This is a genomic window from Kitasatospora sp. NPDC053057, from assembly GCF_044546945.1.
GTDB lineage: Bacteria > Actinomycetota > Actinomycetes > Streptomycetales > Streptomycetaceae > Kitasatospora.
In genome coordinates, this window is the sequence record NZ_JBITZP010000011.1 from 115,344 (window position 1) to 173,014 (window position 57,671).

A 57,671-nucleotide genomic window follows, 5' to 3' on the forward strand; every position below is an offset into this window, starting at 1 on the left:
CGCCGAGGCCGCCGTTGGCGGTGGGCTGGCGTCCGTAAATCCGGTTACGTTGGTAGAGCACCTGGTCAGAGGGGGGTAACAAGCCGTAACCCACCGGGGACGCTGTATGACTGGCCTGACCGTCATCCTGCTGCTCGTGGTCCTGGCCACGGCAGTGGCGACCGGTGCCCGGCGCTGGCGCTTGCCCGCTCCCTCGCTCCTCGTCATTGCCGGTCTGGTCGTCGGGCTCATACCTTGGGTTCCCGAGGTCCGCCTGCCGCCGCACGTGATCAGCGTGTTGGTACTGCCGCCACTGCTCTACGCCTCGGCCGGGGAAATCTCTGTCCGCGACCTGCGCAGCGTGTGGCGGCCTGTGACCGGCCTGGTCTTCGGTCTGGTCCTGGCCTCGGCCGTCGCCGTCGGGTACGTCGCCCGAGCGATCACCCCGCTCACCACCGCGACCGCGTTCATCCTCGGCGCTGTCCTGGCCAGCACCGACCCCGTGGCCGTTACCGCACTCGGCCGCCGCCTGTCCCTCCCACCGCGTGTGCAGGCCATGGTGCAGGCGGAAAGCCTGTTCAACGACGCCACGTCGCTGGTTCTGTACAAGGTCGCCGTGGCGACCGCGGTTTCCGGCAGCGCCATCACCGTGTCCGGGACCGTCGAGCAGTTCCTGATCCTCGCGGGCGGAGGAGCCCTCATCGGCGCGGCGGTCGCCGCAGTGGTGACCCTCATCCGCAGGCGGACCGAAGACCCCGTGCTGGAGACCGTCATTGCATTGGTCACTCCGTACGCCTCGTACGTCATCGCGGAGGACTCGCACGCCTCCGGCGTGACCGCCGTCATCGTGTCCGGGGTCGTCCTCGGCAGCACCGGCCACAAGCTCAGCAACGCCCCCGTCCGTCTCCAGATCCACGCCGTCTACGACACCGTGACTTTCCTGCTGGAGAGCGTCGTCTTCGCCCTCATCGGTCTCGAGCTCCCCTCCGCCGTCCGTCACCTCACGCACGACGAGCACGGCTGGCCGCTGTGGGTGCCGGTGATCGCCTTCACAGTGCTGGCGATCCGCCTGCTGTGGATCTTCCCGCTGTCCGCCCTGATCCAGTACCGGCACAAGGAGGGCGACAGTCGCCTCTCCTGGCGCGTTCCGGCCGTCCTGTCCTGGGCGGGCACCCGAGGCGTCATGCCGCTGGCCGCCGCGCTCTCCATCCCCCTGGTCACCCACACAGGGGCGCCGCTGCCGCACCGGGCGCTCATCCTCACGCTCACCACCGGGACCATCGCGCTCACCGTTGTTTTCCAGGGCTTCACCCTCGTTCCTGTCGTCCGCCGCTCGGGCATCGCTCTGGAACCGGAGCACACCGCCCGCGAGGAGGCCCGGACCCGCCGACACATTGCCCATACCGCTCTCGAAGAGCTCAAACAGCTTGGCGATCTGGATGAGCTCGCCGAACTGGGCGCCGCCGCTGAGGCCGCCTTGAAACAGGCTCATCGCGATCTGGAAGCGCGCATCCACCAGGCGGAAGATGCCCACTACAGCGACCCGGACGCCCGTCCCGCCGACGCCTACCGCGAGATACGCCGGACACTCATCGGCATTGAGGCGGCCGAGCTCCAGCGCCTTTACGAAGCAAACACGATCAGCAACGCCACCCGGCGCCGGATCCAGCGCGAACTCGACCTCGAGGAAGCCAGCCTCCGTGCCCGCGACTGACGGGTCTGTGCCGCAAGCGATACCCGCGTCCAGATCGGGCGGAGCCGTCGAGCATGGCGAGATTGGCGCCCAGCCCAACCGGGGGCATCAGGTGCGCGGCATCGCCGAGCAGCGTGACGCCGGGAACGTGCTCCCAGGTGTGCGGGACGGGCAGGACGAACAGGGACCGGTTGACGAACCCGTTGTCGCTGTTGCGCAGGATGTAGCGCAGGCTCTCGTCCCAGCCGTCGAACATCCTCAGCAGGTGCGTCCGCACGGCCCGCCGGTCGCCGAGGTCGATACCGGCGGCCACGTGCCAGTCCTCCGGTGCGCGGAGCGCGATGTAAGCGCGGATGTGGCCGTTGCTGTTGCGCTGGGCGACCAAGGACCTGCCAGCGCCCTTCGCCAGCACCGCGACCCCGACCTCGCGCGGCTGGTCGGCACGCGACCGCGCTGGTGAGGGCCCTGCTGGTGCTGACGCACCACCAGGTCGCGCAATGACGGATGATCTCCCCGCGACGATCACCATGGCGAGCTGCACGAGCACCCCAACGACTCGTCACACCAAGCCGGTGACCTGCACCAATCACGATGGAACTTCCTCAGTGACGGCCTGCTCGGCGCGTTCGGCCGCCCGGCGCAATGCCGACCGTCCGGTCCTCCCGTGGCTCACTCGCAGGTCCGAAGCCGCCGACCGGACGGAACGCTTGCTTTGCCGAGCCGGGCAACCGCCTGGCTCAGATGAGGGACGGGGAAGTCGAGCCTTCTTCCCCGGGGTATCAGATAGGCCACGGAACGGGCGGCGCGCAGCGCTGCCGTCGCCAGCGGCGCGGGCATGCCGGGCCGGCCGTAGAAGTCGCGGGCCCAGGGCGGCATGAGCGAGTACCCCAGCCGGGAGGCCGCGTTCCACGCAGGGCGCAGCGACCTGAGCGATCCGCGCAGCGGTGGCCGGACGAGGAAACGGTGGATCAGCATCGCCTCGGCGGTGGCGGCCAGCACCGGTCGCATGCCGGACAGGTAGTCCTCCAGGTCCGCCACCGTACCGGGGACTTCGCCGGGCGGCAGTCCCACCAGGGCCGCGATCAGCCGCTGCTCACGGACGTAACGATCCGCCTGCTCGGCCGGAAGGTCCGGACCGCCTCGCAGCACGGCATGCAGGTTGGACCTGACCAGCGCGCAGTGCACCCAGAGCAGCAGGTCGGGGCTGTCGAGCCGGTGGACCCCACCGGTTGCCGGGTCGTGGATGCGAAGCCGCTCGTGCACGCGCCGGACCCGGGCGCCCGCCCGCTCCGCCTGCTCCCGGGTGCCCCAGGTGGTCGCGACGATGAACGAGCCGGTGCCCACGAGCCGCCCGAAGGGGTCGTCCTCGAAGGAGGAATTCTGCACGATGCCCAGCGCCGCGAGCGGATGCAGCGCCTGCAGGTGGAGGGCGCTGATGCCGCCGATCCACATGGCCGGATCCGCGTGCAGGTGCCAGGTCACCGAGGACGGACCGAAGAGCCCTGAATCGAGGGCGACCTGGGCGTGGCGGACGGTACGGGTGCTCATGGTGCGGTCCTTCGCTCGGTCTGGACCCCCTGCTCCTGGAACTGACGGTCGGGGCCGGCCCACGGTTCCTGTCGCGTCCTGCGAACCGGCGCGCCCGCCCTGCTGCGCTGCCGTTTCTGGCCTTGGTGCTGACCCTCGACCCCGCTGCCCACGTCTGCGCCCGGGTGTGCGCCGCCGTCGCTGCAGGCGAGGATCTCCTCGGTGGTGACGGCGATGTCGTCGGCGATGCGGGCGAGGATGTCCTCGGCCTGGGCTCGCCGCGCTGCGCCCCGAGCGCGACGGTCCGGGCACGGCGTTCTCCGAGCACGCCCTCCCGCGAGACGGTGCCCGACAGCCGGGTGCCCGGGGTGGGGTGCAGCTACTCAGCCCGTAGGCGATGTGCACCTCGTCGGCCGCCGTCCAGTCGCCCATCGCGGCGGTGGCCAGCAGGTCGCCGAGGCCGCCGTAGAAGGCCATCGCAGGGACCACCACGGTGCCCGCGGCCCTGGCCGCCGGCTGCGCCACACCGGCGGCCGGCTGACGTACCACCCGGGACGAGCTGCCCGCCCTGCAGTGGGCCTTCCCCGAGCCGCTGGGCATCCGCCCGGTCATCGGCGAGTTCGCCATGGCGGACATCGTGACCGTGCCGAGCCACCTGGCCGTCACCGACCTGCACAGCTGCATGACCGTCGAGGCGGTCCAGGAGTGCGGACGCTCCCGGACCCGCTCCCGTGATCGGGGACGAGTGTCCGCGCCGCCAAGGGGCGGCAGACGTCGCCGCCAGCTGCGGGTCTGTACGGTCTTGGCTGGACAGGGCCAAGACCGATACTCCCGGTCTGTCCGATGCGCAGAAGTAGGAGGGCGGTGTCGTCGCCCTGGTTGCCGGATGGGTGGGCTTGGTCGAGGAGCGCGTCGGCGATGCCGTCGAGGGTGTGGCCGGCGCGTGAGAGGGCCGTCACGAGCTTGGTGATGTTGGTGTCGTGGTCGGTGCCGGGGGTTTCGATGAGTCCGTCGGTGTACAGGGCGAGGACGGTGGCGGGGGGCAGGGCGACTTCGGTGGTGGGGTAGGACGCTGCGGGATCCACGCCCAGCAGGGGCCCTGGCGGTACGTCGAGGATCTCGGTGTGCAGATCGGGGCGGCGCAGCAAGGGCGGGTGGTGTCCGGCGGTGGCCAGCTGGGTGCTGTGGTGGGCGAGGTCGAGATGCGCGTACAGGCAGCTGGTGAGCAGGTCGGGGTCGAGGTCGGTCAGTAGTCGGTTGGTGCGGGCGAGGATCTCGCCCGGGGTGGCGCCTGCGATGGCGTAGGCGTGGACTGCGGTGCGGACCTGCCCCATCAGTCCGGCGGCGCTGACGTTGTGGCCTTGGACGTCGCCGATGACCGCGGCTGCCTCGGTGGTCGTCAGGCGGATGAGGTCGTAGAAGTCGCCGCCGATGTCCACGCCGTGGCTGGCGGGCAGGTAGCGCGCGGCCACGTCCAGGCCGGGGATCTTCGGCAGGGCGTGCGGCAGCAGGCGCGCTTGGAGTCCGTGGGCGAGCTGGTGTTCGGCGTCGTACTGCCGTGCTCGGCCGAGGGCTTGTGCTATCAGGGCGCCGAGGGAGGTGAGGAGGGTGCGCTCGTCGGAGGTGAAGGGGTGCGGCTGCTGGTAGCCGAGCACGCAGGTCCCGATGGGGTGCCCGGAGGCGATCAGCGGCAGGAACGCCCACGCGGCCATGCCGCCGTCGATGGCTGGGCTCGCTGGGTAGGCCGCGTGGAATTCGTCCCGGGTGGGGAAGAAGGACGGGACCCCGGCGGTCAGACCCAGCACGCTTGGGGTGTTCGCCGTCAAGGGCGTGTGGTTGAGGGAGTCCAGCAACTCGGGGGTGAAGCCGCAGTGGCCGACGACGTGGACCCGTCCGGCCTCGGGGACCAGCAGCAGGAAGCCCTGCGCGCGGAAGGGGACCATGAGGTGGTCGGCCACCAGGTCGACGATGTCGCGGACGGTCGCCGCTTCCGCCAGGGTGCCGGCCAGGCGTACCAGATGACGCATCGCGTCCAAACGGTCCGGCCCGGCGCCGCCATCAGTCGGTGCCTTCGCGGGGTGCGCGTTGTCGGTTGCGCTGATGCGCACGCTGAGGCCAGTGCGGTCAGGGTAGAGCTGGAACAGCAGGCGCCTGTCGGGTGGCCGTACCGCTGTGAACGAGGTCGGCAGTTGGCTGATGGCCGCGTCCTGAAGCCGATGCTCGTAGGCCGGATCATCCAGCCACGGCAGCGCCTCCCGCAGCCGGGTGCCGAGCAGGTGCGGGATGCTGTCGCCCAGCAGGTCGGCGGCGGTGGGGTCGACGAAGGTGATCCTCCCATTCGGGTCGAGGGAGCACGCGCCGTCAGGGAGGCGTGAGAGGAACGCGGCCGGGGGGTTGGCCGAGGCGAGGTTTGTCAAGGTGATGAACCGGGGCTCGGGTGCGGGTTGGAGAGGGTGTCCAGCGTCGGCGGCATCGTGCAGCACCTTCGCGATGCGGTCGCTGGCAATGGTGAGCGTGCGGCGCTCCCAGGCGCTGAGCTCAGGCGACCGTTCAGGGGGCATCAGCACCGCAAGTGCGCCCCAGGCAGTGTGCCCGCTGGCGATCGGGACGATGGCGTGGGCCCGCGGGTACGGTAGGAACAGGGCGATGTGCGGATAGCGGCGTGCCAGGTCTTCGCTGGAGCTGATCCACACCAGGTGGCGTTCGCGCACCGCTTCAAGCACCGGATCCGGTGTCGCGGTGGCCAGCCGCATGTGCCGCAGCGGGCTGAAGAACTCCGGGGGAATCCCGGCCGTCACCTCAAGGCTCAGCACCTCGCCGCCGCGCTCCAGCAGCACGATCGCCCCTGAAGATGCGCCAAGGCTCCCCACCGTCCCGGTGAGCGTCTGGTCCAGTAGATCCTGGACGGCACCTTGTTCCAGGTCCTCGCCATCCGCCATGGCGATATCCACTTCGCGAAGAAGACCGCGTGCATCTCCATGCTACGAGGAGGGCCGTGGCAGGTGCCCGCTCGGAATCATGACGGTGAAGCCGAGCCGAGTGGCGCCGGTCTTGTTGCGCCAGTCGGTTCAACGCCGCTTGTTCGGCCTGGTGGATGCCCTCGCCGGGCGGCCTGATGTCCCCGCGATCGGGAAGGACTCAGGCAGAGGCAAAGGGAGGCTGCTGCGATGTCCGGAGCGCCGACACAGCACAAGTCCGTCCGGTACCTGCCGATCGCGGAGCACGGCTTGATCGGGGATCTGCGCACGGTGGCGTTGGTAGGCACCGACGGCACCATCGACTGGTACTGCTGCCCCGCTTTCGACTCCCCGAGTGTCTTCGCGGCCATCCTGGACGCGGATCGGGGCGGGGCGTTCGAGCTGGCTGCCGCCGTTCCGGCCAGCACCAAGCAGTTCTACTTCCCGGACACCAATGTGCTGATCACCCGGTTCTTCACCGAGGACGGGCTGGGGGAGATCCAGGATTTCATGCCCGTGGCGGACCCCGGCGAGGCTGATCGCCCCAGGCTGGTCCGGCGGGTGGTGTGCGTGCGTGGAACGATCCCGTTCCGGGCCCGGGTGGCCCCCCGGTTCGGCTATGGCGCCGACCCGCACACCGTGCGGATGCTGGACCAGGCCGCCGTGTTCGCCTCCGAGGCACTGTCGCTGACGCTGACCGCCACGGTGCCGCTGGAGTGCGACGAGAAGGACGTGTGGACGCAGTTCGAACTCTCCCAGGGCGATACCGCGGTCTTCGCCCTGGAGCAGGCCGGCGGTGAGGCTCTCCCGGGCCGCTGCCCGCACGCCGAGGCCGAGCGGGAGTTCACCGCCACGGTCGCCTTCTGGCGGCGCTGGCTGCACCAGTCCCGCTACCACGGCCGATGGCGGGAGATGGTGCACCGCTCCGCCCTCACCCTCAAGCTGCTTACCTACGCCCCCACCGGCGCGATCGTGGCAGCGCCCACCACCAGCCTGCCCGAGCAGATCGGCGGCGGCCGCAACTGGGACTACCGCTACGTGTGGGTGCGCGACGCCGCGTTCGCCGTCTACGCCCTGCTCAGGCTCGGCTTCGCCGAGGAGGCCGAGGCGTTCATGGGCTTCCTCACCCAGCACATCGAGCGGCGCGGCGGCGGACCCTCCGGGCCGCTGCAGGTCATGTACGGCATCGACGGACGCTCCGAGTTGCCCGAAGGCGAGCTGCTCCACCTGGAGGGCTACCGTGGCTCGGCGCCTGTGCGAGTCGGAAACGGCGCCGCCACGCAGCTGCAGCTCGACATCTACGGCGCCCTGCTCGACTCCGTCTACCTGTACGACAAGTGGTGCCGGCCCATCTCCAGCGGCCATTGGCGTGGGGTGTGCGCCCTGGTGGACTGGGTCTGCGAGCACTGGGACCAGCCGGACGAGGGCGTGTGGGAGACCCGTGGCGGACGCAAGAAGTTCCTCTACTCCCACCTGATGTGCTGGGTGGCCATCGACCGGGCCATCCGCATCGCCCGGCGCCGCAGCCTGCCCGCAGAGCTCGGCCGCTGGGGCCCGGTCCGGGATGCGATCTACTGGCGGATCATGGACAAGGGCTGGTCGCCCGCCCGGCAGGCGTTCGTCCAGCACGAGGACGGCGACGTACTGGACGCCGCGGTGCTGATGATGCCGCTGACCAAGTTCATCTCCCCCAACGACCCCGTATGGCTGTCCACCCTCGACACCCTCGGCGAAGAACTGGTGTCGGACTCCCTGGTCTGGCGCTACGACCCCAAGGCCAGCCCGGACGGCCTCGAAGGCGAGGAAGGCACCTTCTCCATCTGCTCCTTCTGGTACGTCGAGGCCCTCACCCGCGCCGGACGCCTGAACGAAGCCCGCCTGGCCTTCGAGAAGATGCTCACCTACGCCAACCACCTCGGCCTGTACGCCGAAGAGATCAGCCACACCGGAGAGCAGCAAGGCAACTTCCCCCAGGCGTTCACCCACCTCGCCCTCATCAGCGCCGCCTTCAACCTCGACCGCACCCTGGGCTGACCGCCCCGCTCCGCTCCGCACCGAGGCCCCCTTGGGCCGGTGGAGGGGAGAAAGGCTCGGCGCGGGCGCCAAACGGGCGGCGGGAGGCATCGGAACGGTCGCCACGTCAGCCCGGTTCCCAGCGCGGTGGTAGTGCGAGCGTCCGATTCGTCCCCCACCCTGGAGCGGAGAGGGGGAGGCGACGGAGGGAGTAGTGGGATGCAGATCGTTGTGGACCTCACACGCTGCCAGGGCTATGCGCAGTGCGTGTTCCTCGCGCCGGAGGTGTTCCAGCTGCACGGGGAGGAGGGGCTGCTGTACGGCCCGGCCGTTCCCGACGACCAACTGGAGCGCGTGCGCCAGGCCGCGGCGGCGTGCCCGGTCCAGGCCATCCTCCTCGGCGAGGAGGTGAGCCCCGGTGGCCGCTGACCTTCGAGAAGGCCGGATCGTCATCGTCGGCGCGTCGCTGGCCGGGTTGCGGGCCGCCGAGGCGCTGCGCGAAGAGGGCTTCACCGGCTCCCTGACCGTGGTCGGGGACGAGCCCCATCCGCCCTACGACCGGCCGCCGCTGTCCAAGCAGGTCCTGCTCGGCCAGGTCGCGGCGGACTCCACCGCTCTGCCGATGCGCCGGGATCCGGACGCCGACTGGCGGCTCGGGGTCCGCGCCACCGGCCTGGACCCTCTCGGCAAACGGGTGGTGCTGGCCGACGGCGACTCGCTGCCGTTCGACCGGCTGCTGATCGCCACCGGCACCCGGGCCAGGCCCTGGCCCAAGGCGGAGGAGGCCGCCCTGGACGGAGTGTTCACTCTGCGCACCCGCGAGGACGCCGCCGGGCTGGCCGAGCGGCTGGCCGCGGGGCCGCGGCGGGTGCTGGTGATCGGCGGGGGCTTCACCGGCTCGGAGATCGCCTCGGCCTGCCGGGAACGCGGTCTCGACGTCACGGTCACCGAACGCGGCCCCGCCCCTCTGGTGGGCGCGCTCGGCGGCACCCTGTCGAAGCTCGCGGCCGCCATGCAGCGCAACAACGGGGTGGACCTGCGCTGCGGGGTGACCGTCACCGCCCTGCGGGGCGACGGGAACGGCCGGTTCACCGGTGCGGACCTGTCCGACGGCAGCCGTGTGGAGGCGGACGTGTGCGTGGCGGCCTTGGGGGCGGTCCGCAACGTCGAATGGCTGGCGGACTCCGGACTGGCAGCAGGCCCGCGCGGGATCGCCTGCGATGCCGGGTGTCGGGCCTTTGACATGTACGGCATCGTCACCGACGACGTCTTCGTGGCCGGTGACGTCTCACGCTTCCCCCACCCGCTGTTCGGCTACCAGATGCTCTCTCTGGAGCACTGGGGCAACGCGGTCGCGCAAGCCGAGGTGGCCGCCCACAACATGGTCAATCCCGGACCTCTGCGGCGCCCGCACCTTGCCCTCCCGACGTTCTGGTCGAGCCAGTTCGGGCTCAACATCAAGTCGGTGGGCGTGCCCACCTTCTCCGACCACGTGGTCATCGCCCAGGGCACGCTGGAGGAGCGTCGCCTGGCGATGGTCTACGGCTACAAGGGCCGGGTCACGGCCGCGGTCACCGTCGACATGGCCAAGTCACTCGACTACTACACGCGCCTGATCGAGACCGCCGCCCCCTTCCCACCCGCACCCGGCGCGTCCGACCGTCCGCTCGCGGCTGAGATCCCGGTCCCCTCCGACGTGCCGGATCCGAAGGGGCTCTCCCACGGCCCCACCGTCGCGCTCACCGGGCACCTGCCCGACCGCCGACTGACCGTGGTACAGCCCACCTGACCCACGTCCCGCCCAACCACGAGGAGCCGTACCCCATGGCCGCCGCCGACACCCTCCTGGAACGGATCACCGACTACGCCAACCGCCCCGACCCCTACCCGCTCTACGCGGAACTGCGCGAAGCCGGTCCCGTCGTGCAGCAGGCGGACGGCAGCTACCTGATCGGCACCTACCACGAGATCACCGCGCTCCTCCACGACCCACGGATCAGTGCCGATCCCCGCAGCCTCACCGCCCCGTCCGCGCAGCCGTCCCAGGGGACACCGAAGCCGCCCTTCCTACGGCTCGACGACCCCGAGCACCACAGACTGCGCAGCCTGGCCATGCGGCCGTTCGGCCCGCCGCACAGCCCCGGTCGCATCGACGCCATGCGCGGCCAGATCACCGCCGTCACCGAGGAACTGCTCCAGAACCTCCAGGACCGCACCCAGATCGACATCGTCGACGACTTCGCCTACCCGCTGCCCGTCACCGTCATCTGCCGACTGCTCGGCGTCCCTCAGGAGGACGAACCACGGTTCCGGCAATGGTCCGACGCGATCGTCGCCTCCGCCGATGTCAGACCCGACGAGGAGTCTTCCGCCGAGCGGGACCGGGCCGGCGCGCAGGCGCGGACCGAGATGGGCCAGTACCTGGTGAACCTCGCCGAACAACGCTGCGACCGGCCCACCGGCGACATGCTCTCCGCCTACATCAACGAACCCGACCCGGCCATGCGGCTCTCCCACGAGGAACTCGCGGAAACCGCCGTACTGCTCCTCATCGCCGGACACGAGACCACCGTCAACCTCATCACCAACGGAGTCCTCACCCTGCTGCGCCACCCTGACCAGCTGGACCGACTGCGCCGCGAACCCGACCTGCTACCGGCCGCGGTGGAGGAGCTGCTGCGCTACGAGCCCCCGGTCCACATGCGGCAACGTATTCCCCTCGCCGACGTGGACATCGCCGGCATCACCATCGCCAAGGGGACTTCCGTCGTGCTCGCACTGGCCTCAGGCAACCGCGACCCCAAGCGGTTCCATGATCCCGACCGGTTCGACCCCACCCGCCCGGACAACCAGCACCTCGGCTTCGGCAGCGGCATCCACCTGTGCTACGGCGCACCACTCGCCCGCATCGAAGCCCAGGCCGCGCTCGGCGCGCTGATCCCCCGCCTCGGCACGGCACGCCTGGTCCAGGAACCACCCCCCTACCGGCAGAGCGCCATGCTCCGCGGACCCCGCCACCTCCCAGTCGAAATGTAAGTAGGGTCGGGGACTGGCGCGATGGCTGATGCTCCGTTTCCAGTCCCCGCCGCTTCAAACCGTGCATGCAGTTCTCCCGCACACGGCTTTCCGACATCGTTCACCGACTGGCATGCGCCGTCGCCCCGCGCACGTTCCCGGTCAGGCGGTAGACCCCGAGCCGACTGATCCACGCGTAGGTGAAACGCGTGGTCCATGAACTTTCGCCCGCTGTTGCCGTTGCGGAAGTACGCACCCCAGCCCCGCAGGATTGAGAACCTGCCCCGCCACTTCCACGACTCCACCTTCCGGTGGTGGAATCCGAGGAAATCGAAGCCCTGCCCGATCCCCGTCCGGCTCACGCCACACCCGGCGGGCGCAACGAAAAGACCGCCGGGCCGGGACAGGGCCCGAAGCCGGGCGTTGTCACGCAGGAGGCGGGGATGTCAGGAGAGCCAGTCGGTGTAGCGGGTGGGGGCGAGGTGGGCGTTCTTGTCGGTGAGGACGTCGCCCTTGACGACGGCGAACATCCCGGCGGTGGGGTCGGTGACGACGGTACGGTTGTCGCCCTTGTGGGACAGGGTGATCCGACCCAGCTCGTCCAGGCTGAAGATCTCGGGGCCGGCGATGTTGTGGATGCCGTTCAGCGGAGCGCCGGCGGCGACCTCCGCCACCGCGTCCGCCACGTCCTTGGAGGCAATGGGCTGGATGGGCGTGGCGGGCAGTCGGACGGTGTCGGCGTCGGCGGTCCAGGACAGGACCGCGTCCATGAAGTCCATGAACTGCGTGGCCCGCACGATCGAGTAGGGGATCGGCCCGGCCGCGAGGATCTTCTCCTGGAGCGCCTTGGCGCGGTAGTAGTCCAGCTCCGGCACCCGGTCCACGCCGACGATCGAGAGGATGACGAAGTGGCCGACACCGGCCTTGCGGGCCGCAGCCAGGAGGTTGTCCATCGAGGTCTGGAAGAAGGCAAGGGAGGCTTCGTCGAAGGTCGGGGAGTTCGTCAGGTTGACGACGACGTCGGCTCCCACCACTGCCTCGTCCAGCCCCTGGCCGCTGATGATGTCGACTCCGGAGGACTTCGAGTGCGGTACCGCCTCGTGTCCGGCGGTGCACAGGTTCTTGACGACCTGCGACCCGATCAGTCCGGTACCGCCGATGACTGCGATCCTCATGACATGCCTTTCGTTGGGATTACATGCGCAATAAGGCATATGAACCGCTAGGTGGGCGCGGCATGAAACGGCTCGTTGATGGGTGCAGTTCCCTTGAAGGGAGGGCCTGGTCCTGAAAAGGAGGCTTTAGCCGGGGGAGGATGTCAAGTTCAGCTACGTGTCGATCGGTTCGCCGTCGGTCAACGGCATCCCCGGTTGGACCAGGGCTCCGTTGGGGCGCTGAGGCTGTCCGGTGCGCCGGTCCACGGGGACCGGCAGCGGGGCCAGGGGGTGGCGGCCGATGTGCCAGGTCTGGTAGGCGATCAGGGTCAGGAGCAGGGCGCTCAGCGCTGCGGTGCCGCCCGCCGTGCCCCAGCCCAGGCCACCCTGGGCCGCAGGCTTGGTCAGCGCGTCGCCGCCGGCCGCGCCCAGGGGACGAGTGAGGATGAACGCCAGCCAGAACAGCACCATCTGATTGATCGACGTCAGGTAGTACGCGGCCACGATCAGCGCCATGATGCCCACGATGACCAAGAAGGCGTTACGAAAGCCCAGGCCGGTGTCGTCCGAGAGCCAGTCGCCGCTCGAGGTGCCCAGGGTGTTGGAGACCAGGATCGCGATCCAGTACAGGATCTCGCCGGTGCGGCTGGAGATGTTCTCCACGTCGTACGTCTGCCCGGTGCGCCACCACACGAGGAAGACCAGCGCCAGCAGGGCGGTAAGGACCATGGCGCCGGAGGCGTAGCCGATGCCGTCGGGGGTGCTGCCGTGGCCGAATCCGCGGTTGAGGAAGTCGGATACCTCGGTGCCGACCATGCTCGTGCCCAGCACCACCGACCAGTACAGCGCCGGGCGGAACCGCTTCGTCCGCACTTGGGCCACGACGACGGCCAGGAAGAACGCGATAAAGAGGAACGCGGTGGTGACGTAGCCGAGTTGGAAGCTGATACCGAGCAGGTCTCCGGCGGACTCTCCGAGAGTCACGGCGACCGTCTTGAGCATCCAGAACAGCACCGTCACCTGCGGGAGCTTGCGCAGCACCATGGTCATGCCGTCCAGCGGTGCGTATGCGCGGGTGTTCGAGACCATCTCTGCCGTCCGTCCGTTGGCCACCAGCATCGGGCGCGCCATCGTGCGGGCGTCGGCGGGTCCGCCGGGCCATTTCCGGCCGGTGGCGGCCGATCTCCACTCGAAGGAGCTGCTCGGGAGGCCTGAATGGACCGTCGGCTCTTCGTCGACGGCGGCCTCGACAGCGGCGCGGGGCCGGGAGCGGGCGATCCGCGCCGCTGCCTCTGCGCGACCGGACGGTTACTCATCGCTATGATGTCGATCATGTTCATTCTCGAGCTGACCTACACCGCGCCGCTTGACCGCATCGAAGCGGCCCACCCCGAGCACGTTGCCTGGCTCGACTCGCACTACGAATCCGGCGTCTTCATCGCATCGGGCCCCAAGGACCCCCGCGATGGCGCGGTCATCGTGGCGGTCGGTGTCGACCGTACGCAGATCGAGGACATCGCCAAGGGCGACCCGTACTCGGTGGCGGGGCTGGCCGAGTACACCATCACGAACTTCCGCGCGATGAGGACGTCGCCAGCGCTGGAGGAGTACAGGCACCAACGGCCGGCGTGACGGGACGCTCCGGGTCTCAGCGACTGTTGCCAGCCACGAGCAGGCTGGTGACCTCGGCGATCGCCTGCGGGGACGACTTGAACCGGTCACCGCTCCCGGCGGACGGCGAGCAGGGCCGCGTCGTCCGTCAACCCGGAGCCGACGTACGCCTGCACGTCCAGGAGCAGCTCGTCCAGCAGGGCGTCCGGCTCCCCGTGCGGCAGGGCGGCCAGGCGCTGGGCGAGCGGGTAGAACCGGCTCGCGGTGTCCCGGGCCTCGGACACGCCATCCGTGTAGAGCAGCAGCAGGTCGCCGCGTTCGAAGGCGATCGACCCGGCGTGGTAGTCCCCGCCGACCAGGCCGAGCAGCGCCAGCGGGGGCGCCTCGACGGACGGCTCGACCGTGCTGACCTGACCGTCATGGCACAGCAGCGGCGGCGGGTGCCCGCAGTTGACCACGACGGCCGGTCCCGGTGTGTCGGGGATGCTGACCAGAACCGCCGTGACGAACTCCTCGCTCGCCGGACGGCGAACGAGCGCCGAGTCCAGTCGCCTGGCCACCTTCGCCAGATCCGGCTCGGCCCGCGCGGCCTCACGGAACACCCCCAGCACGTCGGCCGCGGTCTCCACCGCGGCCAAGCCCTTGCCGCACACGTCGCCGAGGAACAACCGCACGCCGTACGGGGTCGGCATCACCTCGTACAGATCCCCGCCGATCCGTGCCTCGGCCTCCGCCGCCACATAGCGCACCGCGACCACCAGCGGCCCCATCCGCCGGGGCACCAGGCGCAGCAGGGCGCGCTGCGCGGCCTCGGCGACCGTGTGGACCCTGGCCAGCTCCCGCTCCTGGGCCGTCACCACCACGACGTTGGCGCAGCTGAAGAAGGTGACCACGACCACTGTGGCCGCCGCGGTCGCCATCACGACCGCGGGCACGTCGGCGTCGTAGGTCGCCAGGCCGACGACGATCGCGCAGGCGACCGCCCCGGCCGCCAGCGGGACCGAGGCCCGGCGGGCGCCCACACCGGCCAGCACGGGGAGGGCGGCGAGCATCGGGGCGAACGTGACACCGGGCCCGCTGGCGAAATCCAGCGCCACCGCGACCGCGACCAGCACATAGCCACCGATCGTGACCCGGTGCGACCACCTGGGCAGGAATCGCGGCGAACGCCACACCCTCGTGTTCGAGACATCAGCCACCGGACTGCCCTTCTGTCCCGCTCGTCCCCACAACCGCGTCGTTTCCCCCATTCCACAGTTAAGCGCCTCTCCTCTCCTGGATCGACCGGCAGCGCCACATCAACACCCCGGCTCGCCCGATGCGGCCCGCGCGGAGCTGGACGAGTGCGACGTGGGCGCGTGGATGCGGTGCCGGCGCAAGGCCGCCGTCCTTCGGCGGGTACGCCCGCCTTGCGGACGGGGACACCGGTCGGCGGGGGCGCCGGTCGCGGTCGGCCCGGTCGTGGTCGTCAGCCCTCGGAGGGCAGAGCCTGCTCGGTCCAGATGGTCTTGCCGTCCTCGGTGTAGCGGGTGCCCCAGCGCTCGGTGAGCTGGGCGACGATGTACAGGCCGCGCCCGCCCTCGTCGTCCCGGGCGGCCTGGCGCAGGTGCGGCGAGGTGTGCCCGGTGTCGGAGACCTCGCAGATCAGGCTGCGGTCCCGGATCAGCCGGACCCGGACCGGCCCGGGGGCGTACCGGATCGTGTTGGTGACCAGCTCGCTGACGATCAGTTCGGTGGTGAACACCAGCTCCGCCAGGCCCCATTCGTCCAGCCGCCCGGTGATCAGGCGCCGCGCCTGGGCGACCGCCGCCGGGTCGGGCGCCAGCTCCCAGTCGGTGACCTGCCCGGCGTCGAGCCGGCGGGTGCGGACCAGCAGCAGGACGGCATCGTCGTCCACCGGCCCGGGCAGCAGGGTCGCCAGCGCCTCGTCGCACAGGCTCTCCAGCGGCCGGCGGAGCCCAGCCAGCGTCTCGGCGAGCCTGCGCCGACCGTCGACGGCCTCCACCAGGCCGTCCGTGTACAGGGCGATCAGACTGCCGGCCGGCAGGTCCAGCTCGGCGCGCTGGAACGGCGGGCCACCCAGCCCCAGCGGCCGCCCGGCCGGCAGCTCCGCGTAGCGGACGCCGCCCGCCGGGTCGGCCACGACGGGCGGCGCGTGGCCTGCCCGGGCCAGGCTGCACCGGCCGTCGACAGGGTCGTACACCGCGTACAAGCAGGTCACGCCGCCGGGCGGGCTGCCCGGGTCGTCCTCCTCGCGCACCACGTCGTCCAGGCGGGCGAGCAGCTCCTCCGGATCCAGGTCCAGCCGGGCCAGCACCCGGACGCCGGCCCGCAGCCGGCCCATCGCGGCGGCGGCCCGCAGGCCGTGGCCGAGCACCTCGCCGACCACCAGGCCGACCCGGCTGCCGGACAGCGGGATGACGTCATACCAGTCCCCGCCCACCCCGGAGCGGGTGTCGGCCGGCAGGTAGCGGCTGGCCGACTCGACCGCGCTCAGCGCCGGCAGCCGATGCGGCAGCAGGCTGCGTTGCAGCCGCAGCGCCGCGGTGTGCTCCCGGGTGACCACCGGCATCAGCGCCACGCCGATCAGCAGCGCGCCCAGCCCCAGTACGGTCACCCCGCCGACCCGGCCGAGCAGCGGCAGCCGTACGGAGGTCGCGCCGTAGCCGGGGGCGGCGTAGACGTGGAAGGCGGCGTAGCAGAACAGGAACAGCATGATCAGCCCGCCGATCCCGGGCAGCACGCCCTTGAACAGCAGGTCCCGGCGGCTGCGGGTGAGCACCCGGCGGTAGTACCAGACGCAGGCGAAGCCGGTCAGGCCGTAGTAGAAGGCGATCGCCAGGCCCACCGAGCCGATGGAGTCGGCCAGCACGTTGTGGCTGACCGAGGTGAGCACCACCAGGAAGGCGATCGACACCAGCCCCATGCCGACGGTCGACCAGGTCGGGGTCAGGAACCGGCGGTGCAGGCGGGCGAAGCCGGCCGGCACGGTCTTGTGCGCGGCCATCGAGAAGACGGTGCGGGCGGTCGGCAGGATGGTGGTCTGGGTGGAGGCGACCGCCGAGATCAGCACCATCAGGATCAGCAGTTTGGTGAGCGCTTGGCCGAGCCCGGCGGTGCCGAACACCGCCCCGCCGAGGCCGGAGAGCACGTCTCCGGAGTTGTCCGGGTTGGCCAGCCCGATGCCCGTGGGGCCGACCCCGGCGAAGGCCTGCGCCGAGGTGGCGACCAGACCGTAGATGACCAGCAGCAGCACGGTGGACAGCACGGCGGCCCGCCCAGGAGTGTGCCGGCTGTCCGCAGTCTCCTCGTTGACGGTGAGCGCGGTGTCCCACCCCCAGTAGATGAACACCGCGGCGAGCACCCCGGTGGTCAGCGCCTGGGTGGAGGGGATGTTCAGCGGATTGAACCAGGAGGCGGAGACGTGCGTCGCGGTCGGCGGGCCGCCGGTGTAGACCTTGACCAGGGCGGTGACGGCGAGCAGCAGCAGGACCGCGACCTCCAGGCAGAGCAGCCAGCGCTGCATGGCCGCCGACACCTCGATGCCCACGTAGCAGACCGCCGTCATCAGGGCGATCCAGACCATCCCGGCCACGGTGGTCCACACCCGGCTGGTCGCCAGCGACTCCAGCCCGACCAGCCGGAAGCCGTAGATGCCGGCGATCTCGGCCAGGTTCGCCATCACGATCACGTCGGCGGCGATCAGTCCCCAGCCGCCCATCCAGCCGGCCCGTGGGCCGAACGCGCGGGTGGCCCAGGTGAAGGTCGTCCCGCAGTCGGCGTCGACGGCGTTCAGCTCCCGGTAGGCGTACGCGATCAGCAGCATCGGCACGAACGCCAACATGGTGATGATGGGGGCCTGCAGTCCCACCCCGGCCACGATCACTCCGAGCGTCGCCGCCAGGCTGTACGCCGGCGCGGTCGAGGAGATCCCGATCGCCACCGACGAGAACAGCCCCAGGGCGCCCGACCTGAGCCCCTTCTCACCGGCGCCGGGCCCGGGTGCGAGCGGCGTGGCGGACTCGGCGGGGCGAGGGGAGCTCTTCACACCAGTTACCAACTCCGCGTCTCGCGGCGGCAAGCCTTGCGATCACCATTCTCCCCGCCCGCCGGAAGGGCTGCCAGACGGGCTCGTCTCCAGCGACCCGGCGTGATCCAGGAAGGCTCGCCGGCCGATGACGAGCAGGAGTGGATCAGTGAACCGCGGCTTGCAGCGATCAAGTCTGGCGGGGCCGAGCTCGGCCCCGCCACCGGCCGACGGTGCCATCATGTCCAGCACCCTGGACGCGGATCACCTCCGCGCCGGCGGGGGTGATCCGGAGTGCTTACGCCACAACTTGCTCCGGCCCCGGTGCTCCCCGCCGACGCGGGGGTGATCCGCCCGGCACGGCGAGGACGGCGACGCCGGCCCGGTCTGGGTGCGGCCGGGCGGTGCGCTTCACGGGGAACCGTGTCGCTCTCAGCCGTGCGACGGCCCCGTGCTCGGCGCGTATATGAGATGTAGATGGAGCCCTGCGATAGTCGGTCGCAGAACAACTCGCAAGCCAGGTGTCACCCACGGGCTCCTGGACGAACAGACAGGGGTCTCTCGTGCAGCGCATCCAGAAGTCCGTCAAGCACCGTCTGGCCTTCCTCGTTCCCGCCGCCCTGGCCGCCGTCCTGGCCGTCCTGGGAACCGTGGCCGACGCGGGCCACTCCGGTGACACGCGACTGGCTTCTTCGGCGGACCGGTCCGACAAGGGGACCACGGAGTTCAACACCAAGGCCTGACGGCGTCCGAGCGCGGGCGGTGGGACCGGGTCGTCCCCCTCGGTGGCACCGCTCGCCGACTGGGACGACGACCCGGTCGCCGTTCCACAAGACCGCCGACGAGCGCCGACGCGATCCCGAAAGGGCCGCCCGCTGCGATCTCCGGCTCAGGCCGCCGGAAGCGGGGCAGCGGTGGTGTCCACGATCAGGCGCGCTTGCGCGGCCTCGGGCAGTCCGGCCCGGGTGAAGACCTCCAGCGCCTCGCGGGAATGTGTCAGCGCGTCGTCACGGTGGCCGGCGTCGAGCGAGATGCGGGCGTGGATCAGCAGGGCGTAGCCCTGGTCCCGGTAGCGGTCGGGCACGGTGCGAAGGTAGGCCACCGCTTTGGCCGCCGCGTCCAGCGCGGGCTCGGTGCGGCCGAGACCGTTCAGGGTGTCCGCGTACCGGTAGCGTGCCTGTGCCTGCTGGCCCGGTATCCGTACGGTTTCGCAGAGGTCGAGGCACTCCTCGTAGCTGGCCAGCGCCTCGTGCAGGCGGCCCAGTTCGTGCAGGGCCTGGCCGCGGACGCACAGCGCGTGTGCGACACCGTGGTGGTCCGCCAGCGCGCGCAGCGCGTCCAGCGCCTCCTCGCAGGCGGGCAGCGCCTCGGTGGCGCGACCGCCGCGGATCCTGGCCAGTGCGGCGTTGAGCGTGATGGTCAGCGCGCCCGAGCGGTGCCCCTGCTCCCGGGCCAGGGCGAACGCCCGGTCGAAGCACTCGGCCGCGTCGTCGTAGCGCTGCTCGAACTGGGCGATGACGCCCAGGTCGTTGTACGCCTGCTGGAGGATGGCGCGGTCGCCGGCCTGGAGGCACGCCTCCACCGCCATCTGGGAGTTGGCGCGCGCGTGGGTCAACTGGGTGGCCTGGAGGGCCGCGTTGCCGCAGATGAAACGGGCGCGTCCGGCCGCGCGGTGGTTCCCGCTCAGCGCCGCGGCCCGGGCGAGCGCCTCGGCGGTGACGGCTATGCGTGCGTACGGGATGTCCTGGCCGAACGAGCTGAGGGCCACCAGGAGGTCGGCGGCCACCGTCAGCAGCTCCGCTTCGGCGCCGTCCTGCCGTCGGAGCGCGAGCTGGACGGCATGGAGCGCGAAGTCGAACTCCGCGACGACCCAGGCGCGGGCCTCGGCCAGGTCCCCGAGCCGTTCGTCGCCCGGCTCCGCGGTCGTGGCGGTGATCGTGCTGTGCACCGGGTCCCCGGGCACGATCCGCTGGAAAGCCTCGGCGGCCATTCCCATCAGGTGGTGGAGCAGGCGACGCTGCACCGCGCTGTCGTCCTCGTCCGGGGGATCGGTGTGCGGTCCGGTCAGGTTCAGCGCGAAGTCCCGGCCGAGTTCGTGATGCCGGTACCGGCCGGGTTCCGGCGATTCGAGCAGCGCGGCGTCGACCAGCGCTTCCAGCAGCGTCTCCGCGTCCGCCTCCGCCAGGTCCAGCGCCGCGGCCGCGGCGGCCAGACCGATGCTCGGCCGGGCGATGGGGGCCAGCCGGCGGAACACCGCCGCCTGTCGGTCCGTCAGCTGGCGGTAGCCGAGTTCAAAGACGGCGGCGACTGCCAGGTCGTCGGCCCGCAGCTCGGCCAGTCGTCGCCGTTGGTCGGCCAGCCGGACCACGAGGTGTGCCACCGTCCAGCCCGGCCGGGCCGCCAGCCGTGCGGCCACGATGCGCACCGCGAGCGGCAGCTGGGCGCACGCGCCGACGAGCGCGGCCGCGGCGGACCCTTCCCGGTCGACCCGCTCCGGGCCCACGATCTGTCTCAGCAGGCCCAGGGCTTCCGCCGGGCTGAACTCCGTCAGCTGGACGTGGCTGCCCGACAGCAGGCCGGCGAGGCGGGCCCGGCTGGTCACCATCACCGCGCACCGGGCGGACCCCGGGAGCAGGGGTTTGACCTGGGCGGTGTCGCGCGCGTCGTCGAGCAGGAGGAGCACCCGGCGTCCGTCGAGGACTGTCCGGAACAGCCGGGCCCGGTCCTCCAACGAGCCGGGTATCTCCCGCCGGGGCACCCCCAGGGCGGACAGGAGACTGGCCAGGACCGTTCCCGGATCGGCCGGGTCCGTGCCGGTGCCGCGCAGGTCGGCGTAGAGCTGGCCGTCGGGGAACTCCTCCTTGACCTGATGCGCCGCCCGCAGGGCCAGCGCGCTCTTGCCGATGCCGCCCATCCCGCTGACGGTGGCGACGGCCAGGGCGGTGCGGTCCCGGTCGGCGAGGGCGTCCGACAGGGCGGCGAGTTCGGCGGTCCGGCCAGTGAAGTCGGCGATGCCGGCGGGGAGTTGGGCCGGGCGGACGAAGGGGGTCGGACCCGGCTCCCCGGCGTCGCCGGCCTCCGCCCGCGCCGACGCCGCTCCGGTGGCGGCGGGTGCCGGTACCGGGGCGACCAGTTCGGGGTCGCAAGCCAGAATCCGGCCGTGCAGCGCGCGGAGTTCGGGGCCCGGGTCCAGCCCGAGTTGGTCCGCCAGCACCTCGCGCGCCTTGGCGAACACGGCCAGGGCGTCGCCCTGACGCCCGGCAGCGTACAGCGCGCGCATCAGGAGCCCGTACGGTCGCTCGCGCAGCGGCTCCTCGTGGATGAAGCCGGTCAGTTCAGGGACCGCCTGGGCGTGCCGCCCCATCAGGACGTCGAGGTCGAAGCGCTCCTCCAGCAGGTGGAGGCGCAGCTCGGACAAGCGGGAGCGCTGGTTCTGCGCGAACGGCCCCGGAACCCCCGCCAGCGGCTCTCCCCGCCACAGCGAAACGGCCTCGGCCAGCGACTCGGCGGACGCGTCGTAGCGGCCCGCCTCGCGAGCGCGCGCCGCGTCGGCGGCCAGCTGTTCGACCCGGAAGGCGTCGACCGACGCCGGCGGCACCGCGAGCCGATAGCCGTCGTTCGCGGACGCCAGCACCTGCGGATCGCGGCCACCGGCCTCCAGGAGCTTGCGCAGCCGCCACACGTACGTCCGCAGGATCATCACCGCGGATTCCGGTGCCGCCTCGCCCCACACGGCGGTGATCAGTTCGTGGAGGGGAACCACATTGCCCGAACGGAGAGCCAGCGCGGCCAGGGTCGCCTGCTGCTGGGGCGGGCCACCGGACACGACGGGCCCGCCGATGCGTATGCCCACAGGTCCGAGCACGAAGAATTCCACAGTCCCCCCGAGGCCGCACAGCTCTCACCGGCGGCTGGTCTCCAGTCCTGGGTGCACGCCGGTGTACGGGACGTCATCCTAAGGGTCAAGATCATGGCATTGGCACGTCACCCGTCGGGCGGGTCCTGCTCACGGCCCGGGAACGGTCAGACCCAGCCGAGCCGGGCCGCGCGCAGGCCGGCCTCGAAGCGGCTGCGGGCGCCGAGCCGCTCGGTGATCGACGCCATGATCCGCCGGGCGGTGCGGGCCGAGATGTGCAGTTGGCCCGCGGCGGACTCGTCGGTGTGGCCCTGCGCGAGCAGGGCCAGCAGACAACGTTCCTGCTCGTTCGGCACGTACGAGGCATCGGACGTGCCGCTGCCGAGTGGTACGGCCGCTCCCCACTCCCGCTCGAACAGGGCGAGCAGCGGGGCGATCATGCCCGGTGCGGAGAGGAAGAGCGCGCCCTTGCGGCTGTCCCCGGGATCGATCGGCACCAGGGCGTACGCCCGGTCGACCACCACCATGCGGGTCGGCAGCGCGGCGGCCGTACGGAACTCACCGCCCCGCCCGACCAGCGCGCGGGTGTAGCGCAGGGTCGCGGCGTCGCCGCGGACGGCGTCCAGGCCGATGGTGCGGATCGCCACGCCGCGCTGCAGGACGAGGGCGTCGTTGCGCAGGGCGGCCTCCAACGAGGCGGGGGACTGGGGCCCGCCGGGCATGAAGGTCAGGATCTCGTTCCCGGCCTCCAGGGCCAGACGCTCCAGCCGCCGCTGCACCGCGTCGAGTCCGGCCAGCCGCTCGACGCCGTCCGCCTGCTGGGCGCCGCCGCCCGCGCCGGCCAGGATCCTGATCAGGGCCTGCTGGCTGCCTGCCGCCTGGCGGTGGCTCCGGACCAGTTCCTCGTGCTGCTGCTCCAGCAGTCGCTTCATCCCGAGGACCGGGTCCACGACGGTGAACCTGCTGGGGGTCTCGAAGGACGCCTGGACCAACTGCAGCGCGAACAGCCTGTCGAGGCAGTCGCGGATGCGGTCGGGCCCGACGTCCAGCTTGGCCGCGAGCTCGTCCACGCCCAGCGCCGTGTGGCTGAGCATCTCTTCGTACACCGTCCGGTCCAGCGTCTCCAGGCAGAGCGTCACGGACACCGCCTTCCCTCCTGTGGTCACCCGGTGGATCTGCGTCCAGCCTGCACGTCGGGCATCTACGAGCGATACACGGCCGGGTCTACGCAGGTGAGCGGGTGTCACAAAGCGGCCTGGACGGTTTTGCCGGTCCTGAACCCGTTCCCCCGGAGGAATCCGGTCGGCGAGGATGGACACGTCGCTCCGGCCGGTGCCGGGCGCCCGCCGGGGGCTCACCCGGCCACCTCTCTCCCACTTCCGATGAGGGCACCGCCATGACTTCTCGCATCCACGTCGTCCGTGCGGCCTGCGCCGCTGCCATCGTCCTGGCGACCGCCGTCGCCGGGCAGTCCGGCGGGCAGCCCGGTGGGCAGGAGCACCCGCAGGTGCGCGCCACGGGGGCGCTCCACGCGGCAGGACCGGCCGTGGCCGTCGACGGCCTCCTCTGGGACTGACGCAGCCCGGCGTGGAGCTGACCCACATCGCCCTCACCCCTGCCGACCCGGTCGCGGTCCGCCCGCCGGACCGCCGCCAGATCATCGACCTGCTCTGGGCCGCGGCAGCCCCCGGGGAACGCCTGGAGCACGTCAGCGTGCAGGTTCGCCCGCACGGCATCCGCCTCGGGATGTTCACCGTGGCCACGCCCGGACTGACCGCCAGAGCCGCCGCGCTGGCCATCTGCCGCCGCGCGCTCGCGATCTCACCACCGCTCAGCGGCTGGCGCATCGCCGGCGACCCATCCCTTCGACAAGACGTCATCCGTCACAAGACGCAACAGGAGCATCCGTGACCAACCCCTTCGAGGACGAGGACGCCACCTACCTCGTCCTGGTCAACGAGGAGAACCAGCACTCCCTGTGGCCCGACTCCCTCGCGGTCCCCCCGGGCTGGACGGCCACCCACGGCCCGGCCGGACGGCAGGACTGCCTGGACCACATCGAGAACACCTGGACCGACCTGCGCCCGGCGAGCCTGATCGCCGCCCTCAAGGAGGCGTGATCCGATGCCGATCCAGCGCGCCGCCCGTCCCCGGCACTACCTGATGTGCCGCCCCTCCCACTTCACCGTCGACTACCGCATCAACCCGTGGATGGATCCGGCCAAGCCGACCGACACGGCGCTGGCCGTCCTGCAGTGGGAGCGGCTGTACGTCCTCTACCAGGAGCTCGGTCACACCGTCGAACTGGTGGAACCCGTACCCGGCCTGCCCGACATGGTCTACTCCGCCAATGGCGCCACGGTCCTGAACGGCCGTGTCCTGGTGGCCAAGTTCCGGCACGCCGAACGCGCCGCCGAGGCACCCGCCTACCAGGCGTGGTTCGAGCGGCACGGCTACACCGAGGTGCACACCGCCCGCCACGTCAACGAGGGCGAGGGCGACTACCTGGTCGCCGGCGACCGGATCCTGGCCGGCACCGGCTTCCGCACCGACCCGGCCGCGCACGCCGAGGCCGAGCAGGTGCTGGGCGTCCCGGTGGTGAGCCTGACCCTGGTGGACCCGCGCTTCTACCACCTGGACACCGCGCTCGCCGTGCTCGACGACGACGAGATCATGTACTTCCCGGGCGCCTTCTCGCCGGAGTCCCGCGAGATCCTGCGCGAGCTGTACCCCGACGCGCTCCTCGCCACCGAGGCCGACGCCGAGGCCTTCGGGCTGAACGCGATCTCCGACGGACGCCACGTGCTGCTGTCCCAGACCGCGCGCGGCCTCATGGACCGGCTGGCCGAGCGCGGGTTCGAGCCGATCGGCGTCGACCTCTCCGAGCTGTTCAAGGGCGGCGGCAGCGTCAAGTGCTGCACCCTGGAGCTGCGCCACGCTGCACCGGCCCCGGGCGGTGCGCAGTGACCGGCGTACCGACGGACAGCTCACCGGTGAGCGGCGCCCCCCGGGGCAGTGCCCTCGACTGGCGCACGGAACCGGGTGCCCCCGCCACCGTCCAGGCACCCGAGCTGGCCGACGCGGCCGAAGCCCGCGCTTGGCTCGCGGACCACCACGACGACCTGCGGGCCGGACTGCACCGTTACGGGGCGGTGTACCTGCGCGGGCTTCCGGTCCGCAGCGTGGAGGACTTCGCCCTGGTCCGCGACGAGCTGATCCCGCGGGCGACCCCGTACCGGGAGAAGGCCACTCCGCGCAGCGACTTCGGCGGCGGGGTCTTCTCCTCCACGGACCTGCCCGCCGGGCAGGCGATCAGGCCGCACAACGAGAACAGCTACACCCTGACCTTCCCGGGGCTGCTGCTCTTCGGCTGCCTGACCGCGCCCGAGGACGGCGGCGCCACCCCGGTCGCCGACTGCCGCGAGGTGCTGCGCGCCCTTCCGGCCGAGCTGGTCGAGCGGATGCGCGCGTCCGGCTGGATCCTGACCCGCACCTACTCGGAAAGCCTCTCGGTCGCCTGGCAGTCCGCGTTCGGGACGGAGTCCCCCGAGCAGGTCGAGAAGTACTGCGCCGAGAACCACATCTCCTGCGCCTGGGGCGCGGACGGCCTTCTGCGCACCAGCCAGGTGCGGCCGGGGATCGTCCGGCACCCGCACACCGGAGAGGACGTGTGGTTCAACCACCTGGCGTTCTGGAGCCAGTTCTCGCTGGATGACGAGATCCGCGAAGTCCTGCTGGACGAACTCGGGCCGGACGGGCTTCCGTTCAACACCGGGATCGGCGACGGCATCCCGCTGACGGCGGCGGACCTGGAGAGCATCAACACCGCGTACGAGAACGCCACCGTGCGCCGCGCCTGGCAGCCGGGCGACCTCCTGCTGGTCGACAACGTCCTGACCGCGCACGCCCGCGACCCCTTCCGGGGCGAGCGCCGGATCGTGGTCGCCATGGGCGAGCCGGTCTCGGTGTACGACTGCGCACCGACCGTCGCGCCGCGCGCGACCGCCGCCACGGCGGTGTCCCATGGCTGACCCGCAGGCCCTGGTGTGCCGGTTCGTGCAGAGCGCCCGGTCGTTCCCGGACCGGGTCGCGGTGCACGGCGCCGACGGGACCCTCACCTTCGCCGAACTGGGCGAGCGCACGGCCCGGCTGGCCGGGGCGCTGCGCGCGCTCGGCATCGGCCGTGGCGACCGGGTGGGGGTGAGCGTGCCCAGGGGAACGGACTGGGTCGTGGCCCCCCTGGCCGTATGGCGGGCGGGCGCCGCCTACGTGCCGCTCGATCCGGCGTACCCCGACGACCGGCTCGCCTTCGTCGCCGCCGACGCCGGACTGCGCGCGGTGATCTCTGACAGCGGCCGGCCCCCGTGGGCGGACGGCCTGCCGGTGCTGAGCCCCCACCAGCCGGGCCGGCCGGACGAGGAGCCGGACGACGTCGTGGGCGACTCGCCCGCCGCGGCGTACGTCATCTACACCTCGGGGTCGACCGGACGCCCCAAGGGGGTGGAGGTCGCGCACGCGGGCGTCGCCGCACTGGTGGCGGGCCTGGAGGAGCGCGGCGTCTACCCGGCCGGGCAGCGGGTGGTCGGATGGAACGCCAGCCTGTCCTTCGACGCGTCCGTGCAGCAGTGGGTCAGGGTCTGCCGGGGCGACACCCTGGTCGTCCTGACCGACGAGGACCGCACCGACCCCGGCCGGCTGGACGCGCTGCTCGACGAGCACGCCGTGACGGACCTCGACTCCACCCCGTCCCACTGGCAGCTGATCGGTCCGCGGCTACGGCCCGGCCGGGCCCTGCGGCTGCTGCTCGGCGGCGAGCCGGTGCCCGAGCAGCTGTGGCGGTCGCTGGCCCGGGCGGAGTCGCTGGAGGCGTGGAACCTCTACGGTCCGACCGAATGCACCGTCGACGCCACCGCGACCCGCATCACCGGGGACGCCCCACGCCTCGGCGACGGCCTGGCCCACGTACGCGTCCATGTGCTCGACGGCGCGCTCAGGCCCGCCACCAGGGGAGAGCTGTACCTGGCGGGTCCGGCCGTGGCCGTCGGGTACGTCGGAAGGCCGGGACTGACCGCCGAGCGGTTCGTCGCGGATCCGTTCGCCGCCGACGGCACCCGGATGTACCGCACCGGGGACGAGGTCCGGCGCCGGCCGGACGGCGCACTGGAGTTCCTCGGCCGTACCGACCGCCAGATCAAGATCCGTGGGTTCCGGGTGGAGCCCGGCGAGTTGGAGGACCGGCTGCGCGCACACCCCCACGTCACCGCCGCCGTTGCCGCGCTGCGCTCGGGCCCGGACGGGGACACCTTCCTCGCGGCCTACTACGTCGAGGCACCGGGAGGGACGGTGAGCGGCGACGAACTGCGTGCCCACTGTGCCGCCACGCTGCCCGGGCACCTCGTACCGTCCGTCCTCGTGCAGATGGACGCGCTGCCCCTGACCCCGAACGGCAAGCTGGACACCGCCGCGCTGCCCGCCGTCACGTCGGTGCCGAACACCGCCGCACAGCCTCTCCGGACCGAGCTCGAACGGCTGATCGCTGACGTCTGGGCCGATGTGCTCGGCCGCGAAACCGTCCACGCGGACGAGAACTTCTTCGCCCTCGGCGGCCACTCGCTGGTGGCGCTGCGGGTGGTCTCCCGCCTCAAGCGGGACGCCGGGATCGTGCTGCGGACCAAGGATGTCTACCGGTTCCCCCGGCTGAGGGACCTGGCCCGCCACGCGGAGTCGGTCCGTGCGGGAGCGGCCTCGTGAGCGCCCCGGACACCACCGTGGTGCGCCTGAAGCACAGCCGTGACCCGGCCCGCACCCTGGTGTGCCTCGGCTTCTGCGGCGGCGGCACCGCGACCTACCACTCCTGGATCCCGGCGCTGCCGCACGACGTCGACCTGGTGGCGATCTGCTACCCGGGGCGTGAAGGGCGCTTCGCCGAGGAGTACGCGCAGACCTGGACCGAGCTCGCCGCGGACACCGCGCGGGGCGTCGCCTCGGTCGCGGCGCAGGGATCGTACGTCCTGTTCGGCCACAGCATGGGCGGCTGGATGGCCTTCGACGTCACCGCCCGGCTCGCGGCGGCGGGCGTCCCCGTGCCACAGGCCCTGGTCGTCTCCGCCTGCAACGCCCCGGACCGGGGGGTGACCGACCGGGACCGCTTCCTGGCCCAGGGGCAGCGCGACGACGAACTGCTCGACTGGATGCGCACCCACGGCCTGCTGCCCGATCACGTCCTCGATGAACCCGAACTCACCGATATGGCAGTGGAGTTGATGCGTGCCGACCTGTGCGCCCGGGACACCTTCCGCTACACGCCGGGGACCCGGATCGACGTGCCGCTCCAGGTGTTCTCCGGCGACCGGGACCCGGTGATCGGGGACGACGTCGCTTCCCGCTGGGCGGGCCTGACCAGCGGCGCGTTCCGCCACGACGTCCTGCCGGGAGGTCACTTCTACACGCCCGAGACCTGGCGCGACCTCCCGGCCCGGATCGCCTCGCTCACGTCTCCTGCCACCGCCGCCCTATGACGAACGGCCCAACCATGACCTTCTCCCCCGCATTCGGCATCAGCCATGTCGAGTTCCACGTCGCCGACGTCGACTCGGCCGCGGCCGAGCTGACCGACCGCTACGGCTTCCGCCCGGTGGCCCGCGCCTCCTGCGCGCAGGCGCAGTCCCTCGCACTGCGCCAGGGCCGCATCGTCCTGGTCCTCACCCAGGCACGCTCGCCGCACCACCCGGGCGCCGGCTACGTCCTGGCCCACGGCGACGGCGTGGCCGACATCGCGCTGACCGTGGCCGACGTACCCGCCGTCTTCGACGAGGCGGTCTCCCGCGGGGCGGTGCCGCTCGCCGTGCCGCGCCGCCACCCCGACGGCCGGACCACGGCGGTGCTGGCCGGATTCGGCGACGTGGTGCACACGCTCGTCGATCCCGGGCCCACCGCACTCCCGCCGGGCTTCACCGCGCTGCCGGACGCCGCGCAGGACCGCGGCGACGAACTCCTGGAGGAAATCGACCACTTCGCCGTCTGTCTGCCGTCCGGGGAACTGGAGCGCACGGTGGACTTCTACACGCGGGTGCTCGGCTTCCGCATGATCTTCCAGGAGCTGATCAGGGTCGGTGCCCAGGCCATGGACTCCAAGGTGGTGCAGAGCGCCTCCGGCGAGGTCACCCTGACCCTGATAGAGCCCGACACGAGCGCCGAGCCCGGCCAGATCGACCGCTTCCTGGCCGAACACGGCGGCGCCGGCGTCCAGCACGTGGCCTTCGCCTCCCGCGACATCGTCCGGGCCGTCGGAACGCTGCGCGAGCGCGGCGTCGAGTTCCTGAGCGTCCCCGACGCCTACTACACGATGCTCGCCGACCGCCTCGAACTGACCCGGCACAGCACCTCCGAGCTGCACGGGATCAGCGTCCTGGTCGACGAGGACCACGACGGCCAGCTGTTCCAGATCTTCACCCGCTCCACCCATCCGAGGCGCACGCTGTTCCACGAGGTGATCGAGCGCTTCGGCGCCCGCACCTTCGGCAACGGCAACATCAAGGCGCTGTACGAAGCCGTCGAGGCGGAGCGCCTGAGCGCCGGGGCGGTGCCGCGGTGAGCGATCACGGCACGGGCCGCGACCCCGTACGGCTGGAGGAGTTCGCCGAACTCGCCCGCCGGACACTGCCCCGGGAGGTCTGGGACTTCATCGAGGGCGGCAGCGGCGAGGAACTGACCCTGGCCGCCAACCGCGCCGCACTGGACCGGATCGGGATCGTGCCCCGGGTCCTCGTCGGCGGGACGGGGAGCGACACCGCAACCGAACTCCTCGGCGCCCGCGCGACCCTGCCGGTCGCCGTCGCACCGATGGCGTACCAGCGGCTGGTCCACCCCGAGGGCGAACTCGCCACCGCCCGCGCGGCCGCGGCCGCGGGCGTGCCGTTCACCGTGAGCACGCTGAGCAGCCAACCGGTCGAGGCCGTCACCGCGCTGGGCGGCACCACCTGGTTCCAGCTCTACTGCCAGCAGGACCCGGCGGCCACGACGGAGCTGGTCCGGCGCGCCGAGGAAGCCGGCTGCGCGGCGCTGATGGTCACGGTGGACGTGCCCTCGATGGGCCGACGGCTGCGCGACCTGCGCAACGGCTTCGCGCTGCCCACCGACGTGGCGGCCGTCCACCTCGACCCGGCCGGTACCCGCCGGGCCCGGGAGCGGCAGCCCGGTGTCTCGGCCGTGGCGCAACACACGGCCGAGACCTTCGCCCGCTCCCTGGGCTGGGACGATCTCGCCCGGCTCCGCGGCGAGACGCGGCTGCCCCTGATCGTGAAGGGGATCCTCGATCCGGGCGACGCCGCCACCGCCGCCTCCGTCGGCGCCGACGCCATCGTCGTCTCCAACCACGGCGGCCGCCAACTGGACGGCGCGGTGGCCAGCGTGGACATGCTGCCCGCCGTACGCGAAGCCGTCCCCGCCCGCTGCCAAGTGCTGCTGGACAGCGGGATCCGCAGCGGCACCGACGTCCTCAAGGCCCTGGCACTCGGCGCGAGCGGCGTCCTGCTGGGCCGGCCCGTCCTGTGGGGCCTGGCCGCCGACGGCGAGCAGGGGGTGAGCCGGGTCCTGCGCCTGCTGCGCACCGAACTGCGCTTCGCCCTGGAGCTGTCCGGCTGCACCGGCCCGGCCGACGCACCGTGGCTCTCGGTCCGGGGGGCGGCCCGATGACCGCACCCGTGGTGCTGGACCGCGCGGATCTGCACGCCTCGCTCGCCGACCCGGCCCTACTGTCGATGAACTTCCTCAACGAGGTGGCCGGCCGCTTCCCCGAGGCGGTCTCCTTCGCCCCCGGCCGGCCCACCGAGGACCTCTTCGACCCGGCCGATCTGCACCGCTACCTCGACACCTACTGCCGCCACCTGGCCGAGCACAAGGGCTACGACGAGGCCCGGGTACGGCGGGAGCTGTTCCAGTACGGCCGCACCAAGGGAATCGTCCACGAACTCATCGCCCGGCAGCTCGAACGGGACGAGGGCATCACCGTGGACCCGGAGGCCATCGTGGTCACCGTGGGCGCCCAGGAGGCACTGTGGCTGGTGCTGCGCGCCCTGCGCGCGACCGACCGTGACGTCGTGCTCGCGGTGGACCCCACCTACGTCGGCCTGACCGGCGCCGCCCGCCTGGTGGACCTGCCCGTGCGGCCGGTCCACGAAGGCCCCCGGGGTGTCCGCCCCGAGGACGTGCTGGAGCGGATCCGGGAGGTCCGCGCGGCGGGTGAGCGGCCCCGGGCGCTGTACCTGGTGCCCGACTTCTCCAACCCCAGCGGCCACTCCATGAACGTGCGGACCCGTCACCGGCTGCTGGAGATCGCCGCCCAGGAGGACATCCTCCTCCTGGAGGACAACCCCTACGGCTACTTCCGGGCAGCCGAGAGCGGCAGGCCCCCGACGCTGAAGGCGCTCGACACCGGGCAGCGCGTGGTCTACCTCGGGTCGCTGGCGAAGACCTGCTTCCCCGGCGCCCGGGTGGGATTCGCCGTGGCGGACCAGCGCGTCGTGGGCTCGGAGGAGACCCTGCTCGCCGACGAGCTGTCGCGGGCCAAGAGCATGGTCACCGTCAACACCTCACCGGTGAGCCAGGCCCTGGTGGGAGGCATGCTGCTGGAACACGGCGGCAGCCTGCTGCACGCCAACCGGCGCCAGATCGGCATCTACCGGCGCAACCTCGGCTGTCTCCTCCAGGGCCTGCACCGACGCTTCGCCGAACTGCCCGGGGTGCGCTGGAACACCCCCGCGGGCGGCTTCTTCGTGGTGCTCACCGTGCCGTTCCCCGTCACCGACGAACTGCTCGAACACGCCGCCGTACGGCACGGCGTGCTCTTCACCCCGATGCGCCACTTCAGTGACAACGACCGCACCGGCCGCCAACTGCGACTCTCCTGCAGCTCCTTGACCCCTGACCAGATCGAGAAGGGGCTGGACCGGCTGGCCGCCCTGATCGCCGAGTGCACCTCGACGCCGGGTGCCTGACCCCGCGACGGACACGACCCGAGAAGGGACTTCCATGTACACCGAAGCGAGCGGTTCACGGCGGTCGCTCATCCACCCCCTGCTCGCCGCCGTCCGCCGCCACCATGCCTCGGTGGCGGTCGTCGACCGCGGCGTCCAGCACACCTACGCCGAACTCGACCAGCTGTCCGCCGAGATCGCCGGCGGCCTCGCCGCCCGCGGCCTGGGACCGGGCAACGTCGTCGCCGTCCACGGCCACCGGTCCTGGACACGCTGCGCCGCCGTGCTCGGCGCCTGGCGGGCCGGGGCCGGCGTGGTCTGCGTCGACCCCGGCATGCCCGCGCCCCGGGCCGCGAAGATCACCCGGTTCAGCGACCTCGTGCTGCGCGCTGACGACGCCGGGCCGACCGGCCCGGACGGCAGCGAGCACACCGTCGACGAGGTGCGCGGCAACCCGCTGGAGGTACCCCGCGAAGGACCGGTCGGCTACGTCATCCCCACCTCGGGATCCACCGGCGAGCCCAAGTCGGTGGCCGTGCCGCCGGGAGTCCTGGCCGCCCTCGGCGACTGGCACGTCCGGCACTGGTCCTACGACCGCCCGCCGCACACCCTGCAGGCGGCGTCCATCGGCTTCGACGTGGGCTACGAGGAACTCGTCGCCACCTGGCTCGCCGGAGCCCGGCTGGTCGTCGTGGACGACCACCAGCGCCAGGACCCCTTCACGCTGATGGACGTGATCCGCGAGCACCGGGTGGCCCGGCTCTTCCTGCCGGTGGTCGGCCTGCACGCGCTGGCCACGGCCGCCGCGTTCGAACCGGAAGCGATGCCCGACCTGCGGGAGATCGCCGTGGCTGGCGAGCGCCTGGTCGTCAACGCCGAGGTGCGCAGCTTCTGCGCGTCGGGCGGCGTCACCCTGGTCAATGAGTACGGGCCCAGCGAGACCCACGTCGTCACCCAGCACCGGCTGACGCCCCACCAGGCCGCCGACTGGCCCGACCACCCGCCGATCGGACGCGCGGTCGCCGGAGCGGAACTGCTCCGCCACGCGGACGGCGCGCTGCGGCCCTTCGCCCCGGGCGAGGAGGGCGAACTGATGGTTGCCGGCGACAGCGTCGGCCTCGGCTACCTCGGCGACCAGGAGCTCACCGACGCCAGGTTCCGCACCCTGCCGCACGACGACGGCACGGCGCGCCGCTGCTACGCCACCGGCGACCTGGTCCGCTTCGACGGCACCGACTTCCACTTCGTGGCACGGGCCGACGACCAGCTCAAGGTGAACGGCTACCGCGTCGAGCCCGGCGAGGTCGAAGCGGTCCTCAACGCGCTGCCGGGCGTGCGCCGGGCCGTGGTGGTGGCCGTGGAGGTTGCCGGCTCCCGCCGGCTCGCCGCCGCCTACACCCCCACGGCAACCGACGGCACGCAGCCCGAACTGCTCGCCGCGCACTGCGCCGCGCACCTGCCCGCGTACATGGTGCCCAAACACTTCCACGCATTGGAGGAACTGCCGGTGACCGCGAACGGAAAGGTCGACCGGGCACGGCTGCGCACGCTGTTCGGCACGGTCCGCACCGCCTGAGAAGACCGCGACAGAACGAGAACGAGCGAGAACAAGGCAGACAACGATGGAGAACGACGTGACAACGCCGGAGCAGATCCTGTGCGGCGTACTGGCGGACCTGTTCGCGATACCGCAGGTCCGACCGCAGGACGGCTTCGTCCGGCTGGGCGGCGACAGCATCATCGCCGTCCAGGTCGTCGGTGCCGCCCGCCGGGCCGGACTGGCCGTCACCGTCCGCGACGTGCTGACCCGGCCGGACGTGGCGGCCCTGGCCACCACCGCCCGACCGCTGTCGCCCGCCCGCCGGGCCGGCGAGGACGACGGCATCGGGCCGATCCGGCCGACGCCGATCATGCACTGGCTTCGCGAGCGCGGCGGACCGGCCGACAGCTACTACCAGTTCCTGGTGGTGCGCACCCCGGCGGAACTGACCGAGGAGGCCGCGCACACGGTGCTGCAGGCCGTCCTCGACCGGCACGACATGCTCCGGCTGCACACGGTCGACGGAGTGCCGCACACCCGGGCGGCCGGCACCGTCAGGGCCGAAGACTGCCTCCTCCGGGTCCGGACGGACGGCGCGGAAACCGCCCGCGAGGTGGAACGGGAGGTGCACGCGGCCCGGGACCGCCTGTCGACCGAGGACGGCGTGCTCGTCCGGGCTGTCTGGTTCGACGCGGGCCCGGACCGGCCCGGCCGCCTCGCCCTCGTCGTCAACCACCTGGTCGTCGACGGAATCTCCTGGCGGGTGCTGACCGGCGACCTGGCGCAGGCATGGGCGGCGGTCACGGCCGGCCGCGCGCCACGCCTCGACCCCGTGCCCACCTCCTTCCGCCGCTGGTCCGAACTGCTCGCGGCGGAAGCCGCCGATGACCGGAGCGCCGCCGAACTCCCGTACTGGAGCGACGTGCTGCGCCCGGGAGCCGACACCATAGGCCGCCGCCCCATCGACCCGGCCCGCGACCACGAGGACCTGGCCGCACACCTCGCCCTGAGCCTTCCCGCCGCCACGGTCGGACCGCTGCTGACGTCGGTGCCCGACCGGCTGGGCGCGGACACCAACGAGCTGTTGCTGACCGGCCTCGCACTCGCCCTGGCCCGCTGGCCGGTCTGCGGGCCGAGCCTCCTGGTGGACCTGGAGGGGCACGGCCGCGAGGAGATCCCCGCCGAGGCCGATCTCTCCCGCACGGTCGGCTGGTTCACCACCCTCTTCCCCACCCGCTTCACGCTGGACGGACTGGACGCACCCGACGCCGCGCACGGCGGCCCCACCATCGCCCTCGCCCTGCGGCGGGTGAAGGAACAGCTGCGCGCGATCCCCCGCAAGGGGCTCGGCTACGGCCTGCTGCGCCACCTCGACCCGCACGCCCGCCAGGTGCTGGCCGCCACGGACCCGGCGCAGCTCGGCTTCAACTACCTCGGCCGTTTCGGCGGGGCAGGCGACGCCGACTGGCAGCTGCTGCCCGAGTACGGTGCCCGGCTGGACGCCCCCGGCCCCGGCATGCCCATGGCGCACCCCGTCGAGGTCAACGCGTTCGTCCTCGACTCGGCGGACGGGCCCGTCCTGCACGCCGACTGGGCCTGGGCGCGGGGCGTGCTCGACGAGCCGCAGGTACGCGCACTCGCCGAGTCCTGGTTCCGGATGCTCACCGCCCTCGTCGCGTACGCCGCCCGTCCGGATGCTGGCGCCGCGGTCGCCGCCGATCTCACGCTCTCCACGATCGACCAGGACGAGCTGGACGATCTCGCAGCCGCCCTCGACGTCCTCTGACGCACTCCAGAAAGCGAACCCAGCCCATGAACACCAGCCAGCCGGCGATCGAGGACGTCCTGCCGCTCTCCCCGCTGCAGGAGGGCATGCTCTTCCACTCCGGATACGACCCGGAGTCGAAGCACCTCTACATCGCGCAGTTCACGGTCGACCTGGACGGCGCGCTCGACCCGGACCGGCTCAAGGAGGCCGCCGAGGCCCTGTTGCGCCGCCACGCCAACCTCCGGGTCGCCTTCACGCACCGCAGGAACGGCGACCCCGTCCAGGTGGTCCGCCGCGACATGCCGCTGGCCTGGCAGGAGCACGACCTCGGCGGCCTCGACGCACCGGCCGCCGAGGCCCGTGCCGCCGAACTGACCGAGCAGGACTGGGCCCTGGGCGTGGACAGCCGCCGCCCGCCGCTGCTGCGCTTCACCCTCGTCAGGCTCGGCGCCACACGGCACCGGCTCCTGGTGACTGCCCATCACCTGCTTCTGGACGGCTGGTCGTTCGGACTGCTCTTCCGCGAACTGTTCACCCTCTACGGGAACGGCGAACTGCCGCCCGTCCGGCCGTACCGCACCTACCTGACCCATCTGGCGCAGCGCGACCGCCCGGCGGCCGAGCAGGCCTGGCGCACCGTACTGGCCGGTCTCGACCAGCCCACCCGGCTCGCTCCGGGCGGCCAGGTGTCGCCCGGGGCCACCCCGGAGGACGTGGTCCTGCACCTGGACGAGCAGCAGACGGCGGCCCTGACCGCCCGGGCCCGGGAGTGCGGCCTGCTGCTCACCAGCGTGATCCAGGGCGCCTGGGCCGTCCTGCTCGCGCGCAGCACTGGCCACGACGACGTCGTGTTCGGCTGCACGGTCAGCGGCCGGCCCGCGGAACTGGCCGGCTCCGACCAGATGATCGGCATGCTCATCAACACCGTGCCGGTCCGCGCCCGGATCGACGGATCCGCCCCGCTGCGCGAGACGTGCCGGGCGCTGCAGCACCAGCGCGCCGACCTGGCCGACCACGACCACCTCGGACTGACCGAGCTCCAGCGCCTGGCCGGTTCCCCGGCCGCCCTCTTCGACACGAACCTGGTCTTCGAGAACTTCCCGATGAGCGACTACGCGCTCGACCTGCCGGGCGTCGACCTGGACGCGCGGATCCGGTTCCGGGACACCACGCACTTCCCGCTCACCCTGGTGGTCGAGCCGGGCGCCTCACTCGGGCTCAGGCTCAGCCACCACCCCGAACTGCTCGACCGGGCGCGGACGGCGGAACTCGGCGCCCGGCTGGTGCGGCTGCTGGAGCGGTGGGTGGCCGACCCCGACGTCCCGGTCAGTGCCCTCGACAGCCTCACCGCCCAGGAGCGGGGCCGCGTCCTCGTGGACTGGAACGACACCGCCGCCGACTTCCCCGCCCAAGCCCTGCCCGAACTGATCGAGGCCCAGGTCGCCCGCACCCCCGAGGCCACCGCCGTCGTCTTCGAGGGGCAGCACCTGAGCTACCGCGCGCTGGACGAGCGCGCCGGCCGGCTGGCGTCCGTGCTGACCGCCCGTGGCATCGGGCCCGAGAGCCTGGTCGCGGTCGCGCTGCCGCGCTCCCTGGACCTGATCGTCGCCCTGTGCGCCGTGCTCAAGGCCGGCGCCGCGTACCTGCCCGTCGACCTCGGCCAGCCCGCGGCGCGCAACCTCGGCATCATGGCGGACGCCGCTCCGGCACTGCTGCTGAGTTCCGGCTGGCAGGCGCCGGGGACGCCGACCCTGCGACTGGACGCCCCGCTCCCCGAGGCCGAGCCCGCTCCCCGGCCCGCCCTCGACCCCCGCCACCCCGCCTACGCCATCTTCACCTCGGGCTCCACCGGCCGTCCCAAGGGCGCCCTGGTCTCCCACGAGGCCATCGTCAACCGGCTGGAGTGGATGCAGCGCACCTACCGGCTCGGTCCCGACGACCGCGTGCTGCAGAAGACGCCGTGCGGCTTCGACGTGTCGGTGTGGGAGTTCTTCTGGCCGCTGCTGACCGGCGCCACCCTGGTGGTGGCCCGACCCGACGGCCACCAGGACCCGTCGTACCTGGCCGAGCTGATCGAACGCGAGTCCGTCACCACCGCGCACTTCGTGCCGTCCATGCTGGACGCGTTCCTGAGCGGGCCGGACGCGTCGCGGGCCCGCTCGCTGCGCCGGGTGATCAGCAGCGGCGAAGCGCTCTCCCCCCACACCCAGGAGACGTTCTTCCGCACCCTCCCGGACACCGAGCTCCACAACCTCTACGGCCCGACCGAGGCCGCCGTCGACGTCACCCTCTGGGCCTGCCGGCCCGGCCCCGGCCCCGTCCCGATCGGACGCCCCGCCGCCAACACCCGTGCGTACGTGCTCGACGACCGGCTCGAACCGGCCGCGCCCGGCACGGCCGGTGAGCTCTACCTGGCCGGCGTCCAGCTGGCACGCGGCTACCTCGGCCGGCCCGGCCTGACCGCCGAGCGGTTCGTGGCCTGCCCCTTCGCGCCGGGTGAGCGCATGTACCGCACCGGTGACCTGGTGCGCTGGCGCCCGGACGGCGTCCTGGAATACCTGGGACGCACCGACGACCAGGTGAAGATCCGCGGCTTCCGGATCGAGCTGGGCGAGGTGCAGAACGCCGCCGCGGGCTGCGACGGCGTCGCCCACGCGGCCGTCGTCGTCCGCGAGGACCGGCCGGGCGATCCGCGGCTGGTCGCCTACGTGGTGCCGGCCACGGGCGCCGACCCGACGCCCGCCGCGCTGCGCCGCGCCCTGGCCGCCGTGCTGCCGGAGCACATGGTGCCGGCGGTGGTCGTCCTCGACGCCCTGCCGGTGACGCCGAACGGGAAGCTCGACCGACGGGCCCTGCCCGCACCCGGCCACCGCGCGGGCGGCCGCGCCGGGCGTACCGCCCACGAGGAGGTCCTGGCAGGCCTGTTCGCCGCGGTGCTGGGCCTGCCCGAAATCGGCGTGGACGACGACTTCTTCGACCTGGGCGGCCACTCCCTGCTGGCCATGCGCCTGGTGACCCGGGTGCGCGGCGCCCTCGGCGTGGAACTGGGGGTCCGCGAGGTCTTCAACACCCCCACGGTCGCGGGCCTCGCTGCCCGCCTCGACGGCGCGGGCGGCGCCCGCCCGGCGCTGCGGCCCGCGCAGCGCCCCGCCCGGCTGCCGCTGTCCGCCGCCCAGCGGCGGCTGTGGTTCCTCGACCGCCTCGACGGGCCGAACCCCGCCTACCACAGCGCGGTGGCCGCCCGGCTCAGCGGCCCGCTCGACGTGCCCGCGCTGCGCGCGGCGCTGGTCGACCTCGCCGAACGGCACGAGATCCTGCGCACCGTCTACCCGGAGGTGGGCGGCGAGCCGTGCCAGCGCGTGCTGCCCGCGGCCCCGTTGGAGCTGGAGATCCTCGACGCTGCCCGGGCCGACGTGGCCGAGGTCGCGGGCCGCGCCTTCGACCTGGCCGTGGCCGCCCCGGTCCGCGCCGCCCTGCTGACGGCCGGGCCCGACGAGCACACCCTGGTCCTGGCGCTCCACCACATCGCCACCGACGGCGAGTCCTGGGGACCGCTGCTCGGCGACCTCGCGGCGGCGTACGCGACCCGGCGGGAGGGCCGGGAGCCGGACTGCGCACCGCTGCCGGTGCAGTACGCCGACTACACGCTCTGGCAGCGGGACCTGCTGGAGGGCGTGGGGGAGGAGCAGCTCGCCCACTGGCGCGAGGCGCTGTCCGGGCTGCCCGAGGAGCTGGCACTGCCCGCCGACCGCCCCCGCCCGGCGGTGGCCGGCCCGGCGGGCGACGCGGTCGCCTTCGACCTGGACGCCGCACTCACCGGCGAGCTCGAAGCGCTGGCACGGGAACACGGCTGCACCCTGTTCATGGTGCTCCAGGCGGCGCTCGCGGTGCTGCTGTCCCGCCTCGGCGCGGGCACGGACATCCCGGTGGGAACGGTGGCCGCGGGCCGCTCGGACGAGGCGCTGGACGACCTCGTCGGCTTCTTCGTCAACACCCTGGTCCTGCGCACCGATGTCTCGGGCGACCCCGCCTTCGGCGAGCTGCTGCACCGGGTACGGGAGACCGACCTGGCCGCGTTCGCCCACCAGGACGTGCCCTTCGAACAGGTCGTCGAGGCGGTCAACCCGCGCCGCTCGCTGGCCCGTCACCCCCTCTTCCAGGTGGCGCTGACCCTGCGGCGCGCGGCGTCCACGGCCGCCGTGGAGCTGGCCGGGCTCACCGCCGACACCACGGAAGTCGACGTCACCGAGGCCGAGTTCGACCTCGCGTTCCAGTTCACCGAGGAGGACGGCCCGGCGGGCGGGCTGCGCGCCGTGGCCAAGTACCGCACCGAGCTCTTCGACCGCGACACCGTCCGCACACTCGGCGCACGGCTGCGCACGGTCCTGGAGTCGGTGGTCTCCCGGCCGCGCGCACGGGTGTCGGAGCTGGAGCTGCTGCTGCCGGGGGAGCACACCCGGCTGGTCGGGGAGCGGCCGGCCGCCGCGCCGTCGCGCCCGGATACCCCCGGGGGAGTCCACCTGGCGTTCACCCGCCAGGCGGCCCGCACCCCTGACGACGTCGCGCTCAAGGCCGGACCGGTCGAGCTGACGTACCGCGAGCTCGACGAGCGCGCGAACCGGCTCGCACACCGGCTGACCCGGATCGGTGTCGGCACCGAGACCCCGGTCGGCGTGCTGATGGGGCGTTCCCCCGACGTGGTCGTGGCGATGCTGGCCGTTCTCAAGGCCGGCGGCGCCTACGTACCGCTGCACACCGGCCACCCCGCCACGCGCATCCAGCGGATCCTCGACGACGCCGGCTGCCCGGTCCTGCTGGTGGACGAGCGGTTCCACCGGCTGGGACTCAACTGCGGGCAGACCGTCCTCGTGAGCGGAGCCGAGGCCGACGGCCCGGCCGGAACCGGCGACAGCGACCCCGCCACCCCGCCGGCGCGGTGCCACCCCGACCAGCTGGCCTACCTCATGCACACCTCGGGCTCCACCGGCGAGCCCAAGGGCGTCGCCGTCACCCACCGGGACGTCCTGGACCTGGTGGCGGACCGCAGCTGGCACACCGGCGGACCCCAGCGCGTGCTGTTCCACGCCCCGCACGCCTTCGACATCGCCGACTACGAGCTGTGGGTGGCCCTCCTGTCCGGCTGGCAGGTGGTCGTCGCCCCCGAGGGCGAACTCACCGTCGCCGCACTCGGTGCACTCATCCGCGACGAGCGGATCACGGCCGTCCACCTCACCGCCGGACTGTTCCGGGTGGTCGCCGAGGAGCACCCCGGCATCCTGGCCACCGTGCGCGAGGTGCTGACCGGCGGCGACGTGGTCAGCCCCGCCGCGGTACGGGCGGTGCAGGCCGCCTGCCCGGCCACGGCCATCCGCCACCTGTACGGCCCGACCGAGGTGACCCTCTGCGCGACCTCCCACCTCGTCACCGGCCACGCCGACGGCCCGGTGCCGATCGGCCGGCCGCTGGACGACACCCGCGTCCACGTGCTCGACGACCGGCTGCGCCCAGTGCCGCCCGGCACCCCCGGCGAGCTGTACGTCGCCGGTGCCGGAGTGGCGCGCGGCTACCACCGGCGGCCGGCGACGACCGCCCAGCGCTTCGTCGCCGACCCCTTCGGCGCACCCGGGACCCGGATGTACCGCACCGGCGACCTGGCCCGTCTGCGGACGGACGGCCTGCTGGAATTCCTCGGCCGGGCCGACGAACAGGTGAAGGTCCGCGGCTTCCGGGTCGAGCCGGGCGAGGTCGAGGCCGCGCTCGCCGCCTGCCCGGGCGTACGCCAGGCCGTGGTCACCGCCAGGGCGGCCGGGGACGGCGAGAAGCGGCTGGTCGGCTACGTGGTCGGCGCACTCTCCCGGTCCGACGTGCGTGCCCGGCTCGCCGGCCTGCTGCCGGACTACATGATCCCCGCGCACATCGTCGTCCTGGACGACCTGCCGCTGACCGCCAACGGCAAGGTGGACTACCGGGCCCTGCCCGAACCCGCGCCGTCCACCGCGGGCGGCCGCCCGCCGCGCACCCCCCGGGAGGAGATCCTGGCGGGTCTCTTCGCCGAGCTCCTGGACCTCGACGCCGTCGCCGCCGACGCCGGCTTCTTCGACCTGGGCGGCCACTCCCTGCTCGCGACCAGGCTGGTCAGCCGCGTCCGCACGGCCCTGGGCGTCGAACTGTCGCTGCGGGACGTCTTCCGGGCGCAGACCGTCGCCGCGCTGGCCGAGCTGGCGGGCCGCGCCGGGCACGCCCGGCCGCCACTGCGCCGGACACCGTGCGCGCAGGAGCCCCCGCTGTCCTTCGCCCAGCACCGGCTGTGGTTCGCCCAGCAGGCGCAGGAGCAGTCCGCGGACCACAACGTCCCCTTCGCCTACCGGTTGCACGGCCCGCTGGACGTGGCCGCCCTGAACGCGGCACTCGGCGATCTCACCGCCCGCCACGACGTGCTGCGGACCCTGTTCGACGAGATCGACGGGGAACCCCGGATCCGGCTGCGCACCGCGGCACAGGCACCGGTGACGCTGCAGTGCGAGCGCCTCACCGAGGCGGACCTGCCCGGGGCCGTACGCGAGGCGGCGGGCCACCACTTCGACCTCGCGCAGGACCTGCCCCTGCACGTCCGGCTGTTCGACCTGGGCGGCGACGCATGGGTGCTGGTGCTGGTGGTGCACCACATCGCGACCGACGGCTGGTCCTGGGCGCCCCTGCTGGGCGACCTGGCGACCGCCTACGCGGCCCGGCGGGAAGGCCGTGCGCCCGACTTCGAGCCGCTCCCGGCGCAGTACACCGACTACACCCTGTGGCAACGCGAGCTGCTCGGGGACGAGCACGACCCGAACAGCCTGATCCGCCGCCAACTGGACTTCTGGAGGAAGGAACTGGCCGACGCCCCGGCCGAGCTGGCCCTGCCCCACGACCGGCCCCGGCCGGCCGTGGCGAGCTTTGAGGGCGGCTCCGTCCCGGTGGAGCTCGACGCGGACCTCCACGCCCGCCTGCTGGAACTGGCCCGGCAGCACGGCTGCACCCTGTTCATGGCGCTCCAGGCCGGCCTCGCGGTTCTGCTGTCGCGCCTGGGCGCGGGCACTGACATCCCCATCGGCACCGTGGTCGCGGGCCGCTCGGACGAAGCACTCGACGACCTCGTCGGCTTCTTCGTCAACACCCTCGTGCTGCGCACCGACGTCTCCGGCGAGCCCACCTTCACCGACCTCCTGCACCGGGTGCGCGAGACCGACCTCGCCGCGTACGAGCACCAGGACGTGCCCTTCGAACGGGTCGTGGTCGACCTCAACCCCGAACGCTCCCTGGCCCGCCACCCCCTCTTCCAGGTGCTGCTCCAGGTACAGAACGAGCCCCCGGCCCTGCCCCGTCTGGCAGGCCTCGACGCACAGGCGCACCCCGTCGAGTGGCAGGTGTCGAAGTTCGACCTGGGCGTCGACCTCGGCGAACAGCGCGCGGCGGACGGCAGCCCGCTCGGCCTCACCGGCGAACTCACCTATGCCGCCGAACTGTTCGACCACCGGACCGCCGAGCGGCTGGCGCAGGACCTGGCCGCCGTCCTGCGGAATCTCGCGGCCGACCCCGGGCAGCCGGTGGGCACGCTCGCGCGACTGCCGCACCCCGCCCAGGACCGGCCGTCCGAGAACGCGGCCGCACCGGACACCGGCGACGGGACCGAACAGCGGGTCCGCGAGCTGTACGCGCAGGTGCTCGGCAAGGAGTCGGTCGGCCCCGACGACAACTTCTTCGCCCTCGGCGGCCACTCGCTGCTGGTGACCCGCCTCATCAGCCGGATCCGGGCGGAGCTGGGCCGCGAGCTGAAGATCCGCGACCTGTTCCAGAACCCCACGCCGGCCACCACCGCCGCCCGACTGGACGCCGCACCCCTGGCGCGCCCCGCACTGCGCCCCACGAAGTCCTGAACCCGACCGTCGCACACTCGCACGTCCCAGGAGGTCCTGTGTTTCCCGTTTCGTTCGCCCAGCGGCGGCTGTGGTTCCTCAACCAGATGGGCGAGACCGGCTCGGCCTACAACTGCCCGCTGGCCACCCGGCTGCACGGCCCGCTCGACGTGGCCGCCCTCGGCGAGGCGCTCGGCGACCTCGCCGCCCGCCACCACGTGCTGCGAACCGTGTTCCCCGAGGCCGACGGAGAGCCTGTGCAGCAGGTGTCGGACCGCCTCCCGCACCTCCGGGTCACCCGGACAACGGAGGCGGACCTCGCGACCGCCCTCGCCGAAGAGGCCGGGCACGTCTTCGACCTCACCACTGAACTCCCGCTCCGGGCAGAGCTGTTCGAGCTGGGCGGCGACCAGTGGGTGCTGCTGCTGGTCGTGCACCACATCGCGACGGACGGCTGGTCGTGGGCGCCCCTGCTCGGCGACCTGGCCGCCGCCTATGCGGCCCGGCACGAGGCCCGGGCGCCCGACTTCGAGTCGCTGCCGGTGCAGTACACCGACTACACGCTCTGGCAGCGGCAGGTCCTGGGGGAGGACGACGACCCCGACAGCCTGATCACCCGCCAACTCGACTTCTGGAAGAAGGAACTGGCAGGATCCCCCGCGGAACTCGCCCTGCCCCACGACCGGCCCCGGCCGGCCGTGGCGAGCTTCGCGGGCGGCTCCTTCCCCGTCACGCTGCACGCCGAACTGCACGCACGGCTGCTCGACCTGGCACGGGAACACGGTTGCACGCTGTTCATGGTGCTCCAGGCCGGCCTTGCCGTCCTCCTGTCCCGCCTCGGTGCGGGCACCGACATCCCCGTCGGCACGGTCGTCGCGGGCCGATCGGACGAGGCACTGGACGACCTGGTCGGCTTCTTCGTCAACACCCTGGTCCTGCGCACCGACATATCCGGCGACCCCACCTTCACCGAACTCCTCCACCGCGTACGCGAGGCCGACCTCGCCGCCTACGAGAACCAGGACGTCCCCTTCGAGCGGGTCGTCGAGGCGCTCAACCCCGAGCGCTCCCTGGCCCGCCACCCCCTCTTCCAGGTGATGATGACGCTGGAGAGCGGACAAGGCCCGGCGTTCACCCTGCCCGGCACGCGCTGCGCCGAGCAACCGGTCGGCTGGGACATCGCCAAGTTCGACCTGACGGTGGACTTCCACGAGCAGACGGGCAGCGACGGCACCCCGGCCGGGGTCACCGGAGCACTGGAGTACGCGACGGACCTCTTCGACCGCGAGACGGCCACGGACCTGGCGGCCGGCATCGCCCGCGTACTGGAGCGCCTGGCCGCCGACCCCGGCGTGCCGCTCTCCCACGTCGACCCCCTCTCCGCCGAACAGCGCGAGCAGGTTCTGATCCACTGGAACGACACCGCGGTCCCCGTCCCGCCGCAGACCCTCCCGGAGCTGTTCGAGGCGCAGGCCGCCCGCACCCCCGACGAAACTGCCCTGGTCTTCCAGGACACGGCCCTGAGCTTCGCCGAACTCGACGCACGCGCCAACACCCTGGCCCACCGCCTCGCCGACCACGGGGTCGGCCCCGAGCACCTCGTCGCACTGGCCCTGCCCCGCTCCGCCGTCTCGGTGATCGCACTCCTCGCAGTGCTCAAGGCCGGCGCCGCGTTCGTGCCGGTCGACACCGACTACCCGCCCGAGCGCATCGCCCGCCTGCTGCGCACCACGACCACCGTCGTCACGGACCTCGCCACCACGGCGACCCTCCCTGACACCGGCGCCACCCACGTCCTCGCCGACGCCCCCGGCCACTTCCCGGACACACCCCTCGGCCATGAGATCCACCCCCACAGCGCCGCCTACGTCATCCACACCTCCGGATCCACCGGCGAACCCAAGGGCGTGGTGATCGACCACGCCGGACTGCGCAATCTTTACGCCTTCCACCGAGCCGGCGTCATCTCCCGCGCACAGGAGATCGGCAACGGCCGAAGGATGCGCATGGCACTCACCGCCGCGCTCTCCTTCGACACCTCCTGGGAGGGCCTGCTCTGGATGGTCGCGGGCCACGAACTCCACCTGATCGACGACGACACCCGCCGCGACGCCGCCGCCCTGGTCCGGCACATCGCCCGCTCAGGCATCGACGCCCTCGACGTCACCCCGACCTACGCCGAGCAACTGGTCGAGGAGGGACTGCTGGACGACCCCGCGCACCGACCCCAGGTGCTGCTGCTGGGCGGTGAAGCGGCGGGCGCAGCCCTGTGGACCCGGGTCCGCGAGGCCGACGGGATGCTGTGCCACAACCTCTACGGCCCCACCGAGTGCAGCGTCGACACCCTGTGGTGGGACGCGGCCCACAGCGAGCAGCCGCTGGTGGGACGCCCGATCGCCAACACCCGCGCCTACGTGCTCGACGACCGGCTGCGCCCGGTCGCCCCCGGCGTACCCGGCGAGCTGTACCTGGCCGGCCCGAGCCTGGCCCGCGGTTACCTCAACCGCCCCTCGCTCACCGCGCAACGCTTCGTCGCCTGCCCCTTCGAGGCCGGCGGCCGCATGTACCGTACGGGTGACCTGGTCCGCTGGGACCGCGAGGGCCGCGTCGAATACCTGGGACGCGCGGACGACCAGGTCAAGATCCGGGGCTTCCGGATCGAACCCGGCGAGGTGGAGGCCGCGCTGCGCGGCTGCCCCGAGGTGGCCCAGGCCGCGGTGATCGCCCGGGACACAGGCCCCGGCGGAAAGCGCCTGGTGGCGTACGTGACCGCGGCCGCGGGCTGCACCGTGGAGGCTGGCGCCCTGCGCAAGCGGCTCGCCGCCGGCCTGCCCGACCACCTGGTCCCCTCGGCCATCGTGGCCCTGGAGGCGCTCCCGATGAACCGCAACGGGAAGCTGGACCGCGCCGCGCTGCCCGCACCGGACTTCACCGCGCAGACCTCCTCGCGGGGGCCGCGCGGCCCCCGCGAGGAGATCCTGGCGGAACTCTTCGCGCAGGTGCTCGGCCTGTCCGCCATCGGCGCCGACGACGGCTTCTTCGACCTCGGCGGACACTCCCTGTTGGCCACCCGCCTGCTCTCCCGCATCCGTGCGACCCTCGGCGGCGACCTCGGCATCCGGGACCTCTTCCAGCACCCCACCGTGGCCGGGCTCGCCGCCCGTCTCGGCGACCTCGACGGCCCGGGCCGCGCCCGCCCGGCCCTGACCCCGGCCCCGGACCGCCCGGACACCCTGCCCCTGTCGCCCGCCCAGCGCCGGCTGTGGTTCCTGAGCCGCGCGGGCCAGGGCACCGGCTACCACTGCCCGTTCGCCCTGCGGCTGCGCGGCCGGCTGGACACCGACGCGCTGTCCCGGGCCCTCGCCGATGTCATCGCCCGCCACGAAGGACTGCGGACGGTGTTCCCGGAACAGGACGGCGAGCCCTACCAGCAGGTGCTGCCGGCCGACGTCGCGGTGCCCCTCGACGTCGTGCCGTGCGGCCCCGAGGGCACCGTCGAGGCCCTCGACGCCCTGGTGGCCCGTCCCTTCGACCTGGCCGGGCGCCCGCCCGTGCGCGCGGCGCTCCTGGCTGTCGGCGCGGACGAGTGGGTGCTGGTGCTGGTGGTCCACCACATCGCACTCGACGGCTGGTCCTGGGAGCCCCTCTTCCGCGACGTGGCCGACGCCTACCGGGCCCGGATCGAGGGACACGGCCCCGACTGGTCGCCGCTTCCGGTGCAGTACGCGGACTACACCCTGTGGCAGCGGCAGGTCCTGGGCGAGGAGGACGACCAGGAAAGCCTGATCTCACGCCAGCTCGCCTTCTGGCGCGAGGAGCTGACCGCATCACCGGCGGAACTCGCCCTGCCCTACGACCGGCCCCGTCCGGCGACGGCGACCTTCGCGGGCGGCTCGGTGCCGGTGGAACTGGACGCCGACCTCCACGCCCGCCTGCTGGGCCTGGCCCGGGAACACGGCTGCACCCTCTTCATGGTGCTCCAGGCGGGCCTGGCCGTCCTCCTGTCCCGCCTCGGTGCGGGCACCGACATCCCGATCGGCACTCCGGTCGCTGGCCGCCCGGACGAGGCACTGGACGACCTGGTCGGCTTCTTCGTCAACACCTTGGTCCTGCGCACCGACGTCTCCGGCGACCCCACGTTCGGCGAACTCCTCCACCGCGTACGCGAAGCCGACCTCACCGCGTACGAGAACCAGGACGTCCCCTTCGAGCGGGTCGTCGAGGCGCTCAACCCCGAACGCTCCCTCGCCCGCCACCCCCTCTTCCAGATCCTGCTCCAGGTGCAGGGCGGTGCCGACGACGCCGCGCTCGAACTCGCCGGACTCGACGTCCGCAGTGAACCCTTCCGCTTCGACGTCGCGCAGTTCGACCTGACCGTCGACGTCCAGGAACGCCGCGCCGCCGACGGTACCGCCGCAGGGATCGGCGGCTTCCTGGAGTACGCGGCCGAACTGTTCGACCACACCACGGCCCAGGACATCGCCGCCGCCCTGGAACGGGTGCTGCACCTGCTCGCGGCGCAACCCGACCGGCCCGTCGGCGCGGCCGACCCCCTGACGCGGGCCGACCTGCAGCGCCTGCTGACGCAGTGGAACGACACCGCGCTGCCGGTGCCGCCCGCGACCCTCCCCGAACTGTTCGAGGCCCAGTGCGCCCGCACCCCGCGGGCCACCGCCCTCGTGCACGGCGCCACGGAGATCACCTTCGCCGACCTCGATGCCCGGTCGAACCGCCTGGCCCACCGCCTCGCACGGGCCGGCGCGCGCCCCGAGCAGGTGGTCGCGCTCGCCCTGACCCGTTCGCCCGCAGCCGTGTGCGCCCTGCTGGCCGTCCTCAAGGCGGGCGCGGCGTTCGTGTTCGTCGACACGGACCACCCCGCCGAGCGGATCGCCCACATCCTGACGGACTGCGCCCCGGCGCTCCTCGTCACCGACCGCGAAACCGCCCACCGGCTCCCGCTGGACGCGGCCCCGCACATCCCACTCCTCCTCATCGACGACCAGAACGCGACCGCGGCCGAGCCCTGCGAGAGCCCCGCCCGCGCGCCCCGCCCCGCCGACGCCGCGTACCTGGTGTACACCTCCGGCTCCACCGGCCGCCCCAAGGGCGTCGTCGTCGACCACGCGGCCCTGCGCAACCTCCACGCCTTCCATCGCGCCCACACCATCCCAGCCGCCGAACGAGCCGACGACACGAGGAAGTTGCGCGTGGCACTCACCGCCGCCCTGTCGTTCGACGCCGCTTGGGACGCCCTGATGTGGATGGTCGCCGGGCACGAACTGCACCTCATCGGCGACGACGTCCGACGTGACGCCGCAGCCTTCGTCCGGCACATCGGCGACGCAGCTCTCGACGTCGTCGACGTGACCCCCACCCACGCCGCCCAACTGGTGGCGGAAGGCCTGCTCGACGCCCCGCCACGCATGTTGCTCATCGGCGGCGAAGCAGCCGACGAACAGCTCTGGAGCCGCCTGCGCGCCACGCCGGGAATGCTCTGCCACAACCTCTACGGCCCCACCGAGTGCACGGTCGACGCCCTGTGGTGGGACACCGCCCGCAGCGAACACCCCCTGGTGGGCGGCCCCGTCGCCAACACCCGCGCGTACGTCCTCGACGCGGCGCTTCGCCCGGTGGCGCCGGGCGTGCGGGGCGAGCTGTACCTCGCGGGCGCCGGACTGGCGCGGGGCTACCACCGCAGGCCGGGGCTGACGGCCCAGCGGTTCGTGGCGTGCCCGTTCGAGGAGGGCGCCCGGATGTACCGCACGGGCGACCTGGTGCGCTGGGACCGCGAAGGGCGGCTGGAGTACCTCGGCCGCACCGACGACCAGGTGAAGATCCGCGGCTTCCGCGTCGAACTCGGTGAGGTCGAGGCGGTGCTCGCAGCCGCCCCCGGCATCGCCCAGGCCGCCGTGACCCTACGGTCCGACGGTCCGGGCGGCGGCAAGCGGCTGGTCGGGTACGTGGTCCCGGGCCAGGACGGTGCCGCGGTGGAGCCCTCCGCGCTGCGCGCCCACGTGGCCGAGGCCCTGCCGGCCCACATGGTCCCGTCCGCGGTCGTCGTGCTCGACGCGTTCCCGCGCACGCCCAACGACAAGCTCGACCGGACGGCGCTGCCCGCACCGGATCCGGCCCACACGGCGGGACCGGCGCGACGGGCACCCCTGACCCGGCGGGAGGAGGTCCTCGCGGGCCTGTTCGCCGAAGCGCTGGGCCTGCCCCACGACTCCGTCGGCGCCGACGACGGCTTCTTCGACCTCGGCGGCCATTCCCTGCTGGCCGCCCGGCTGATGTCCCGTGTCCGGAAGGCCCTCGGCGAGGACCTGGGTGTCCAGGACCTCTTCGCGGCCCCCACCGTCGCGGGCCTCGCCGCCCGCGTACCGGAGCGTGGCACCACGGAGCCCGGCGGTACGGACGACGCGCTCGCCCCCCTGGTCACCCTGCGGTCCGGCGCCGACGGCGAGCCCGCCCTGTTCTGTGTCCACCCGGGCGCCGGCACCGGCTGGGTGTACCGAGCCCTCCTCGACCACCTCGACCCGGACCGGCCCGTCCACGCGCTGCAGGCCCGTGGTCTCGGCGAGCCGGGGGCGCGGCCCGCGAGCGTCGCGGAGATGGCCGACGACTACGCCACCCTGATCCGCACGGTCCAGCCGAGCGGCCCCTACCACCTCCTGGGCTGGTCGTTCGGCGCGCTGGTCGCCCACGCGGTGGCGGTGCGGCTCCAGGCGGACGGCGAGGACGTGGCGCAGCTCGTGCTCCTGGACGGCTACCCGGTCACCGAGACGCAGCCACAGACGGGGACGGCCGCGGCGGACCCCCTGCGCGACCTGCTGGACTCGCTCGGCTACCCGGCACAGGAGCCGTCCTGCGCAACGGGGTTCGCCCCGATGACCCTCACCGACCTCGTCCGCGCGGCCCGGATGGCGGACGGCCCGCTGGCGGCCTTCGACGAGGGGACCATCGCCGCGCTGGGGGAGGCGTACGTCCATCACGACACGCTGGCAGCGGCCCACCGTCCGGGCGTCTTCCGGGGCGACCTCACGCTCGTCGGTGCCGCGCACGAGGCCGACGCACCGGGGCCCGGGACCTGGCAGCCCTACACCTCGGGCCGCGTCGACCACCACGAGGCACCGTGCACGCACGGCGAGATGATGGCCGCGAAACCGGCCTCGCAGATCGCCGCGCTCCTGTGCGAAGGCGTGGTCCGCCGATGAGCACGACGACGAGTACGACACCCCGCGCCCTGCGCCGGCGCGACTTCCGCCTCCTGTGGGCCGGCGAGTCCGTCAGCCAGTTCGGCAGCGCGACCACCCGTGTGCTCCTGCCGTTGATCGCGGTGAAAACACTGGACGCCGGCTCCTTCACCATGGGCCTGCTGGGCGCCGCGGCCTGGGTGCCGTGGCTCCTGCTCGGCCTGCCCGTAGGAGCCTGGACCGACCGGATGAGACGCCGACCGGTGATGATCGTGTGCAACACGGTGTCGGCGGTGCTGATGTTCTCCCTGACGGCGGCGGACTGGCTGGGCCTCCTCACGACCGGTCAACTCCTTCTCGTGGCCCTCCTGTCCGGCACCGCCGACGTGTTCTTCCGCGCGGCCTACAGCGCGTACATCCCCGCCCTCCTGCCGCAGGAGGAACTGGCGGACGGCAACGCCAAGCTCCAGACCAGCGAGTCCGCCGCCGAGGTCGCGGCCCCGGGGGCGGGCGGCGTGCTGGCCCAGACGGCGAACGCGGCCCTGGGTTTCCTCGCCGACGGCCTGAGCTTCCTGATCTCGGCCGTGCTCCTCACCCGGATCCGCGCTCGCGAGAGCCCGCCCGGCCGCGAGGAGCGGGCGGGAGCCGACCGGTCCCTGGCCGCCGAGATCCGGGAGGGCATCGTGTTCCTCGCCCGGGACCCGTTCCTGCGGACGATCCTGGCGTGCGACGCGGCGATGAACCTGTTCCTGGCTGGTGCCCAGTGCCTGGCGATCGTCTTCCTCAGCCGAACGGTCGGCGCCGGCGGCGGTGTCATCGGCGTCCTGATCGCCCTGACCGGCCTCGGCGGCGTCCTGGGCGCAGTGATCTCGCCCCGTCTGGCCCGCCGATTCGGCACCGCCCGGGCGGTCATCCTCTGCGCCTTCTGCAGCGGCCCGTTCGGACTGCTGATCCCGCTCACCACGGACGGCGCGGGCCTGCTGGCCTTCCTGGTCGGAGACTTCTGCCTGATGACCGGGGTCGTCGCCGGAAACGTGGTCATCGTGAGCTTCCGCCAGGCCTACTGCCCCCCGGACATGCTCGGCAGGGTCAGCTCCAGCATCCGCTTCGTGATGTACGGGACGATTCCGATCGGCAGCCTCCTCGGGGGAACCCTGGGCACCGTCCTCGGCGACCGGGGCGCCCTGTGGCTCCTGTACACGGGCAACGCGCTCTGCGCCCTGCTCCTCCTCACCGGCCCCCTGCGCACCCAACGGGAACTGCCGGTGCCGTGAGGCGAAGCGGAAGGCGCCGCCACGGCCCTTCCTGAGCTTGGCCCCGCCCCCTTCGCACGTTCCCCACCGCGACCGGACCGCTCTACAGCTCGCTCCACCCGCACCCGCGCCGCCCGGTGCCACTCAGCGAGTGCCAGATCGCGGCGTTCGAGCGAGGCCGGTGCCGGTGCCGGTGCCGGTGCTGGTGACGCTCACGTCGACCGGGGTGCCGCCGCCGTGCCGCAGCGCGTTCTCCACGAGGTTGCGGACCGCTTGGGCGAGCAGTTCGGGGTCGCCGTTGACGATGGCGGGGCCTCGACCGGCGCCCATGTGGAAGGGCCGGGCAGGTCAGCAGACACCCGCGCCCTCCAGCCGGCTGCCCGGCATGGCCAGCGAAGCGATCACGTGGGAATCGGGTCGGTGGATCCGGGCTCAGGCCGACGTGCGTGGTTGTACCCCTCACCCGCCGTCGAACGCAACGGTGTTGAGTGTGACCGGCGCGGGTGATCTTCGGGAGGCCGGCGTTGCGGCGTGCGGTGGTTGGGCGTTGCTTGGGCGATGTCCCAACTGCCTTCGTCAGGAGAGAACATGAGTCAGCCCGCCGTGAGCCGGTCCGGCGAGTCGAGCGCCGTCCTCGGGCAGCCCCGAAGGTGCGTCTCCGGGCTATGCTCAACTGTGACTGCCTGTAGGTCAGTTATCGCCGAAGTCGAACTCGGCGGTGACGGGTGCGTGATCGCTCCAGCGCTCCGCGTGGGTGGCGGCGCGTTCGACGTAGGCCTGGATGCACTTGCCCGCGAGGCCCGGAGTCGTGACGATCAGGTCGATGCGCCAGCGGATGGACGCCTTTTCGAAAAGGGTCCACCCGTTCGAGTGTGAAGTGTTCGAGGGTGCTTGCTGGCCTGGGCGGTAGGGGACCCCCTGTGAGCAGCATGACAGCGTTGGCGCCGGTTCGGGCAGTGGTGGGTTCGCGTGTCTCTGACACGCACGGCAACGAGGGCAAGGACTCGCACCTGCTCCAGGCAGAGACAGCGACGCGGCACGCGCTGTCGAAGGAGTGGGAGATCGTCAGGTCTTTCGAGGACCTGGACGTCTCTGCCCAGATCACTCCGCGGAAGCGTCCCGACCTCCGGGCCGTGGCTGACCGAGTGGCAGGGCGTTGTGGGACGCGTTGGTGTGGACCAAGGTGGACCGGGCGTTCAGGTCGGCCAAGGTCTGTGCGGACGTGGCGCACCGGGCGGAGGAGAACCACAAGGTCTTGGTCTTCACCGACGCGGGGGTCGCCGACGGCTGCCCCGTCGAGGAACGCGCCCGCCGCGTCGGCGCCCTCTGGGACTGGCTGCTGCCTTGTCTGGTCCCGTGGGCACCTCCGATGCCTACCGCACCAGGCGGCCGGCCCCACAGCCCGCGTGACCGGCACGCGGAACCCCTCGCATTGCTCGTCGAGGCGTCGAGAATTCCACCCGCCTGGACCGACACCGCTGGGGCGTCGAACGCCCCATCGCCGTCTCACGACTGCTGTGCAGGCATCGATCCGCCATCATGCGGAAGTAGGCAGTCGGACGTAGCCTGCGACAAGAGATCGACTGCCAACGGGAGTCCCTATGCACCGACTCGGGGTGGCCCTTCTGCGCGCGGTCATGCGACGGATCGGGCAGAAGTCCAGTCCTGCCCTTCGCAGATTCATCGTCGTCATGAGCGCGCTGCATCTCGGCGTCTATCTGCGAACGCGTGGACTGCTGGGCCGACTGGGCCTGAAGCACGGCAAAATCGTGATCATCACGACGACGGGCCGTAGGACCGGTAAGCCGCGGACGGTTCCCCTCCTCGCTGTCGAGGACGGCGAAGACCTCGCGGTCATCGCTTCTCATGGGGGCCTGGACCAGCCCCCGGGCTGGTGGCTGAATCTCGGGGAAAATCCCCTCGCGACGGTCGAGATCGCAGGTCGCACGTTCCATGTCCGGGCCGAGCAGGCTGACCAGCGGAAACGTGCGGAACTGTGGCTCCGGTTCGTCAAGGCCTTCCCCGGATACGAGGATTACCGGCAGCGCACAGCCCGGGAGCTTCCCATCGTGATTCTCCATCCCGTGCCCGGACCGGCCGTGGCAGCAGGTTGAGGGAACAGGAGGGAACAGGAATGCACGACCACAACGGAATCCAGCGCATTCTGGAGGCCCCGTTCGTCCCGCTGGGGCAGTGGCCGACGCCGATCTCGACGATCTCCCGGTCGAACGGGGTGGATGTCCTGGTCAAGCGTGACGACCTCTCCGGTCACGGTCGCGGAGGCGTCAAGACACGCAAGATCGAGCATCTGGTCGGGCACATGCTGGAGAAGGGGTACGGCAGCCTCGTCACCCCGGTGGGAAACGTGACCAACCTCGTACACGACATCCTCCCGGTTCTGCGACGGTTCGACATCGCCTGGGAAATTGTCGTCGCTGACGTTCCACCTCTTCCTCTCGGTGAACGACGGCGGATTTTCGGCAGTCTCGGAAACAGTGTGCGTCTGATCGGTCCGAGCCACATCGAGGCAGCCGGTGCGCTGGCCGGTGCCTACTACCGGAGCCGCAGGGCGGGACGGCGGCCGTTCCTCGCCCCGCCGAGCCTTGCGCATCCCGCAGCGGTGATCGCTGCTGCGCGCGGTTTCCTCGAAATGGCGGGTCAGGTCGAGGCCATGGGGGCGCCGCCGCTGCAGACGGTGTTCATCACGGCCGCGTCAGGAACGGCGTTCGCGGGTTTCGTGCTGGCGGAGAACCTCCTGCGCCGGCAAGGACATCGTCCGATCCACGTCGTCGGCGTGCAGGTCTACCCGGGCCCGGCACGCTGGTGGATCCACGGTCTCGTCCGGTGGACCGAGCACTACCTGTCGGTGCCCGACCGGGTGCCCAGGGGACGCATCGACCTGAGGACGACCAGGATCTATCGTGAATTCGGCCGATACCCGACTGACTTGGTCGAGCTGTGCGCATCCGTGAGGGACGAGACCGGACTGAGACTCGACCCGGTGTTCGGCGGCAAGACCTGGTCGATCATGGAGTCCTGTCTTGCTCAGGGGCGCGGCGAAGGTTCCGTGTTGTACTGGCACTGCGGCTACACGCCCGACTGGGAGATCCTGCCGGCGGTTCGTTGAGATGGGCCGGCCCACGGCGGTGAAGGTCTATCTCGACGGGGACCTGCTCAGCTGCCTGGCGAGCAGCGCGTCGAAGACACGCGTGGGCAGAACGGCGGACAAGGCCACTCCCGCGCGTGCCTCCGCGCCCAGGAGATAGGCCGCCTTGGGGTGGCGCGCATAGAGCGCATGACGGGCGGCACGGGCGACTACCGACGGTGAGATGCTCCGTCCCGCTGCGGCGGAGGCCACATACCGCTGCATGTTCTCCAGCGTCCTGCCGTACAACTCCACGGCTCTCGTCGGCAGTTGGTTCGTCAAGCCCTGCACGGAATGGTCTGCCTTGCGCCAGATCGGTGTCGCCACCGCGCCGGGCACGAGGACGGACACGCGGATGTTCCATGGCCGCAGTTCGCGTCGCATCGACTCCGCCATGCCGTTCAGTGCGTGCTTCGACGCGGCGTAGGGCCCGAAGCAGGGTGCGGCGATGCGCCCTCCGATTGAGCTCGTGAAGAGTACGCGCCCGTCCCCGTGTTCGCGGATCAAGTCGAGAACCGCCTGCGTGACGGCCAGCTGACCGAAGACGTTGACCTCGAACTGGTATCGCATCTCATCGATGGTCACGTATTCCAGAGGGCCGCCAGTCGCGACGCCGGCGTTGTTCACTACTCCGCGGAGGCGCTGGCGACCCAGGAGCCGGCGGATCGAGTCGGCCGCCTCCGTGATCTGGCTGCCACTGGTGACGTCCAAGAGGATCTCGTGCACCGCACCTGGTAGACCGTCGCCCTTCGGCGCGTCCCCGGCTTTACGCACACCGGCGAATACGGTCACACTTCGCGCGGCGAGGTCGAGAGCGATTGCCCGGCCGATCCCGCTGGAGGTACCGGTGATGAAGACGGCTTCGGTTCCGGCTTCCGCGGGGTGCCGACCGAAAGTAAAGTCACGCCTCACGCGACGGCCTCCTCGACTGCTCAGGAACAAAGACTCAGGGCGAACGGTGGCGAACAGTTGCGTCACCATGATCAGTGGGAACCCGCCTTCGCCCGCCTGTCTCGGTCTGGAACTCGTCGGCTCATCACCCGAATGAACCAGCCGCGTCAGTAAGCCGGCGAGCCCGCTTGCAGGATTCGGGCTAGGCTGAGCGGCATGCTGGTGATAGCCCTTTCAGCCATGCTGGCGTTCTTCGCCATAGCCCAACTGCGAATATTGGTCATTCATTGCTATTCCCGGGCGAAGGGCGTCGGAAGGCAGGCCAACGAACTCACCCGGCCGACCAGTTGCTACTGGCCGACGGTCGTGGTGCAACTCCCCGTTTATCGAGAACACAAGGTTCTTCACCGACTGCTCACGGCGGTCACGAACCTCGACTATGCGGATGGCCGACTCGCGGTTCAAGTTCTGGACGACTCCGAGGGGGAAGAGGCCGCGCTGGCGAAGGCCATCGTGGACGCACATCGCGGAGGCTCCGTCGCGATCGAATACGTCCACCGGGAAAGCCGCGACGGGTACAAGTCAGGGGCGCTCAACCACGGTATGCGGATGGTCGATTGCGACCTCGTGGCGATTTTCGACGCGGACTTCACACCGGATCGTGACTTCCTCATCAGAACCGTGCCCCTGTTCGAGGATGCCCGGGTCGGTGCGGTCCATACGCGGTGGCGGCACCGCAACGGTCTTTCGTCGCCCCTGACGCTACTCCAAGCGGCGGTCCTCGACAGCCTGTTCTGCTTCTCGAGCGGGCTGCGCCAGGCCAGGGGGGAGTCCACCATGTATCTGGGGACCAGCGGGGTCTGGCGGAAGCGCACGATCGAAGACCTCGACGGGTGGCGCGAGGCGCCGTTCACCGACGACGGCATCGACCTCAGCTTTCGCGCCCAGCTCGCGGGGTGGTCGGTCATCTTCGTCAACGAGGCATTGGCCAGCAGCGACCTTCCCGACACCTACATCAGCTACAAGAATCAGCAACGCCGCTGGGCGCGCGCGGCATTCCGGCTCTTCCTCGACTACGGGAAGAAGGCGCTCCGGCCGCCGCAGGGCAAGAGACGGCGGTTTCTCGAGCTTTCCTCCCTCCACCTGGTTCTGGCCACACCGGTGCTCGTCCTGACCGGATTGCTCTCCAGCGCCTATGTCGTCCTTGGGCTCCCGCGCACTCCGTACTGGGCGATCACCCAAATCGGTCTCAGCGCGTTCGTCGTACTGTTCCCGCCGCTGCAGGAATGCGTGCTCTCGCAGAGAATGCTGTACGACGACTGGGCGCGGCGGTGTCTGCGTCTCCCGCTGTCGCTGCCGCTCGCCATCGGCGTATCGGTCTCCGTCCTGGCCGGCTTCCGGGACACCGTCAAGCGAGACGAGCCGGAGTTCGTGCGAACCCCCAAGGAAGGGTCATCAGGCGTCATCCGGAAGAGCGAGGCGAAGTGGGTCGGAACCGCCTCGCGGATCGCATGGTGTGAACTGGGCCTGGGTGTCGTCTTCCTCACGGCCGGGCTGCTGTCCATCGTGCACGGATACCCCGAATCGTGTTTCCTGCTCTTGTCCCTGGCGGCGGCTTTCCTGGTCGCGAGCGCGCGGAGCGGATCGGAGATCCGACGAGCCGGTCACCGGCCGGCTATCCCGGCCTCCGCACGCACATCAGATTGACTCGCCCGTTTCCCTGGCGACGGATCTCCCGCCGGATGACGTCCCGGTCCCGGGGGAACGTCACCGGCCGAGGAAAGGGCCCCGCCAGGGAGACGTCTTCGAATCCGCATCCGGTCAGTGCCGCCCAGAACGAGTCGATCGACTCACCCGCAGCGGCCAGCGTCCGCTCGTTGAGCTCGATGATCAGGACCAGGCCGGGATTTCGACGGCTCAGCTCCCGCATGCCGGCCAACGCCGCGACCTCGTGCCCCTCAATGTCGATCTTGACCAGATCCACTCTGGGCCACCGGCTCTGTTCGGCCCACGCGTCCAAGGTGGTGCACGGAACGGTCTCGCTCGGCCCCGGACCATCGCCGGCCGCCGCGGTCCGGTGGACGCTGGACAGCATGCTGTCGGGCGTGCCCGCGAACAGCGTCACCGCACCGACCGAATCTCCCACGGCACTCGGCACCACGTGGATCTCGCCGCCGACGTTGTTC

Annotated in this window: 36 protein-coding genes and 3 pseudogenes (1 of these 39 only partly in view); 25 read left to right on the forward strand and 14 right to left on the reverse strand. The window is 72.0% G+C overall.

The features are described from left to right. Positions 1-106: 106 nt before the first annotated feature. Positions 107-1,693, forward strand: a complete 1,587-nt coding sequence (locus ACIG5E_RS14830) for a Na+/H+ antiporter (protein ID WP_396533798.1) — start codon at positions 107-109, stop codon at positions 1,691-1,693. Positions 1,694-1,733: 40 nt separating this feature from the next. Here the strand turns inward: ACIG5E_RS14830 and ACIG5E_RS14835 are convergent. The 4 genes and pseudogenes from ACIG5E_RS14835 to ACIG5E_RS14850 form a co-directional block, all read right to left on the reverse strand. Continuing rightward, a pseudogene (locus ACIG5E_RS14835) lies at positions 1,734-2,087 on the reverse strand (FAD-dependent oxidoreductase); the annotation flags it as partial. Between the two features lie 254 nt (positions 2,088-2,341). Then, positions 2,342-3,220 (reverse strand): oxygenase MpaB family protein, encoded by an 879-nt coding sequence (locus tag ACIG5E_RS14840; protein ID WP_396533799.1) that lies wholly within the window; start codon positions 3,218-3,220, stop codon positions 2,342-2,344. A gap of 292 nt (positions 3,221-3,512) precedes the next feature. Then, positions 3,513-3,709, reverse strand: a pseudogene (locus tag ACIG5E_RS14845) (saccharopine dehydrogenase); the annotation flags it as partial. A 152-nt stretch (positions 3,710-3,861) separates the two neighbouring features. Then, complete coding sequence (locus ACIG5E_RS14850; protein ID WP_396533800.1) at positions 3,862-6,138, reverse strand: SpoIIE family protein phosphatase; 2,277 nt, start codon at positions 6,136-6,138, stop codon at positions 3,862-3,864. A gap of 228 nt (positions 6,139-6,366) precedes the next feature. Between ACIG5E_RS14850 and ACIG5E_RS14855 the strand changes: the two genes are divergently transcribed. From ACIG5E_RS14855 to ACIG5E_RS14870, 4 genes are all read left to right on the forward strand, one after another. Beyond that, positions 6,367-8,190, forward strand: a complete 1,824-nt coding sequence (locus ACIG5E_RS14855; protein WP_396533801.1) for a glycoside hydrolase family 15 protein — start codon at positions 6,367-6,369, stop codon at positions 8,188-8,190. Positions 8,191-8,388: 198 nt separating this feature from the next. Beyond that, the gene (locus ACIG5E_RS14860; protein WP_396533802.1) at positions 8,389-8,598 is read left to right on the forward strand and encodes a ferredoxin; all 210 of its coding nucleotides are present in this window, start codon (positions 8,389-8,391) and stop codon (positions 8,596-8,598) included. After that, positions 8,588-9,958, forward strand: a complete 1,371-nt coding sequence (locus ACIG5E_RS14865) for an NAD(P)/FAD-dependent oxidoreductase (RefSeq protein ID WP_396533803.1) — start codon at positions 8,588-8,590, stop codon at positions 9,956-9,958. Before ACIG5E_RS14860 ends, ACIG5E_RS14865 begins: the two co-directional genes overlap by 11 nt. A 35-nt stretch (positions 9,959-9,993) precedes the next feature. Further along, complete coding sequence (locus tag ACIG5E_RS14870; protein ID WP_396533804.1) at positions 9,994-11,205, forward strand: cytochrome P450; 1,212 nt, start codon at positions 9,994-9,996, stop codon at positions 11,203-11,205. A 425-nt stretch (positions 11,206-11,630) separates the two neighbouring features. On the opposite strand, the gene ACIG5E_RS14875 is transcribed toward ACIG5E_RS14870, so the two are convergent. Together ACIG5E_RS14875 and ACIG5E_RS14880 are read right to left on the reverse strand one after the other, a co-directional pair. After that, entirely contained in the window at positions 11,631-12,359 is a 729-nt protein-coding gene (locus ACIG5E_RS14875) for an SDR family oxidoreductase (protein WP_396533805.1), read from the reverse strand. A gap of 153 nt (positions 12,360-12,512) precedes the next feature. Next, complete coding sequence (locus tag ACIG5E_RS14880; RefSeq protein ID WP_396533806.1) at positions 12,513-13,469, reverse strand: hypothetical protein; 957 nt, start codon at positions 13,467-13,469, stop codon at positions 12,513-12,515. Between the two features lie 84 nt (positions 13,470-13,553). Between ACIG5E_RS14880 and ACIG5E_RS14885 the strand changes: the two genes are divergently transcribed. Continuing rightward, on the forward strand, positions 13,554-13,970 hold the full coding sequence (locus tag ACIG5E_RS14885) for a YciI family protein (protein ID WP_396533807.1): 417 nt from the start codon (positions 13,554-13,556) through the stop codon (positions 13,968-13,970). 86 nt (positions 13,971-14,056) lie between these two features. Here ACIG5E_RS14885 and ACIG5E_RS14890 read toward each other — a convergent pair whose 3' ends face one another. Continuing rightward, the gene (locus ACIG5E_RS14890; protein WP_396533808.1) at positions 14,057-15,148 is read right to left on the reverse strand and encodes a PP2C family protein-serine/threonine phosphatase; all 1,092 of its coding nucleotides are present in this window, start codon (positions 15,146-15,148) and stop codon (positions 14,057-14,059) included. 269 nt (positions 15,149-15,417) lie between these two features. Then, a complete protein-coding gene (locus tag ACIG5E_RS14895; protein WP_396533809.1) occupies positions 15,418-17,997 on the reverse strand; it encodes a SpoIIE family protein phosphatase in 2,580 nt (859 codons plus the stop codon). 542 nt (positions 17,998-18,539) lie between these two features. Here ACIG5E_RS14895 and ACIG5E_RS14900 point away from each other — a divergent pair. Further along, complete coding sequence (locus ACIG5E_RS14900; RefSeq protein WP_396533810.1) at positions 18,540-18,719, forward strand: hypothetical protein; 180 nt, start codon at positions 18,540-18,542, stop codon at positions 18,717-18,719. A gap of 146 nt (positions 18,720-18,865) precedes the next feature. On the opposite strand, the gene ACIG5E_RS14905 is transcribed toward ACIG5E_RS14900, so the two are convergent. Then, a complete protein-coding gene (locus ACIG5E_RS14905; protein ID WP_396533811.1) occupies positions 18,866-21,841 on the reverse strand; it encodes an AfsR/SARP family transcriptional regulator in 2,976 nt (991 codons plus the stop codon). 158 nt (positions 21,842-21,999) lie between these two features. Beyond that, complete coding sequence (locus tag ACIG5E_RS14910; protein WP_396533812.1) at positions 22,000-22,977, reverse strand: LuxR C-terminal-related transcriptional regulator; 978 nt, start codon at positions 22,975-22,977, stop codon at positions 22,000-22,002. 251 nt (positions 22,978-23,228) lie between these two features. Here ACIG5E_RS14910 and ACIG5E_RS14915 point away from each other — a divergent pair, with 251 nt between their 5' ends. Genes ACIG5E_RS14915 through ACIG5E_RS14985 form a run of 15 tightly spaced genes read left to right on the forward strand, consistent with a single transcriptional unit; the run spans position 23,229 to position 51,470 of the window. Beyond that, the gene (locus tag ACIG5E_RS14915) at positions 23,229-23,408 is read left to right on the forward strand and encodes a hypothetical protein (RefSeq protein ID WP_396533813.1); all 180 of its coding nucleotides are present in this window, start codon (positions 23,229-23,231) and stop codon (positions 23,406-23,408) included. An 11-nt stretch (positions 23,409-23,419) separates the two neighbouring features. Continuing rightward, positions 23,420-23,743, forward strand: a complete 324-nt coding sequence (locus ACIG5E_RS14920) for a hypothetical protein (RefSeq protein ID WP_396533814.1) — start codon at positions 23,420-23,422, stop codon at positions 23,741-23,743. Continuing rightward, on the forward strand, positions 23,740-23,952 hold the full coding sequence (locus ACIG5E_RS14925) for an MbtH family protein (protein ID WP_396533815.1): 213 nt from the start codon (positions 23,740-23,742) through the stop codon (positions 23,950-23,952). Before ACIG5E_RS14920 ends, ACIG5E_RS14925 begins: the two co-directional genes overlap by 4 nt. Positions 23,953-23,956: 4 nt before the next feature. Continuing rightward, the gene (gene ddaH / locus ACIG5E_RS14930) at positions 23,957-24,799 is read left to right on the forward strand and encodes a dimethylargininase (RefSeq protein ID WP_396533816.1); all 843 of its coding nucleotides are present in this window, start codon (positions 23,957-23,959) and stop codon (positions 24,797-24,799) included. Positions 24,800-24,825: 26 nt separating this feature from the next. Further along, positions 24,826-25,863 carry a TauD/TfdA family dioxygenase gene (locus ACIG5E_RS14935; protein ID WP_396533817.1) on the forward strand — a complete coding sequence of 346 codons (1,038 nt, stop codon included), beginning with the start codon at positions 24,826-24,828 and terminating at the stop codon, positions 25,861-25,863. Further along, positions 25,856-27,583 (forward strand): amino acid adenylation domain-containing protein, encoded by a 1,728-nt coding sequence (locus tag ACIG5E_RS14940; RefSeq protein WP_396533818.1) that lies wholly within the window; start codon positions 25,856-25,858, stop codon positions 27,581-27,583. Before ACIG5E_RS14935 ends, ACIG5E_RS14940 begins: the two co-directional genes overlap by 8 nt. Next, positions 27,580-28,350, forward strand: a complete 771-nt coding sequence (locus tag ACIG5E_RS14945; RefSeq protein WP_396533819.1) for a thioesterase II family protein — start codon at positions 27,580-27,582, stop codon at positions 28,348-28,350. The genes ACIG5E_RS14940 and ACIG5E_RS14945 overlap by 4 nt, the downstream gene beginning before the upstream one ends. Continuing rightward, complete coding sequence (gene hppD / locus ACIG5E_RS14950) at positions 28,347-29,426, forward strand: 4-hydroxyphenylpyruvate dioxygenase (protein WP_396533820.1); 1,080 nt, start codon at positions 28,347-28,349, stop codon at positions 29,424-29,426. The genes ACIG5E_RS14945 and hppD overlap by 4 nt, the downstream gene beginning before the upstream one ends. Continuing rightward, entirely contained in the window at positions 29,423-30,526 is a 1,104-nt protein-coding gene (locus ACIG5E_RS14955; protein WP_396533821.1) for an alpha-hydroxy acid oxidase, read from the forward strand. Before hppD ends, ACIG5E_RS14955 begins: the two co-directional genes overlap by 4 nt. Next, positions 30,523-31,827 (forward strand): PLP-dependent aminotransferase family protein, encoded by a 1,305-nt coding sequence (locus ACIG5E_RS14960; protein ID WP_396533822.1) that lies wholly within the window; start codon positions 30,523-30,525, stop codon positions 31,825-31,827. The genes ACIG5E_RS14955 and ACIG5E_RS14960 overlap by 4 nt, the downstream gene beginning before the upstream one ends. A gap of 34 nt (positions 31,828-31,861) precedes the next feature. Then, positions 31,862-33,382, forward strand: a complete 1,521-nt coding sequence (locus ACIG5E_RS14965) for an AMP-binding protein (RefSeq protein ID WP_396533823.1) — start codon at positions 31,862-31,864, stop codon at positions 33,380-33,382. Between the two features lie 58 nt (positions 33,383-33,440). Beyond that, complete coding sequence (locus tag ACIG5E_RS14970; RefSeq protein WP_396533824.1) at positions 33,441-35,132, forward strand: condensation domain-containing protein; 1,692 nt, start codon at positions 33,441-33,443, stop codon at positions 35,130-35,132. A gap of 26 nt (positions 35,133-35,158) precedes the next feature. Then, positions 35,159-43,027 (forward strand): amino acid adenylation domain-containing protein, encoded by a 7,869-nt coding sequence (locus ACIG5E_RS14975; protein WP_396533825.1) that lies wholly within the window; start codon positions 35,159-35,161, stop codon positions 43,025-43,027. Between the two features lie 38 nt (positions 43,028-43,065). Further along, the gene (locus ACIG5E_RS14980; RefSeq protein WP_396533826.1) at positions 43,066-50,217 is read left to right on the forward strand and encodes an amino acid adenylation domain-containing protein; all 7,152 of its coding nucleotides are present in this window, start codon (positions 43,066-43,068) and stop codon (positions 50,215-50,217) included. Beyond that, entirely contained in the window at positions 50,214-51,470 is a 1,257-nt protein-coding gene (locus ACIG5E_RS14985; protein WP_396533827.1) for an MFS transporter, read from the forward strand. Before ACIG5E_RS14980 ends, ACIG5E_RS14985 begins: the two co-directional genes overlap by 4 nt. 123 nt (positions 51,471-51,593) lie before the next feature. Here ACIG5E_RS14985 and ACIG5E_RS14990 read toward each other — a convergent pair whose 3' ends face one another. Continuing rightward, positions 51,594-51,779, reverse strand: coding sequence for a hypothetical protein (locus ACIG5E_RS14990; RefSeq protein WP_396533828.1), 186 nt, complete (start codon positions 51,777-51,779; stop codon positions 51,594-51,596). Positions 51,780-52,139: 360 nt separating this feature from the next. Further along, positions 52,140-52,280: pseudogene (locus tag ACIG5E_RS14995) on the reverse strand (exodeoxyribonuclease III); the annotation flags it as partial. A gap of 860 nt (positions 52,281-53,140) precedes the next feature. On the opposite strand from ACIG5E_RS14995, the gene ACIG5E_RS15000 reads away from it, so the two are divergent. Together ACIG5E_RS15000 and ACIG5E_RS15005 are read left to right on the forward strand one after the other, a co-directional pair. After that, complete coding sequence (locus tag ACIG5E_RS15000; protein WP_396533829.1) at positions 53,141-53,563, forward strand: nitroreductase/quinone reductase family protein; 423 nt, start codon at positions 53,141-53,143, stop codon at positions 53,561-53,563. 20 nt (positions 53,564-53,583) lie between these two features. Then, complete coding sequence (locus ACIG5E_RS15005; protein ID WP_396533830.1) at positions 53,584-54,576, forward strand: pyridoxal-phosphate dependent enzyme; 993 nt, start codon at positions 53,584-53,586, stop codon at positions 54,574-54,576. A gap of 27 nt (positions 54,577-54,603) precedes the next feature. Here ACIG5E_RS15005 and ACIG5E_RS15010 read toward each other — a convergent pair whose 3' ends face one another. Then, complete coding sequence (locus ACIG5E_RS15010) at positions 54,604-55,506, reverse strand: SDR family NAD(P)-dependent oxidoreductase (RefSeq protein WP_396533831.1); 903 nt, start codon at positions 55,504-55,506, stop codon at positions 54,604-54,606. A gap of 195 nt (positions 55,507-55,701) precedes the next feature. Here ACIG5E_RS15010 and ACIG5E_RS15015 point away from each other — a divergent pair, with 195 nt between their 5' ends. Further along, positions 55,702-57,192: a glycosyltransferase gene (locus ACIG5E_RS15015; protein WP_396533832.1), complete on the forward strand. Its 1,491-nt coding sequence runs from the start codon at positions 55,702-55,704 to the stop codon at positions 57,190-57,192. On the opposite strand, the gene ACIG5E_RS15020 is transcribed toward ACIG5E_RS15015, so the two are convergent. After that, on the reverse strand, positions 57,161-57,671 hold the 3' portion of the coding sequence (locus ACIG5E_RS15020; protein ID WP_396533833.1) for an FkbM family methyltransferase. Its footprint extends 203 nt past the window's final position; 511 of the gene's 714 nt are visible here — the last part of the coding sequence; its start codon lies beyond the right edge, outside the window; its stop codon occupies positions 57,161-57,163. The two genes, ACIG5E_RS15015 and ACIG5E_RS15020, sit on opposite strands and share 32 nt — an antisense overlap.

Bases quoted from the DNA above. Each gene is read 5' to 3' on its own strand.
- ACIG5E_RS14840 (WP_396533799.1), bottom strand. From the start codon at position 3,220: ATGAGCACCCGTACCGTCCGCCACGCCCAGGTCGCCCTCGATTCAGGG.
- ACIG5E_RS14990 (WP_396533828.1), bottom strand. From the start codon at position 51,779: ATGGGCGCCGGTCGAGGCCCCGCCATCGTCAACGGCGACCCCGAACTG.
- ACIG5E_RS14960 (WP_396533822.1), top strand. From the start codon at position 30,523: ATGACCGCACCCGTGGTGCTGGACCGCGCGGATCTGCACGCCTCGCTC.
- ACIG5E_RS14940 (WP_396533818.1), top strand. From the start codon at position 25,856: ATGGCTGACCCGCAGGCCCTGGTGTGCCGGTTCGTGCAGAGCGCCCGG.
- ACIG5E_RS14850 (WP_396533800.1), bottom strand. From the start codon at position 6,138: ATGGCGGATGGCGAGGACCTGGAACAAGGTGCCGTCCAGGATCTACTG.
- ACIG5E_RS15000 (WP_396533829.1), top strand. From the start codon at position 53,141: ATGAGCGCGCTGCATCTCGGCGTCTATCTGCGAACGCGTGGACTGCTG.
- ACIG5E_RS14965 (WP_396533823.1), top strand. From the start codon at position 31,862: ATGTACACCGAAGCGAGCGGTTCACGGCGGTCGCTCATCCACCCCCTG.
- ACIG5E_RS14870 (WP_396533804.1), top strand. From the start codon at position 9,994: ATGGCCGCCGCCGACACCCTCCTGGAACGGATCACCGACTACGCCAAC.
- ACIG5E_RS14830 (WP_396533798.1), top strand. From the start codon at position 107: ATGACTGGCCTGACCGTCATCCTGCTGCTCGTGGTCCTGGCCACGGCA.
- ACIG5E_RS15015 (WP_396533832.1), top strand. From the start codon at position 55,702: ATGCTGGTGATAGCCCTTTCAGCCATGCTGGCGTTCTTCGCCATAGCC.
- ACIG5E_RS14915 (WP_396533813.1), top strand. From the start codon at position 23,229: ATGACTTCTCGCATCCACGTCGTCCGTGCGGCCTGCGCCGCTGCCATC.
- hppD (WP_396533820.1), top strand. From the start codon at position 28,347: ATGACGAACGGCCCAACCATGACCTTCTCCCCCGCATTCGGCATCAGC.
- ACIG5E_RS14975 (WP_396533825.1), top strand. From the start codon at position 35,159: ATGAACACCAGCCAGCCGGCGATCGAGGACGTCCTGCCGCTCTCCCCG.
- ACIG5E_RS14875 (WP_396533805.1), bottom strand. From the start codon at position 12,359: ATGAGGATCGCAGTCATCGGCGGTACCGGACTGATCGGGTCGCAGGTC.
- ACIG5E_RS14985 (WP_396533827.1), top strand. From the start codon at position 50,214: ATGAGCACGACGACGAGTACGACACCCCGCGCCCTGCGCCGGCGCGAC.
- ACIG5E_RS14860 (WP_396533802.1), top strand. From the start codon at position 8,389: ATGCAGATCGTTGTGGACCTCACACGCTGCCAGGGCTATGCGCAGTGC.
- ACIG5E_RS14880 (WP_396533806.1), bottom strand. From the start codon at position 13,469: ATGGCGCGCCCGATGCTGGTGGCCAACGGACGGACGGCAGAGATGGTC.
- ACIG5E_RS14885 (WP_396533807.1), top strand. From the start codon at position 13,554: ATGGACCGTCGGCTCTTCGTCGACGGCGGCCTCGACAGCGGCGCGGGG.
- ACIG5E_RS14855 (WP_396533801.1), top strand. From the start codon at position 6,367: ATGTCCGGAGCGCCGACACAGCACAAGTCCGTCCGGTACCTGCCGATC.
- ACIG5E_RS15005 (WP_396533830.1), top strand. From the start codon at position 53,584: ATGCACGACCACAACGGAATCCAGCGCATTCTGGAGGCCCCGTTCGTC.
- ddaH (WP_396533816.1), top strand. From the start codon at position 23,957: ATGCCGATCCAGCGCGCCGCCCGTCCCCGGCACTACCTGATGTGCCGC.